This window comes from Methylorubrum suomiense (assembly GCF_022179765.1).
GTDB lineage: Bacteria > Pseudomonadota > Alphaproteobacteria > Rhizobiales > Beijerinckiaceae > Methylobacterium > Methylobacterium suomiense.
The window spans coordinates 281,045-333,922 of record NZ_BPRE01000007.1 but is presented as its reverse complement, the minus strand read 5'-3'; the positions used below and the strand labels follow the sequence as shown (position 1 = coordinate 333,922).

The 52,878-nt window shown below is 67.5% G+C and carries 53 protein-coding genes and 1 pseudogene (1 of these 54 running past the window's edge); 25 read left to right on the top strand and 29 right to left on the bottom strand.

The annotated features are described in order from the left end of the window. Both MFF26_RS13825 and MFF26_RS13820 read left to right on the top strand, forming a co-directional pair. Positions 1–101, top strand: a pseudogene (locus MFF26_RS13825) (IS5/IS1182 family transposase); the annotation flags it as partial. Between the two features lie 392 nt (positions 102–493). Further along, positions 494–751, top strand: coding sequence for a hypothetical protein (locus tag MFF26_RS13820; RefSeq protein ID WP_137829928.1), 258 nt, complete (start codon positions 494–496; stop codon positions 749–751). Positions 752–805: 54 nt separating this feature from the next. Here MFF26_RS13820 and MFF26_RS13815 read toward each other — a convergent pair whose 3' ends face one another. Next, positions 806–2,890, bottom strand: coding sequence for a M3 family metallopeptidase (locus MFF26_RS13815; protein WP_137829929.1), 2,085 nt, complete (start codon positions 2,888–2,890; stop codon positions 806–808). A 270-nt stretch (positions 2,891–3,160) separates the two neighbouring features. On the opposite strand from MFF26_RS13815, the gene MFF26_RS13810 reads away from it, so the two are divergent. Both MFF26_RS13810 and MFF26_RS13805 read left to right on the top strand, forming a co-directional pair. After that, positions 3,161–4,060 carry an extensin-like domain-containing protein gene (locus tag MFF26_RS13810; RefSeq protein ID WP_137829930.1) on the top strand — a complete coding sequence of 300 codons (900 nt, stop codon included), beginning with the start codon at positions 3,161–3,163 and terminating at the stop codon, positions 4,058–4,060. Positions 4,061–4,136: 76 nt separating this feature from the next. After that, on the top strand, positions 4,137–5,258 hold the full coding sequence (locus MFF26_RS13805) for a L,D-transpeptidase family protein (RefSeq protein WP_137829931.1): 1,122 nt from the start codon (positions 4,137–4,139) through the stop codon (positions 5,256–5,258). A gap of 5 nt (positions 5,259–5,263) precedes the next feature. Here MFF26_RS13805 and MFF26_RS13800 read toward each other — a convergent pair whose 3' ends face one another. Genes MFF26_RS13800 through MFF26_RS13790 form a run of 3 tightly spaced genes read right to left on the bottom strand, consistent with a single transcriptional unit; the run spans position 5,264 to position 8,057 of the window. Further along, positions 5,264–5,980 carry an ABC transporter permease subunit gene (locus tag MFF26_RS13800; protein WP_137829932.1) on the bottom strand — a complete coding sequence of 239 codons (717 nt, stop codon included), beginning with the start codon at positions 5,978–5,980 and terminating at the stop codon, positions 5,264–5,266. Beyond that, positions 5,977–7,149 (bottom strand): ABC transporter permease subunit, encoded by a 1,173-nt coding sequence (locus MFF26_RS13795; RefSeq protein ID WP_505744336.1) that lies wholly within the window; start codon positions 7,147–7,149, stop codon positions 5,977–5,979. The genes MFF26_RS13800 and MFF26_RS13795 overlap by 4 nt, the downstream gene beginning before the upstream one ends. Further along, positions 7,146–8,057 (bottom strand): glycine betaine ABC transporter substrate-binding protein, encoded by a 912-nt coding sequence (locus MFF26_RS13790; protein ID WP_137829983.1) that lies wholly within the window; start codon positions 8,055–8,057, stop codon positions 7,146–7,148. The genes MFF26_RS13795 and MFF26_RS13790 overlap by 4 nt, the downstream gene beginning before the upstream one ends. 297 nt (positions 8,058–8,354) lie before the next feature. Between MFF26_RS13790 and MFF26_RS13785 the strand changes: the two genes are divergently transcribed. After that, positions 8,355–8,744, top strand: coding sequence for a response regulator (locus MFF26_RS13785; RefSeq protein ID WP_137829934.1), 390 nt, complete (start codon positions 8,355–8,357; stop codon positions 8,742–8,744). Positions 8,745–8,868: 124 nt separating this feature from the next. On the opposite strand, the gene MFF26_RS13780 is transcribed toward MFF26_RS13785, so the two are convergent. Together MFF26_RS13780 and rsmI are read right to left on the bottom strand one after the other, a co-directional pair. After that, entirely contained in the window at positions 8,869–9,261 is a 393-nt protein-coding gene (locus MFF26_RS13780) for a YraN family protein (protein WP_137829935.1), read from the bottom strand. After that, positions 9,242–10,186 (bottom strand): 16S rRNA (cytidine(1402)-2'-O)-methyltransferase, encoded by a 945-nt coding sequence (rsmI, locus tag MFF26_RS13775; RefSeq protein ID WP_137829936.1) that lies wholly within the window; start codon positions 10,184–10,186, stop codon positions 9,242–9,244. Before rsmI ends, MFF26_RS13780 begins: the two co-directional genes overlap by 20 nt. 121 nt (positions 10,187–10,307) lie before the next feature. Here rsmI and MFF26_RS13770 point away from each other — a divergent pair, with 121 nt between their 5' ends. Beyond that, positions 10,308–11,513, top strand: a complete 1,206-nt coding sequence (locus tag MFF26_RS13770; RefSeq protein WP_137829937.1) for a penicillin-binding protein activator — start codon at positions 10,308–10,310, stop codon at positions 11,511–11,513. A 3-nt stretch (positions 11,514–11,516) separates the two neighbouring features. On the opposite strand, the gene hemW is transcribed toward MFF26_RS13770, so the two are convergent. From hemW to MFF26_RS13750, 4 genes are all read right to left on the bottom strand, one after another. Next, positions 11,517–12,695, bottom strand: coding sequence for a radical SAM family heme chaperone HemW (hemW, locus tag MFF26_RS13765; protein ID WP_137829938.1), 1,179 nt, complete (start codon positions 12,693–12,695; stop codon positions 11,517–11,519). A gap of 144 nt (positions 12,696–12,839) precedes the next feature. Beyond that, positions 12,840–13,478 carry an RdgB/HAM1 family non-canonical purine NTP pyrophosphatase gene (rdgB, locus tag MFF26_RS13760; protein WP_137829939.1) on the bottom strand — a complete coding sequence of 213 codons (639 nt, stop codon included), beginning with the start codon at positions 13,476–13,478 and terminating at the stop codon, positions 12,840–12,842. Next, complete coding sequence (gene rph, locus MFF26_RS13755; RefSeq protein WP_137829940.1) at positions 13,475–14,188, bottom strand: ribonuclease PH; 714 nt, start codon at positions 14,186–14,188, stop codon at positions 13,475–13,477. Before rph ends, rdgB begins: the two co-directional genes overlap by 4 nt. A gap of 171 nt (positions 14,189–14,359) precedes the next feature. After that, on the bottom strand, positions 14,360–14,656 hold the full coding sequence (locus tag MFF26_RS13750) for a hypothetical protein (RefSeq protein WP_210236206.1): 297 nt from the start codon (positions 14,654–14,656) through the stop codon (positions 14,360–14,362). Positions 14,657–14,981: 325 nt separating this feature from the next. On the opposite strand from MFF26_RS13750, the gene hrcA reads away from it, so the two are divergent. The 3 genes from hrcA (at position 14,982) to MFF26_RS13735 (ending at position 17,040) form a co-directional block, all read left to right on the top strand. Continuing rightward, a complete protein-coding gene (hrcA, locus tag MFF26_RS13745) occupies positions 14,982–16,073 on the top strand; it encodes a heat-inducible transcriptional repressor HrcA (RefSeq protein WP_137829985.1) in 1,092 nt (363 codons plus the stop codon). 86 nt (positions 16,074–16,159) lie between these two features. Next, positions 16,160–16,768 carry a PRC-barrel domain-containing protein gene (locus MFF26_RS13740; protein ID WP_238308106.1) on the top strand — a complete coding sequence of 203 codons (609 nt, stop codon included), beginning with the start codon at positions 16,160–16,162 and terminating at the stop codon, positions 16,766–16,768. A 32-nt stretch (positions 16,769–16,800) separates the two neighbouring features. Next, positions 16,801–17,040: a hypothetical protein gene (locus MFF26_RS13735; RefSeq protein ID WP_137829941.1), complete on the top strand. Its 240-nt coding sequence runs from the start codon at positions 16,801–16,803 to the stop codon at positions 17,038–17,040. A gap of 66 nt (positions 17,041–17,106) precedes the next feature. On the opposite strand, the gene MFF26_RS13730 is transcribed toward MFF26_RS13735, so the two are convergent. Genes MFF26_RS13730 through MFF26_RS13720 form a run of 3 tightly spaced genes read right to left on the bottom strand, consistent with a single transcriptional unit; the run spans position 17,107 to position 19,321 of the window. Further along, positions 17,107–17,940, bottom strand: coding sequence for an ABC transporter substrate-binding protein (locus MFF26_RS13730; protein WP_137829942.1), 834 nt, complete (start codon positions 17,938–17,940; stop codon positions 17,107–17,109). After that, on the bottom strand, positions 17,913–18,629 hold the full coding sequence (locus MFF26_RS13725; RefSeq protein WP_137829943.1) for an ABC transporter ATP-binding protein: 717 nt from the start codon (positions 18,627–18,629) through the stop codon (positions 17,913–17,915). The genes MFF26_RS13730 and MFF26_RS13725 overlap by 28 nt, the downstream gene beginning before the upstream one ends. Then, complete coding sequence (locus MFF26_RS13720) at positions 18,626–19,321, bottom strand: ABC transporter permease (protein WP_137829944.1); 696 nt, start codon at positions 19,319–19,321, stop codon at positions 18,626–18,628. The genes MFF26_RS13725 and MFF26_RS13720 overlap by 4 nt, the downstream gene beginning before the upstream one ends. Before the next feature lie 84 nt (positions 19,322–19,405). Between MFF26_RS13720 and MFF26_RS13715 the strand changes: the two genes are divergently transcribed. Next, entirely contained in the window at positions 19,406–20,410 is a 1,005-nt protein-coding gene (locus tag MFF26_RS13715) for a substrate-binding domain-containing protein (protein ID WP_137829945.1), read from the top strand. Here MFF26_RS13715 and MFF26_RS13710 read toward each other — a convergent pair. From MFF26_RS13710 to MFF26_RS13695, 4 genes are read right to left on the bottom strand one after another with little or no spacing between them, the layout of a single operon-like run. Beyond that, complete coding sequence (locus tag MFF26_RS13710; RefSeq protein ID WP_137829946.1) at positions 20,392–21,639, bottom strand: molybdopterin molybdotransferase MoeA; 1,248 nt, start codon at positions 21,637–21,639, stop codon at positions 20,392–20,394. The genes MFF26_RS13715 and MFF26_RS13710 overlap by 19 nt on opposite strands. Continuing rightward, the gene (gene mobB / locus MFF26_RS13705; protein ID WP_137829947.1) at positions 21,639–22,187 is read right to left on the bottom strand and encodes a molybdopterin-guanine dinucleotide biosynthesis protein B; all 549 of its coding nucleotides are present in this window, start codon (positions 22,185–22,187) and stop codon (positions 21,639–21,641) included. The genes MFF26_RS13710 and mobB overlap by 1 nt, the downstream gene beginning before the upstream one ends. Then, positions 22,187–24,166: a molybdopterin biosynthesis protein gene (locus MFF26_RS13700; RefSeq protein WP_137829948.1), complete on the bottom strand. Its 1,980-nt coding sequence runs from the start codon at positions 24,164–24,166 to the stop codon at positions 22,187–22,189. The genes mobB and MFF26_RS13700 overlap by 1 nt, the downstream gene beginning before the upstream one ends. Continuing rightward, on the bottom strand, positions 24,163–25,254 hold the full coding sequence (locus MFF26_RS13695) for a molybdopterin-binding protein (protein ID WP_137829987.1): 1,092 nt from the start codon (positions 25,252–25,254) through the stop codon (positions 24,163–24,165). The genes MFF26_RS13700 and MFF26_RS13695 overlap by 4 nt, the downstream gene beginning before the upstream one ends. A gap of 189 nt (positions 25,255–25,443) precedes the next feature. On the opposite strand from MFF26_RS13695, the gene MFF26_RS13690 reads away from it, so the two are divergent. Continuing rightward, entirely contained in the window at positions 25,444–26,721 is a 1,278-nt protein-coding gene (locus MFF26_RS13690; protein WP_137829949.1) for a c-type cytochrome, read from the top strand. 60 nt (positions 26,722–26,781) lie between these two features. On the opposite strand, the gene MFF26_RS13685 is transcribed toward MFF26_RS13690, so the two are convergent. Further along, on the bottom strand, positions 26,782–28,764 hold the full coding sequence (locus MFF26_RS13685) for a 4Fe-4S binding protein (protein ID WP_137829950.1): 1,983 nt from the start codon (positions 28,762–28,764) through the stop codon (positions 26,782–26,784). Positions 28,765–28,951: 187 nt separating this feature from the next. Here MFF26_RS13685 and MFF26_RS13680 point away from each other — a divergent pair, with 187 nt between their 5' ends. From MFF26_RS13680 to MFF26_RS13625, 12 genes are all read left to right on the top strand, one after another. Continuing rightward, positions 28,952–29,698 (top strand): biotin/lipoate--protein ligase family protein, encoded by a 747-nt coding sequence (locus MFF26_RS13680; protein WP_137829951.1) that lies wholly within the window; start codon positions 28,952–28,954, stop codon positions 29,696–29,698. After that, on the top strand, positions 29,695–30,252 hold the full coding sequence (locus MFF26_RS13675; RefSeq protein WP_137829952.1) for a DUF6505 family protein: 558 nt from the start codon (positions 29,695–29,697) through the stop codon (positions 30,250–30,252). The genes MFF26_RS13680 and MFF26_RS13675 overlap by 4 nt, the downstream gene beginning before the upstream one ends. Positions 30,253–30,256: 4 nt before the next feature. Beyond that, entirely contained in the window at positions 30,257–31,261 is a 1,005-nt protein-coding gene (locus MFF26_RS13670; RefSeq protein WP_137829953.1) for a DUF6352 family protein, read from the top strand. Positions 31,262–31,270: 9 nt separating this feature from the next. Beyond that, positions 31,271–31,774, top strand: coding sequence for a DUF3305 domain-containing protein (locus MFF26_RS13665; protein ID WP_137829954.1), 504 nt, complete (start codon positions 31,271–31,273; stop codon positions 31,772–31,774). Next, positions 31,771–32,505, top strand: a complete 735-nt coding sequence (locus tag MFF26_RS13660; protein ID WP_137829955.1) for a DUF3306 domain-containing protein — start codon at positions 31,771–31,773, stop codon at positions 32,503–32,505. The genes MFF26_RS13665 and MFF26_RS13660 overlap by 4 nt, the downstream gene beginning before the upstream one ends. 85 nt (positions 32,506–32,590) lie before the next feature. Then, positions 32,591–33,226 (top strand): TorD/DmsD family molecular chaperone, encoded by a 636-nt coding sequence (locus tag MFF26_RS13655; protein ID WP_137829956.1) that lies wholly within the window; start codon positions 32,591–32,593, stop codon positions 33,224–33,226. Between the two features lie 137 nt (positions 33,227–33,363). Beyond that, positions 33,364–33,609, top strand: coding sequence for a formate dehydrogenase (locus tag MFF26_RS13650; protein ID WP_137829957.1), 246 nt, complete (start codon positions 33,364–33,366; stop codon positions 33,607–33,609). Positions 33,610–33,616: 7 nt separating this feature from the next. Beyond that, complete coding sequence (locus tag MFF26_RS13645) at positions 33,617–36,559, top strand: formate dehydrogenase subunit alpha (protein WP_137829958.1); 2,943 nt, start codon at positions 33,617–33,619, stop codon at positions 36,557–36,559. 18 nt (positions 36,560–36,577) lie between these two features. After that, positions 36,578–37,174 carry a formate dehydrogenase FDH3 subunit beta gene (gene fdh3B, locus MFF26_RS13640; protein WP_108938525.1) on the top strand — a complete coding sequence of 199 codons (597 nt, stop codon included), beginning with the start codon at positions 36,578–36,580 and terminating at the stop codon, positions 37,172–37,174. Positions 37,175–37,401: 227 nt separating this feature from the next. Further along, positions 37,402–38,439, top strand: a complete 1,038-nt coding sequence (locus MFF26_RS13635; RefSeq protein WP_137829959.1) for a formate dehydrogenase subunit gamma — start codon at positions 37,402–37,404, stop codon at positions 38,437–38,439. Between the two features lie 81 nt (positions 38,440–38,520). Further along, positions 38,521–38,760, top strand: a complete 240-nt coding sequence (locus MFF26_RS13630) for a hypothetical protein (protein ID WP_137829960.1) — start codon at positions 38,521–38,523, stop codon at positions 38,758–38,760. A gap of 184 nt (positions 38,761–38,944) precedes the next feature. Next, the gene (locus MFF26_RS13625; protein WP_238308105.1) at positions 38,945–39,427 is read left to right on the top strand and encodes a hypothetical protein; all 483 of its coding nucleotides are present in this window, start codon (positions 38,945–38,947) and stop codon (positions 39,425–39,427) included. 97 nt (positions 39,428–39,524) lie between these two features. On the opposite strand, the gene MFF26_RS13620 is transcribed toward MFF26_RS13625, so the two are convergent. Then, on the bottom strand, positions 39,525–40,520 hold the full coding sequence (locus tag MFF26_RS13620) for an SDR family oxidoreductase (RefSeq protein ID WP_137829962.1): 996 nt from the start codon (positions 40,518–40,520) through the stop codon (positions 39,525–39,527). Between the two features lie 264 nt (positions 40,521–40,784). On the opposite strand from MFF26_RS13620, the gene MFF26_RS13615 reads away from it, so the two are divergent. After that, positions 40,785–41,357, top strand: coding sequence for a YgjV family protein (locus MFF26_RS13615; protein ID WP_137829963.1), 573 nt, complete (start codon positions 40,785–40,787; stop codon positions 41,355–41,357). Positions 41,358–41,452: 95 nt separating this feature from the next. On the opposite strand, the gene MFF26_RS13610 is transcribed toward MFF26_RS13615, so the two are convergent. The 6 genes from MFF26_RS13610 to MFF26_RS13585 all read right to left on the bottom strand — a co-directional run bounded on the left by MFF26_RS13610 (position 41,453) and on the right by MFF26_RS13585 (position 47,267). Then, positions 41,453–42,196 (bottom strand): DUF4336 domain-containing protein, encoded by a 744-nt coding sequence (locus MFF26_RS13610; RefSeq protein WP_137829964.1) that lies wholly within the window; start codon positions 42,194–42,196, stop codon positions 41,453–41,455. Between the two features lie 95 nt (positions 42,197–42,291). Next, a complete protein-coding gene (locus MFF26_RS13605; RefSeq protein ID WP_137829965.1) occupies positions 42,292–43,101 on the bottom strand; it encodes an ABC transporter substrate-binding protein in 810 nt (269 codons plus the stop codon). A 134-nt stretch (positions 43,102–43,235) separates the two neighbouring features. After that, a complete protein-coding gene (locus MFF26_RS13600; protein WP_238308104.1) occupies positions 43,236–45,173 on the bottom strand; it encodes an iron ABC transporter permease in 1,938 nt (645 codons plus the stop codon). A 77-nt stretch (positions 45,174–45,250) separates the two neighbouring features. Further along, positions 45,251–46,072 carry an ABC transporter ATP-binding protein gene (locus tag MFF26_RS13595; protein ID WP_137829967.1) on the bottom strand — a complete coding sequence of 274 codons (822 nt, stop codon included), beginning with the start codon at positions 46,070–46,072 and terminating at the stop codon, positions 45,251–45,253. 10 nt (positions 46,073–46,082) lie between these two features. Next, on the bottom strand, positions 46,083–47,021 hold the full coding sequence (locus tag MFF26_RS13590; RefSeq protein WP_137829968.1) for a TauD/TfdA family dioxygenase: 939 nt from the start codon (positions 47,019–47,021) through the stop codon (positions 46,083–46,085). Between the two features lie 27 nt (positions 47,022–47,048). Continuing rightward, a complete protein-coding gene (locus MFF26_RS13585) occupies positions 47,049–47,267 on the bottom strand; it encodes an MbtH family protein (RefSeq protein WP_137829969.1) in 219 nt (72 codons plus the stop codon). A 353-nt stretch (positions 47,268–47,620) separates the two neighbouring features. On the opposite strand from MFF26_RS13585, the gene MFF26_RS13580 reads away from it, so the two are divergent. Further along, positions 47,621–48,670 carry a siderophore-interacting protein gene (locus MFF26_RS13580; RefSeq protein WP_137829970.1) on the top strand — a complete coding sequence of 350 codons (1,050 nt, stop codon included), beginning with the start codon at positions 47,621–47,623 and terminating at the stop codon, positions 48,668–48,670. A gap of 25 nt (positions 48,671–48,695) precedes the next feature. Here the strand turns inward: MFF26_RS13580 and MFF26_RS13575 are convergent, their stop codons facing one another. The 4 genes from MFF26_RS13575 to MFF26_RS13560 all read right to left on the bottom strand — a co-directional run. Continuing rightward, positions 48,696–49,667, bottom strand: coding sequence for a type II secretion system F family protein (locus MFF26_RS13575; RefSeq protein WP_137829971.1), 972 nt, complete (start codon positions 49,665–49,667; stop codon positions 48,696–48,698). Positions 49,668–49,826: 159 nt separating this feature from the next. Then, positions 49,827–50,798 carry a type II secretion system F family protein gene (locus MFF26_RS13570; RefSeq protein WP_137829972.1) on the bottom strand — a complete coding sequence of 324 codons (972 nt, stop codon included), beginning with the start codon at positions 50,796–50,798 and terminating at the stop codon, positions 49,827–49,829. After that, positions 50,795–52,249, bottom strand: coding sequence for a TadA family conjugal transfer-associated ATPase (locus MFF26_RS13565; RefSeq protein WP_137829973.1), 1,455 nt, complete (start codon positions 52,247–52,249; stop codon positions 50,795–50,797). Before MFF26_RS13565 ends, MFF26_RS13570 begins: the two co-directional genes overlap by 4 nt. A gap of 45 nt (positions 52,250–52,294) precedes the next feature. Next, positions 52,295–52,878: the final stretch of a CpaE/TadZ family protein gene (locus MFF26_RS13560; RefSeq protein ID WP_137829974.1), read on the bottom strand. Its footprint extends 661 nt past the window's final position; only the last 584 of its 1,245 coding nucleotides appear in the window; its start codon lies beyond the right edge, outside the window; it ends in the stop codon at positions 52,295–52,297.

The window sequence follows — 52,878 nt, the reverse complement described above, 5'->3', positions numbered from 1 at the left end:
AGGACTACGAGCGATATGCAAGCACATTGGCAGACCTGCACCTCGTCGCCTTTGTCTGCCTCATGCTCAGGAAGGCTGCCCTACTCGCTTGCGGTCCATAACAGCCTCTAGGCCATCGACGACATCCGCTGAAGACCAATGTGCCGCCGGACGAATGGTCTCGTCCGGCGGCATGAACCCGCGGAAACATCACAAACTTCGCGCTGCACCGTCGTTGTTGCGCAATCGGCTTGTGTGTATCGGCACGCGACTGTGGCAGAGCGGCGATCGTCTTTTGTGCCAATCCAGAAGGCACAGATGATCAGACCACGATGCGCTCGCCGAAGATTTCGGCAGCACAGGGCTCAGCCATAGACCCCCGGCACTCACAGAAAACGAAGACAAGTTTGCGGCGTTCCGTCAGTTCCAACGGTGCGATGCCACGTTCAGCCGCGGCTGCCGTTCGACAGCGCGCCCTATCTTCTGGTCAGCACCCGATCTCCAGCGGATGACCATGAGCATTTTTCGAAGGATCGGCGGCGTTGCCGCCACGATGATGCGCGCAACCGTCGGCGCGCTGACCACCGTCCTCGACGCGACGACCCGCATCGTCGATCGGATGAACGGGCGCATCGAGGCTCATCTTCTCGACCGCACCAAGCTCCTGCGGGCGCATTACGAGCAAAAGACCAACCGGCAGGCTAAGCCGCTGCCGATCATCGAAGGGCCGATCGATCTGGCGATGCGCAGCGGCGTCCGAGACGCCGCCTGACCCTTTACCGGAACGCTGATTCCGGTCGCCGGCGCCCTTTTTCCAACTCGCGCCTCAAGCGGCCAATCCCCGCTTCTTCAGCAGGGGTTCGATGCTCGGCAGACGACCGCGAAAAGCGGTGTAGGCTTCGCGCGCATCGCGCAGGTTTCCCGCGCCGTAGACGAAGCGGCGCAGGCGTTGCGCCGTTTCGGGGTGGAAGATGTCGCCGGCTTCGCGGAACGCATCGAAGGCGTCGGCATCGAGTACCTCCGACCAGAGGTAACTGTAATAGCCGGCCGCATAGCCGTCGCCGGAGAAGATATGCGCGAAATGCGGCGAGCGATGGCGCATGGCGATCTCGGTCGGCATGGCGATGCGCTTGAGCGCGTCCGCCTCGAACGCCGGCACATCGAGCCCGTCCTCGCCGGCCGCCGACAGGTGCAGTGTCATGTCGACGATGGCCGAGGCCGTGTACTCGACCGTCGCGAAACCCTGGTTGAAGGTGCGTGCTGCGAGCAAACGCTTCAGCAACGCCTCCGGCATCGGCTCGCCGGTCCGATAATGGCGCGCATGCTGGCGCAGCACTTCCGGCTGCTCCAGCCAATGCTCGTAGAGCTGCGAGGGCAGCTCGACGAAGTCGCGGGAGACTGCCGTGCCGGACAAGAGCGGGTAGGTGACGTCGGATAACAGGCCATGCAGCCCATGGCCGAATTCGTGGAAGAGGGTACGGGCGTCGTCGAAGGAAAGCAGCGTCGGCTCACCCCGCGGTGCGCGCGCGAAGTTCATCACGTTGACGATGATCGGCTTGATGTCGCCGTTCAAACGCTCCTGCGAACGGAAGGCGCTCATCCAGGCTCCCGACCGCTTGGACGAGCGGGCGAAGTAGTCACCGAGAAACAACCCGATCTCGGCGCCATCCGCATCCTGGACTTGCCAGGCCCGCACGTCCGGATGGTAGCGCGGGACGTCAGCGACTTCCTCAAAACGCAGCCCGAACAGCCGTGAGGCGGTGTCGAAGGCCGCCTGGATCACACCCTCCAGCGGCAGGTACGGCTTGATCTCGGCTTCGTCGAGGTCGTGCTCGGCCCGGCGCAGCTTCTCGGCATAGTGCCGCCAATCATGGGCTTCGAGGGCGAAATCCTGCCCCTCCGCCCGTACCAGCGCCTGCAAGCGCTCGCGTTCCTCGGCCGCCCGGCGGAGCGCCGGCGCCCAGACGTCGCGAAGCAACGCCATGGCGGCGTCGGGCGAAGCCGCCATCGTGTCGTCCAGACGGAAATGGGCGAAGCTGTCGTAACCAAGCAGACGTGCGCGCTCGGCCCGAAGGGCGACGATCTCGGCGATGAGACGGCGATTGTCGGTCTCGCCCCCGTTCTCCCCGCGGCGGGTCCAGGCTTCGTAGGCGCGCGCCCGAAGATCGCGACGAGTGGAGAAGACGAGGAACGGCTCGATCAGCGAGCGCGAGAGCGTGACGACGTGGCTGTGCGTCCCGCCCCGTTCCGCCGCCGCCGCGGTGGCATCGCGCAGGAAGGGCGGCAGACCGGCCAGATCCTCCTCACCGTCGAGCGGCAGGATGAAGCCGTTCTCGTCGGCGAGTAGGTTCTGCCCGAACTGGGTGCCAAGTTCGGCGAGCCGGGTCGCGATCTCGGCGATGCGGGTCTTGGCCTCGGGCGCGAGATCAGCACCGGCGCGGCGGAAGCGGGTGAGCGTACGGTCGAGGACGCGTTGCTGTTCGGCATTGAGGCCCTCGGCCTCCGGATCGATCGCCGAGAGGCGAGCCCAAAGCTGCGGGTTCAAGGTGATCGCGCTCGAATGCCGGGCAAGCTGCGGCGCTACCGCCCGCTCGATCGCCTGCAACTCCGGGCTCGTGGTGCTGCCGGTGAGGTTGAAGAACACGCTCGCCACCCGATCCAGCGCTTGGCCGGCGCGTTCCAAGGCTGCGACCGTGTTCTCGAAGTCCGGCGCTTCCGCGTTTCCGGCGATCTGCGCGATCTCGGCCTCGTGCGCCTTCAGAGCCTCGGCGAAGGCCGGCACATAATGCTCGGGTCGGATCGACTCGAATGGCGGCAGGCCGAACGGCGTCGCCCAGTCCCCCGCGGCGAACGGATTCGCCTCCGTCGCGGCGGAGGCGGCGTTCAAGTCGGGGGCAGTGTCGACGGTCATGCAGGAAAAACCCTTCGATATCGGCGCCGGAACGCCTTTCGATCGACCGAACGCCACTCGATCACGCAGAGCGTCGTGGGCGTCGGAACCTTCGCCAGGATAGGCCCCCGATCGGACACAGGCAAAAGGGCGTCCGGACGAGGGCGCGTTACCCTTCGCCGCACGATTGCCGAAGGGCGTGGCCGCAGCGTCCTAGCCGAGACGTCGTCGGGATAGGATCACGAGGCCGGTCCGCCATCCGTCGCGGAAGCGTTCGGGAAGGTCCGAGGCATGAAGCCTGTCATCGTCGCCTGCCTACTGAGTCTGACCCCTTGTCTCGGTTCGGCTCTGGCCGACCCGGTAAAGCCGCCGGTCGCAACCGTCCCGCTTCCGCCGCCGGAGCCGCCCCAGCGCCCGAACGATCTCGTTCCCCCGGAGCCCCAGGTCACACCTCTCCCGCCGGAGCGGCCGCCGGAGCTCGTCACCGGCAAGGAAGCCGTGAAACCTCCCGAGGGAAAGACCGGCAGCGATACTCCGAGGGGGCAGGGCCCTGACACGGCCAATCCCACCGCTTTACCCGAAGCGCCGCTGCCGCCCGTGCGACCGCCGGAACTGTCGGGCGAGGCGGCTCTGGCGTTGAAGGTCGCGGCGCCCGACGATGCCGCCTGCCTGCGCCGGCTGGAGCGGCTCGGGGCGCGGTTCGAATCCGTGGCGCCGCTCGGCAACGGCCAGTGCAGCGCTCCGCGGCCGCTCAACGTGACGGCCCTGGCCGACGGCGTGGCGCTGGAACCGGCCGCGATCCTGACCTGCCGGGCGGCGGAAGCGTTGGCCCGTTGGACGACGGAGGTACAAGCGTCCGCGCGCAAGGAATTCGACGATCGGCTCGCGAGCCTGTCTCTGGGCGGAACCTATGTCTGCCGTGGCCAGAACCATGACAGCGACGCCAAGCTGAGCGAGCACAGCTTCGCCAACGCCATCGACGTGATGGGGTACGGTTTCGCCAAACGCCCGGCGATCAAAGTGACGGCCGCGGCGGAGGGGAGTCCGGAGGCCACTTTCCTCGCGACGGTGCGCGCCAGCGCGTGCGAGTTCTTCCGCACGGTGCTCGGACCAGGGAGCGATTCCGCCCACGGCAACCACCTCCACCTCGACGAGCGCGAGCGCAACGCCGGCCATCGCCTCTGCCAATAGCGGTCGCTTCGCCGCGGGAACGGCAGCGCTTTCCCGTCATTTCCTCTGCCATTGGCAATGGGAGAGCGGACGGGCGATGGCGTGGACATGGATGCGGAGCGTCCCCGCGGCGCTCGTCTTCGGATTCACCCTATCCGGCGTGAGCTTCGCTGCTCCGGCAACGGCTGAATCCAGCTCCGAAGCGCCCGCGTTGACCAAGGATTCGATCAACAACGCCACGTTCCGCGAACCGGAAGACGCGACCAAGGACGGTGCCCCGAAAGGGCGGACAAAGGGCAAGTCCGACCGTTCGAACATGAAAGCCGAGCCGGACACGAAACGTCCGGATCCTTTGCTGGTGAAGGTGCAGGTGCTGCTCGACCGTGCCCGCTTCTCCCCCGGTGCCATCGATGGACGCGACGGCGAGAATCTGCGCGGCGCACTCAAGGCCTACGCCTCCGCCCAAGGGCTCCCCGCCGAAGGCAAGGTGACCCGTGCCGTGTTCGATCGGCTCCAGGCCACGAGCCAGGACCCGGTCGTTACCGATTACGCGATCACGGACGCCGATGTGAACGGGCCCTTCGTCGAGAAGATGCCGGCGAAAATGGAGGAGCAGGCCGATATCGGTCCGATGCACTACACCAACACCCGCGAGATGCTAGCCGAACGCTTCCATATGCAGCGGGATCTGCTCTCGGCGCTCAATCCGGGCGTTCCTCTGGACAAAGCCGGCGGTACCTTGATCGTCGCGGCCGTGCCGCCCACCGGTTCGGGCAAGGTCGAGGGCGTACCGTTGGCGCCCAAGGTGTCACGCATCGAGGTCGATAAGGAGACGAAGCGGGTTCGGGCATTCGGTGAGGATGGCACCCTCACGGCCGATTACCCTGCTTCGATCGGCAGCTCCGAGAAACCCGCGCCGGACGGCACCGCCAAGGTGAAGGCCGTCGCCTTCGACCCATGGTACACCTACAATCCGAAATATCGCTTCAAGGGCGTCAAGACGAACCGAAAGTTCTCGATCCATCCAGGCCCGAACAATCCTGTCGGTCTCGTTTGGATCGATCTCTCGATCGAATCCTACGGCATCCATGGCACGCCGGAGCCGGAGAAAATCGGCAAAACGGAATCGCATGGCTGCATTCGGCTGACGAATTGGGATGCCCGCGACCTCGCCAGCCGGACCGTGAAGGGGGCGAAGGTCGAATTCCTCGATCGATAGGTCGATCAGCGTCGCTCGATCCGACCGGCGACGGCCTGCAGCAGGCCGTCACCGAGGAAGGCGAGGGCGGCCGTCGCCAGCGTGCCTTGAAGCATCGCGGCGAGATTCTGGTTTTGAAGACCGGCGACGATGGGCGTGCCGAGGGTCGGGGCGCCGGCAAGGGCTCCCACCGCCGCGACGGAGACGGACAGGATGAAGGCGGTCCTCAGCGTCTCGAAGATGCCGTGGACAGCCAGCGGCAGTTCGACTCCGAGGAGAATCTGGATCTCCTTGAAGCCGATGGCCTCGGCCGCCGACCGGGCCTCGGCCGGGACGGTTTCGATCGCGCCGACGATCCCGCGCAAGACCGGCATGATGCCGTAGGCCAGCAGCGCCAAGAGTGTCGGGGGGCCGCCGAAGCCGAGGATCGGGAGCGCCAGTGCCACCACTACGACCGGCGGGACGGCCTGAGCGAAGGCCGCGAGCGTGTCGATGGCCGGTCGCAGGGAGGCGAAAGCCGGACGGGTGGCGGCGATACCGAGACCGAGGCCGAGCAGGGCGACGACGAGGAAGCCGGTGCCGGCCAGCAACAGGTGGTTCAAAGCGAGATCGAGGAGGCGTTCCGCCGCCAGCGGGCGTGCTCCACCGCCCGTGAGCAGGCGGGCGAAGGCGGGATGGCTCGCCGCTGCGAGAGCGAGGCCCAGAAGCAGCGGCGCGAGCGCCGGTCGGAATACCGCGATCATGACGACCAGCGTCGGCGCAAAGCCGCCTCGACGGTGCTCAGACCGGATTCGGTGGCGAGCGAGAGCCCCACGACGGGGACGGCGCCGAGCACGATGAGATCGGGGGCGAACTGGGCCATGCCGTCGAAGACGAGCCGACCGAGCCCGCCTGCTCCGACCAGGGGTGCCAGTGTCGCGAGACCCAAGGCCTGCACCGCCGCCACGCGCAGACCGCCGATCAGGATGGGGGCACCGAGCGGCAAACGCAGATCGACGAAGATCTGGCGGGGTGTCAGGCCGATGGCGCGGGCGGCGTCGAGCATCGCGGGATCGGGCGCTCGCAAGGCACTCTGCAATCCCCGCCAGAGCGGCAGAAGAAGATAGGCAGCGATGCCGATGAGGGCTGGACCGGACCCAAGAGCGGACAGGCCCAGCCCGCGAAGAGCCGGCAGCATGGCCAGCAGCGCCGATGCTGCGGCGACGAGACCACCGAGCAGCGCGACGGCCGGAACAACTTGAAGTCCGCTTACGAGCAGATCGACGACCGCGCGTCCGCGCCGCCAGGAACCGAGCGCCGCGACAACGAGAGAGGCCAAGACCAACGCGCCCCCCGTCAATGCGAGATAATCGAGGATCGCCTGGATCAGGCCATCCCGCCTTCCTCTGAGTTCCACCGTGAGGGAAAGGGCATCCAGGAGGCCGGATGCACCGAGGGACACGACGACGAGTGCGATACAGGCGGCGACCAGCCAACCGGGCGCCGGGATACGGATCGCGCGAGCACCTTGCAGCATTCCGAAGCACAGGCCGAACCCGGTGAGCCACGCGCCTGCGGCCAGGCGAGCCCGTGCCGCCGCCGGCTGACCGGCCAGCAGGTCGTGCGCCCCGCTCCCGAGTGCCGCTAGCAGGAGGGCGAAAGCTCCCGCGCAGGTGACGAGGGCGAGAAAGCCGGCAATGCGCCCCCGGCCTGTCAGCGCCAGACACGGACCGAGGGCCACGAGGATGAGCAACGGCCAAAGCGCCGCGCCCAATGCCGTCGTGGAGGAAATGGCTTCGCCGCTGACGAGTCGGTTCGGGGCGAGATGAAGCAGAGGCATTCGCCAGAGGATGAACGGCAGGGCGAACGCCGCCGCGACGGAAAATGAGTTTTTGAAAAAGGGCCGCCCCCACGATTCGGCAGCAATGATCATCTGCGGGCGCTCATGCGCTCGGCGAGCCATGCGGCGGCGACCGCTTCGGCCTGACGTCCCTCCACCGTGATCGCCCCGTTGAGGCGGCGCAAGGTCGCGGCATCGAGCGCTTCGAAGACCGGGTCGAGGGCTGCACGGATCTCAGGATACGCTTCGAGGACGCGCGCGCGGATCACCGGTGCCGGCTCGTATACGATCTGCGCACGCTGAGGGTCACTCATCACGGTGAGGTCGAGGGCGGAGATCGCTCCGTCGGTGCCGTAGACCATTCCGGCATTGATTCCGCTGATCCCCTCGGCTGCCGCCCGAGCGGTGACGGCCGTATCGCCTCCGGGCAGGCTGACGATGCGGGTGATCGGCAGGTGAAAATCATAGGCCGCCTCGAAGGCCGGAAGCGCGGCGGGACTTTCGACGAATTCCGTCGAAGCAGCGAGCCGGATGCGATCGGCCCGCACGGCGCGCGCGAAATCCGTCATGGTTGCAAGGCCTTCCGATCGGGCGAGCGCGCCGTTGACGGCAATGCACCACGTGTTGTCGGCACGAGCTCGGGCGAGCCAGCTGAGGCCCTCCGCCGCATCCAGCCGCCGCGCCATCTCATAGGCAGTCTCACCGTCCTTCCAACCCGGATCGGTTTCCGTGCCGGCGAAGAACGCGACGTTGCCGGTATATTCCGGATAGAGATCGAGCTCGCCGCCGATCAGGGCAGATCGTACGATCAACGTCGGCCCGAGCCCGAGGCGTCTCTCGACCCGGAAGCCAAGTCCTTCCAGAATCGTGGCGATCACGTTGCCGAGCAGAGTGCCCTCGGTGTCGCTCTTCGAACCGACGACCAGCGATTTCGAGGTCGCTCCGGACGCGCCGCGAGGCAGGAATCCAGCGGCGGCGGCCGATCCGGCAAGGCGGGCCAGCCCTCGCCGGGTGAAGCCAGGTCGGGACGGAATTCGCGCCCCCGTGCCGACCCGTGAGCAACAGGTCGGACGAAATGTATCTCTGAATAACATTGCGGCGGTCACGATAGCATACCGGGCCCGTCGCGGTGCTTGACACGCCTGGCTTTCCAAGCGACCCCTCCCAGGACCGGGGCAGGATCCGGAGGGGGCCGGGTCCGTCAGCGGGCGAAGTCACCTCGGTAACAATCCGGGATGCGACCGGACCGGCCGAGGCCGTGCCGCGACGATAACGGATCTGAAGGAAGACGACCCGGCGTGACTGTGGATTCGAACGAGGATCGTCTGGCGGGCGCCCGCGTGCTTGTCGTGGAGGACGAGGCCGCCATCTCGATGCTGCTCGAGGACATGCTCCTCGATTTCGGCTGTGAGATCGTCGGGCCGGCCGCGCGCCTCGCGACTGCCCTCGAGATGGCGCGTGCGGAAGACTACACGGTCGCCATTCTCGATGTGAACGTGGCGGGCGAGCCGATCTATCCGGTTGCCGAGGCCATCGCCGAGCGGAACCTGCCGATCGTGTTCTCGACGGGCTATGGCGGCGCGGGGATCCGCGAGCCGTTCCGTGATCGTCCGGTGGTGCAGAAGCCGTTCAGCCAAGCGGATCTCAAGCGCACCTTGATCGCCGCGATCGTCAGCGCTCAGGGCTGACGGCGGCCATATTTTTCCCGAAAGTCATCAGCGACTTCGGGACAGAGTCGCGGTCAATCGTGACCCACTCATCGATGGATGCAGCTGATCCGTCGATCCGACACCGTCACGGGCATTCACGCACTCACAATCCTTCGAGTTCGAAGACGTTGGGCAGGTGTCGAGGCCATGTCCGAGGCATCACGAACACGGCGTCGGCACGCAGGGTCTCATCCGGTCCGATCGGATGGCGGGCAAGCCAAGCACGCGCCGCCCGCGACATCCGCGCCCGTTTGCGGGCATCGATGGCGATTGCCGCCATCTCGAAGCTGGGCCGAGCCTTCACCTCGACGAAGGCGATGACCCGCCCGCGACGGACGATCAGGTCGATCTCGCCGCCCGCTGCGGCGTAGCGCCGGGCCAGCGGCCGGTAGCCCTTCGCCATCAGGGCAACGAGCGCCCATGTCTCGGCGAAGAGGCCATGGCGATGGGTGGCGCGGCGCCGATCGCGGATCGTGTCAGGACGAAGCTTCGTCATTGCTGCGTCGGGCCAGGGCCAGGGCGCGGGCATAGACGATCCGCTTGGGCTGTCCGGTCTCGTCCGCGACCAGGGCAGCGGCGTCCTTGATCGAGTGACGGGCGAGGGCTGCCTCGATTCGCGCGTCGAGGCCGGTATCGACCTCGCGGGCCTTGGCGTCCTCGGGTTCGGCGCCGATCACGACCACGACCTCACCCTTGGGCGGTCCTTCCTCGGCGAAGGCGCGGGCGAGGCCCCCCAGGCTGTCGCGGCGGATGGTCTCGTAGAGCTTCGTCAATTCGCGGGCGACGGCCGCCTGGCGGTCCGGGCCGAGCACGTCGGCGGCATCCGCCAGCATTTCCGGAAGGCGATGGGGGGATTCGAACACCACCAGGGTGCCGGGGATCGGCGACAATGCCTCCAGACGGTTGCGGCGCGCCCCGGATTTCTGCGGCAGGAACCCTTCGAAGAAGAAGCGGTCGGTCGGCAGGCCGGCGGCGACGATGGCGGTCATGACCGCCGACGGACCGGGGATCGGTGTCACGGGAACGCCCGCGGCGATCGCGGCCTGCACCAGCTTGAAGCCCGGATCCGAGACGAGGGGCGTTCCCGCATCCGAGACCAAAGCCAAGGTCTCACCGGCCCGAAGCCGCAGCACCATCCGCTCGCGCACCGCCTCGTTCGAGTGCTCGTGATAGGACAGGAGCGGTGTGGTGATCCCGTAATGCATCAGCAGCGTGCGGGTGACGCGGGTGTCTTCGGCCAGCACCGCGTCGGCGGCGGCGAGCGTCGCCAGCGCGCGGAACGAAACGTCGCGCAGATTTCCGATGGGTGTCGCGACGACGTAGAGGCCGGGCGCCGGTCGCTCCGCCTCCGCGGCGAGGCCGAAGGCGGTGAAGGTGGCCGGCCGGTCCCGGCGGGCTTCCGAGTCGCTGCGCTGTGTCATCGGCGCGACAATGGCACGCCGCAGCGTGTTTGCGGACCGTGGAGAAGGCCGGCCTCACATTTACTTTTCGAAGGGCTCTCCGCATCGTGACCGACAGTTGCGGGCATCGGGAGGGTCGGCAATGACGCGGATCGGCGGGTGGCGAACGGGATTGTACGGCGTGGCGCTCGTCACGCTCGGCCTCTCGGCCTGCGCCGGCGGATCCGACGTCCTCGCGCCGTCGTCGCGTCCGACTCCCGCACTCAACGCCGACGCCCCGCCCCCAACCAATCAAGGTCAGCGCATCGGGACCGGATCGATCAAGGTCGCGCTGATCGTGCCGTTGACCGGCCAGGGCGCAGCGGTGGGAGCGGCTCTGCGCAACGCCGCGGAACTCGCCTACGACGACTTCCAGAAGCCGGATCTGCAGATCCTGGTGAAGGATGACCGCGGCACGCCCGACGGCGCCCGCGAAGCGGCGCAATCGGCCCTCGCCGACGGGGCCGAGATCGTCCTCGGGCCGCTCTTCGCCGCCAATGTCCAATCCGCGGGCGCCGTGGCGCGGGGCGCCGGGAAGCCGGTCGTCGCCTTCTCGACCGATGCCGGCGTCGCGGCGCGCGGCGTCTACCTCATCAGCTTCCTGCCGCAATCGGAAGTCGACCGCATCGTCGAGGAGGCGACGGCGGCCGGGCGACGCTCCTTCGCGGCCCTGATCCCCGAATCCACCTACGGCAATGCCGTCGAAGCGCAGTTCCGCGAGGCCGTAGCGCGTCGCGGCGCCCGCCTCGTCGCCATCGAGCGCTACCCGACCGGCGCCCCTGGCCCGGCCGTCGAGCGCCTTCGCACGGTGATGGTGGGTTCGGCGGCCCCCGCCGACGCGTTGTTCGTGCCCGACACGCCCGACGGACTCTTGGCGGTCGCGCCGGCCCTGACCAAGATCGGCTTCTCGCCCACACGGGTCCGCCCGATGGGCCTCGCCCTGTGGAACGACCCTCGGGTGCTGTCGCAGCCGGCCTTCCAGGGGGGCTGGTTCGCCGCCCCCGACACGGCGGGCTTCTCTGGCTTCGCCCAGCGCTATCAAGCCCGCTACGGTGCGTCTCCGCCGCGGGCCGCCTCGCTCGGCTACGATGCCGTCTCGCTCACGGCGGCGCTGATCCGCCAATACGGGACGCAACGCTTCGCCGACGCGACGCTGACGAGCCCGGCCGGCTTCTCCGGCCTCGAAGGGACGTTCCGCTTCCGCCCGGACGGCCTCAGCGAACGGACGCTGGCGGTCTACGAAATCCGAAACAACGCGGCCGCCGTGGTGAGCCCGGCGCCGAAAGTCCTGGGTCCCTCGGGGATCTGAACCTTACGCCGCCAATTCCGCCACCACGGCGTTCAGCACCGGGGCGCCCCGTGGCGTGACGCCGATGCGTCCGTCGTCGCGGCGGGCGACCAGCCCATCGGCCGTCAGCGCGGCGAGACGTCCCGTATCGAGCGGGCGGCCCTTGAGGGCGGCGTAGCGGGCGGGGTCGATGCCCTCGGCAAGCCGCAGACCCATCATCAGGAACTCGTCGCCCTGATCCTCCGCCGACAGGGCCTCGGTCTCGACGATGCCGTGGCCCTCACCCTCGACGCGGGCGAGCCAGGCTTCGGGCGCCCTCTCGGTGAGCGTGCCGGTCCGGCCCTCCGGCAGGACGAGCCGCCCATGGGCACCGGGGCCGATGCCGGCATACTCGCCGTAACGCCAGTAGAGCTGGTTGTGACGAGATTCCGCGCCGGGGCGGGCGTGGTTCGAAATCTCGTAGGCCGGCAAGCCGTGGGCCGAGCAGATATCCTGCGTGACGTCGTAGAGCGCCCGCGACAGGTCATCGTCCGGCGTGACGAGCCGGCCGGTGCGGGCCAATCCGAAGAACGGCGTGCCCGGCTCGATGGTGAGCTGATAGAGCGAGAGGTGTTCGGCCGCATGGGCGATCGCCTCGCGCAATTCGCTACGCCAAGCCTCCGGCGTCTGGTCGGGCCGGGCATAGATCAGGTCGAACGAAAAGCGTTCGAAATGTTCGGCCGCGACGCGCACGGCGGCGAGGGCTTCCTCGACCGAATGCAGCCGGCCAAGGCGCTTGAGATCGCCGTCGTTCAGGGCCTGGACGCCGAGCGACACCCGGTTCACGCCCGCCGCGCGATAGCCGCGAAAGCGGCTCGCCTCGACGCTGGTCGGGTTGGCCTCGAGCGTCACCTCGGCATCGGCGGCGATCGTCCATGCGCCAGCGACCGCATCGAGCAGGCCCGCGACCGTCTCCGGCGCCATCAGCGAAGGCGTGCCACCGCCGAGGAAGATGCTGGTGACGGTGCGCCCAGGAACGAGCTGTGCCGCATGCGCGATCTCGCGCCGGAAGGCGGCAAGGAAACGTGGCTGGTCGACGCCCGCATGGCGGACATGGCTGTTGAAGTCGCAATACGGGCACTTCGCTGCGCAGAACGGCCAGTGCAGGTAGACGCCGAAACCCGCATCGCGGGTCGGGTGATCTGGCGGTGTCATGACGGGCATCGGGCTTCTGGCGGGTTCATCCGCCCTCATCTCGACCACAGCTTGCTGTGGCGGCCCGCCCGTACGAAGGTCGCGACCGGGCAGCGATATTCGGGAGAGATCTCCCGTTCGACGATGTAGGTCCTGCGGTCGGGAAGCGAAAGCCTATGCCGGCCGTCGCAGGCAGGCTGCCGCCAGGGTCACGAACGCTCGAGCCCGGTGCGACAGGGCTTCGCCGCTTTGCCAATCGACGCCGTGCTTCTCCTCGGACGAGATCTCGCCGAAGGTCCGATCCATTCCCTCGGGTTGGAACATCGGATCGTAACCGAAGCCGAGATTGCCGCGCGGCGCCACGAGGTCGCCGAAGACGCGGCCCTCGAACAACTCGGTATGCCCGTCGGGCCAAGCGAGCACGAGGGCCGAGATGAAATGGGCGCGGCGGTCCGTGGCCCCGCGCTTCGACAATTCGGCCTCGATCCGGGCCATCGCCCCGGTAAAATCCTTGTTCGGGCCGGCCCAGCGGGCGGAGAAGAGGCCTGGCGCACCGTCCAGGGCATCGACGCAAAGCCCCGAATCGTCGGCGAAGGCCGGCAGACCCGAGGCTTCCGCGGCGGCGATCGCCTTGATGGCGGCGTTCTCGGCGAACATCGTGCCGGTCTCGTCCGGCTCGGGCAGCCCGAGTTCGCCGGCGGACACAGCCTCGACGCCGAAGGGCGCGAGCAGCTCGCGCATCTCGACGAGCTTGCCGGCATTGTGGGTGGCGATGACCACCTTGCCGGACAGGATGCGGTGGTGTTCGCTCACGCGATAGCCTTCCGTTGCAACTCGACCAACTGAGCGACGCCGCCCTTGGCGAGCCGCAGTAATTCGAGGAACTGCTCGTCCGAGAAGGGCTCCATCTCGGCGGTGCCCTGAACCTCGACGATACCGCCCTTGCCGGTGACGACGAAGTTCGCGTCGGTCTCGGCCGCCGAATCCTCGGCGTAATCGAGATCGAGCACCGGCTTGCCCTTGTAGATACCGCAGGACACGGCCGCGACATGGTCCTTGAGCGGATCGACCGAGATGATCGAGCGGGTTCGCATCCAGGCCAAGCAATCGTGAAGGGCGACCCACGCTCCGGTGATCGAGGCGGTGCGCGTGCCGCCATCGGCCTGGATCACATCGCAGTCGATCGTGATCTGGCGCTCGCCCAGAGCCGGCAGATTGGTGACGGCCCGGAGCGAACGGCCGATCAGACGCTGGATCTCCTGGGTGCGGCCCGAAGGCTTGCCCGAGTTCACTTCGCGCCGGGTACGCTCGTGGGTGGCCCGCGGCAGCATCGCGTATTCGGCCGTCACCCAGCCCTTGCCGGATCCCCGCAGCCACGGCGGCCCGCGCTCTTCCAGTGAGGCGGTGCAGAGCACGCGGGTATTGCCGAACGTGACGAGGCAGGAGCCTTCCGCGTAACGGGCGACGGCCCGCTCCAACGTGACGGCACGCAACTCGTCGGGCGCGCGCTTGGACGGCCGCATCCGCAGGACACTCCAGGATCGAGAACGGAAGTCGGCGCTCTTAGGCGCTGCCGCGCCGGGCGGCAACTCCGCCGGCCTTCCGAATCGAGCGCAAAAAAAAGGCCGCCGTCGGTCCGACGGCGGCCTCGTGTTTCACGCGCGACCCGCGAGCTCCGCGCCGTTCGCGCTGCCTCAGCGCCAGTGATGATGGCGGTGATGGTGGCGCATATGGTGCCGCATCATGTGGCGACGCATCATGTGACGGTGATGATGGCGCATGTGGTGACGGTGCATATGCCGGTGATGCCGCATGCGATGGCCGTAGCCGTAGGCGACCTGTGTCGCCTCACCGGCGCTGGCCGTGGCCTCGGCCGGAACGGTGATCGGCGCCGCTTCCGCCCGATGCGGCGAGGCGGCCAGGCCGAACCCCGACAGGGCGATCGCGACGGCCGCGACCTTGATCATCTTCCATTTGGCGCCGAGCTTCACGGGCATTCTCCACAACACAGAAATTTCTTCGTTGGCACCGCGAGCCGGAGCGCACGGTCCCCCGCTAACCGACATCGCGGGAAGAACGATCCCTCTAGGCTGCAGGAGCGTTGACGGATGGTGGATCGGATCGACCGATCACGATCGAACCGAAGTCCCGAGCCATCGTTAGCGTTCTGCCGTGTGAGGTGATCGTCGCAGATCGGTCGGCTCGAATCCGAACCCAGGCGTGACCGCCTCGGAGGAAGCCCTGCGGCTCGCCCGTCGTGAAGGATTGATCGCGGGCGACCTTACGCCCACAATCGCATGTCAGATTGAGTTGGTCGTGTCCGAGATCCCGTTCAGCACCGCGCGTCATTCTTCCCAGGCGCTCTCCGCCCTCAACGAGCGCGCCCGGGAGATCTTCCGGCAGATCGTCGAGAGCTACGTCACCACGGGCGAGCCGCTGGGATCGCGCACCCTTGCCCGCATCCTGCCGATGAGCCTGTCGCCGGCCTCGATCCGCAACGTGATGGCGGATCTGGAACATTCCGGCTTGATCTTCGCGCCCCACACCTCGGCCGGAAGGCTGCCGACGGAGATGGGTCTGCGCTTCTTCGTCGATGCCATGATGGAGATCGGCGACGTCGATCGCGAGGAGAAGGCGCGAATCGAGGCGCAGATGCAGGCCGCCGCCTCGCGCCACACCTTCGACTCGGCACTGGCCGAGGCCTCGACCCTGCTCTCCGGCATCTCGCGCGGCGCGGGCGTGGTGCTGACCACCAAGGTCGATGCCGGCCTCAAACACGTCGAGTTCGTGCGCCTCGACGCCGACCGGGCGCTGGTGGTTCTGGTCTCGACCGACGGCACCGTCGAGAACCGCCTGCTCGACCTGCCGCCGGGATTGCCCGCGAGCGCCCTGCAGGAGGCGTCGAACTTTCTCAATGCGCGGCTGCGCGGACGCACCCTCGATGCCCTGCGGGCCGATATCGAGGCCGGCCGCAAGGCGATGAAGCGCGAGCTCGACGCCATCACGGAGCGGCTCGTCGATGCCGGCCTCGCCACCACGGTCGGCCCCTCGGAAGCGCGCCAACTCATCGTCCGGGGCCAAGCCAACCTCCTCGACGATCTCCGCGCCGCCGAGGATCTCGAACGGATCCGCCTGCTCTTCAACGATCTCGAAACGCAGAAGGACGTGATCGAACTCTTGGCCCGGGCCGAGCAGGGCGACGGCGTGCGGATCTTCATCGGATCGGAGAACAAGCTCTTCTCGCTGTCCGGTTCGTCGATGATCGCAGCGCCCTTCCGCGACAGCGCTCAGAAGATCGTCGGCGTGGTCGGCGTCATCGGCCCGACCCGCCTGAACTACGCCCGCATCGTGCCGATGGTGGATTACACGGCCCGCGTGGTCTCGGGCCTGCTCGACCGACCACGGTGACGCCCCCGGTCGAAACCGGTGAACTGCTGCCGCGTGTCTAACGTTGTCGCTGGACCTTGCCGATCCATCGACTTCGGAGACGCTCCGTGCGTTCCAACGCCTTGACCTGCCTCGCCCTCACACTCGGACTCGCGCTTCCATGGGGCGCGCCCGCCTATGCCGAGCCCGCAGCGCCCTTCATGACCACGAGCCCGGCCGGAACGGTGCGCGGTTCGAAGATCGTGGGCGTTCCTGTGATCGGCATGGATCACGTCCGGGTCGGCGAAATCGAGGATGTCCTCCTCGACGGCTCGGGTCAGATCCGGGCTGTGGTGATCGGTGTCGGCGGCTTCCTCGGCTTGGGTGAGAAGTCCGTCGCCGTTCCATTCGATCAACTCTCTTGGAACACCGGCGATGTCTCGCTGACCAGCGGGCCGTCCTCGGTGGTGAAGGTGGACGAGGCGCCGAGCCAGAAGGCTGCGGACAAGGCGGGGCCGGAGACGATGCCCGGTTCGCAGACTTCCAACGAGGTTCTCGGTGCCGTCCAGAACCAGCATAGCGGCCGGGTGACCGACGCGACCGGGTCCGTCGAGCCGCAGCGTCCTTCCAAGCATCCCGCGACCGTGCTGGCGGGCGATAAGATCGTTCATGCCGAGGTTCGGCTGACGAAGGCGCAGCTTCAGGATGCGCCGGCCTTCACCTTCAAGGCAGATTGATGCGTCCGACCGAGAGCAAAACGGGAGGTCCCATGCGGGCCATCGCCACCGCCGTGCCGTTCTGGGCTTTGACGGTCCATCAAGGGCTGGCGCAGCAGATGAATCCGGCGCCGCCGATTCCGGAGTCGGGACCGTCCGGTTCGAGCTCGCCCGCGGCGACCGCCGCCGCGATCGACTTCAACTGGGTCTGGATCAGCCTGCTGATCGCTCTTGCCGCTCTTGGCCTCTGGCTTTTCGCCCGGCGGCGGCAATCGGGACCGCCGCGATCGTAAGATCGCACAGTCGAGGCCGCCTTCGACGGCGGCCTCTTCATGCTGACACCAACGGCGCTCGACGGATTATTTGTTCGCCTTGCCGGCGCTCGGGAAGAACAGGGCCTCGCCGCCGATCTTGTAGTTCGCGATCGCCGTCTGCCCCTCGGGTGAGACCAGCCAATCGATGAATGCCTGACCCTCCTTCACCTTCACGTTGGGATGCTTTTCGGGGTTCACCAGCATCACGCCGTAGGGGTTGAACAGGCGCGGGTCGCCCTGGACCAGAATCGTCAGTTCGCCGCGGTTCTTGAACGAGAGCCACGTGCCGCGATCGGACAGAATGTAGGCGTTGAGCGCCGAGGCCGTGTTGAGGGCCGGGCCCATGCCTTGTCCGACATCGCGATACCAATCGCCTTTGACGGCCGCGAGGTCGATTCCAGCCTCTTTCCAGGCCCGCAATTCGGCGCTGTGCGTGCCGGAACGATCACCCCGTGAGACGAACGGAGACTTGGTCTCGGCGAGCTTACGGAACGCAGTCTGGACATCGGCGCCCTTGATGCCGGCCGGGTCCGATGCGGGACCGACCACGACGAAGTCGTTGTACATCACGTCCTGGCGCGCCTTGGCGAACCCTTCCGCGACGAACTTATCCTCCGCCGGGCGGTCATGGACCAAAACCACGTCGGCGTCGCCCCGGCGGGCCGCGTCGAGGGCCTGGCCCGTGCCGAGCGCCACGACCTTCACCTCGATCCCGGTCTTGTCCCGGAACAGGGGCAGGACGTGCTTGAACAAGCCCGATTGTTCGGTGGAGGTCGTCGAGGCGACGACGATGGATTGCGGATCGGCATGAACCGGAGCGCCGACTGCGAAGCCGGCAAGGAGACCGAGGGTCAGGAAGCCGCGGCGAAGGAAGTCCAAGGCAGTTCTCCGGTCAGGTAGGCCCGGGCTTCGGGCGTTCGGGGGGAGGAGAGGATCGAGCGGGTCGGGCCCTGTTCCACGGCGCGCCCTCCATCGAGCACGACGACGCGGGCGGCGAGGCGAGCGACCTGCCCGAGATTGTGGGAGACGAGCAGCACGGTAGTGCCGGCCTCGGCCATCTCGGCCACGAGATCCTCGACGATGGCGGTCGCGGTCGGGTCGAGGCTCGCCGTCGGCTCATCGAGCAGCAGCAGCGCGGGGCGCAGGGCCCAGGCACGGGCGAGAGCGAGCCGCTGCTGCTCACCGCCCGAGAAGCGCGTCGCGGCATCCCCCGCACGATCGGCGAGCCCGACCCGTGCCAGGGCCGACGCCACGCGCTCCGCCCGTTCCCGGCGGCAAAGCCCGAGGGGAGCCAGCGCCAGGGCAACGTTGGTGGCGGCGCTCGCCCGCACCAGGGCGGTGCGCTGGAAGACGAAGGCCGAGCGGCCCGCAGCCACATGCAGGGTGCCGGAATCGGGACAGAGCAAGCGGTCGATCACCCGGAGTGTCACGCTCTTGCCGGCGCCGTTCGGCCCGATCAGAGCGGTGACGCCGCGGGCGGGCACGGCGAATGTCAGACCGTCGAGGATCGATCGTCCGTCGAGCGCGAGACGCACGTCGTCGAGTCGAATGACCGGCGGCACCGTCATCCGTAGGCCCTCGCGGCATGACTTCGAAGGAACGCGGCGACGGCATTGACGGCGACGACGAGGCCCATGAGCACGATGCCGAGGGCCAGGGCGAGGCTGAGGTCGCCCTTCTGCGTCTCCAGGGAGATCGCCGTCGTCATGGTCCGCGTGTGGCCGTCGATGTTGCCACCGACGACGAGCACTGCACCGATTTCGGAGATCGCCCGGCCGAACGCCGCCAACGCCGTCGTCACCAGCGAAAAGCGGGCATCGAAGATCAGCACCATCGCCCGTCGCGGGGCGGAGAGGCGCAGCGAGCGCAGCTGCTCGCCGAGATGGGCCTCGGCATCCGCCACCACCTGTCGCGACAGGGCAGCGACCAAGGGCGTGGCGAGCACCGCCTGAGCCGCGATCATCGCGCCGGGGGTGAAGAGCAGGCCGAAACTTCCCAACGGGCCGGAGCGCGACAGGACGAGGTAGAGGACCAGCCCGACGATGACCGGCGGCAGGCCCATGAAGGCATTGAGCAGGGCCACCAGCGCATCGCGTCCGGGAAAGCGGGCAACGGCGACGAGGGCACCGAGGGGAACACCGAGCGCAAGGCCGATGCCGACTGCCGTGAGACTGACGCGCAGCGAGAGCCACGCGATCGCGACGACGTCGCGGTCGAGGGACCAGAGGCGGATCAGCGTCTCGTGGAAGGTCTCAGTCATCGACAAAGCCGGCGCCGAGGGATGCGCCATGCTTCGCCGGATGCTACGTCCCTAGCGATTAAATCAATAGGAAAGGGCTTGCATATGAGGGTGAGCCTCCGGATCGACGGCCGCGCCGGTGGAGGTCGGGCCGACATCCCCCTCGCGCCGACTCAAGCCCTACTGGAAGCGCTCGACCGCAGCGGCTCCCTCCAAGGCGTCGCGAGCGAACTCGGCATCTCCTACCGCTCGGCCTGGGGCCAGCTCGCAGCCCTCGAGCACGCGCTCGGACGCCCGGCGGCGGTGAAGACCAAGGGCCATGGCAGCGCGCTGACCCCGCTCGGAAACGGTCTGCTCGCCCTGCTGAAAGCGTCGCAGGTCCGGCTCGGGCCCGCTCTCGCTGCCGAAGAGATGGCCCTCGCCGATGGGCTGCGTCGCCTCTTGGAACCCGGAATGGCGCGCATCCGGCTCGCGGCAAGCCACGATCCTCTGTTGCTGGACGCTCTCGAGACGCGTCGGGACATCGATCTGATGATCGCCGGCAGCCTCGATGCGTTGGCACGGCTGCGCGAAGGTGCGGTCGATGCCGCGGGATTCCATTACGGGGCCGAGGGACCACCCCCGGCCCCCTTCGACATCCTGTTCTCGGATCCCGAATGGTCCGTGGAATCGCTGTTCCGGCGGGAGCAGGGATTGCTGTTCGCGCCGGGCAACCCCCTCGGTCTGACGGACGTCGCCAGTATTGCCGAACGCAAAGCTAGGTTCGTCAACCGGCAGCGTGGCGCGGGCACCCGCATCTGGTTCGAACGATTGTGCCGGGAAGCGGGCGTGCCGCTCGACTCGATCGTCGGGCATCACACGGAAGAGTTCACGCATCAGGCGGTGGCGGCCCTCATCGCCACGGGCGCGGCGGATGTCGGGATGGGGACCCGTGCCGTGGCCGAGCGCTTCACCCTCGACTTCCGCCCGCTCGGCTGGGAGACCTATCACCTCGTGGTTCGTGCGACGCTGCCGCCGGAGCGTCTGGCCCCGTTACGGGAGCAGATCCTGAAGCGCGCCCAATCGGCCCCGGGCTACGCGCCGCCGGCGGCTCACCAGAGCAAAGCGTGAGGGTAGAAGGCGAGGCTGTCGCCCGGCACGACACCGGTGGCATCGTCGGGCAGTTCGACCAATCCATCGCTGCCGGTAAGCGACGTCAGCACGCCCGCCCCGTCGCGGGGGTATTTGGTTGCGACCAGGCCGTCTCCGTCCCGGACGAGATTCACGCGCACGAATTCCCGGCGGCCCTGTTTCTTCTTGTAGGCGAAGCCCGCCCGCACCGGATAGGCGAGAGGGGCCTCGTTGCGCGCGCCGCCGAGCCGCGCCAGGAGCGGGCGCACCACGAAGAGCAGCGTCACGTAGACGGCGACCGGGTTACCCGGCAGGCCGACGAAGGGCGTTCCGCCGACGAGTCCCGCCGCCACCGGTCGGCCCGGTTTGACGGCCAAGCGCCACAGAACGAGCTGGCCCAGCGTCTCGACCGCCGCCTTCACGTGGTCTTCCTCGCCGGTCGAGACGCCGCCGGAGGTGAGGATCAGATCGTGGTCCTGCGCCGCGCGGGCGAGATGATCCGGCAAGGTCGTGGCATCGTCCCGCAAGATGCCGAGATCGGACACGGTGCAACCGAGCCGCGCCAGGAGGGACGCCAGCAGGACGCGATTCGAGTCGTGGATGGCGCCCGGGCGCAAGTCGGCTCCGGGTTCGGCGAGTTCGTTGCCGGTCGAGAACAAGGCCACGCGCAGCCGCTGCCTCACCGGGATGGTCGCATGACCGGTGGCGGCAGCGAGTGCGAGATCCTGCGGGCGTAGCCGCTGACCGGCGGGGATCGCCAGCGCATGCTGAGGCAGATCCTCCCCCGCGGGCCGGGCATTGGCGCCGAGTTTCAGCCCCGGCGGCAGAGCGACGCGTTCGCCCTCGCGACGGACGTCCTCCTGCATGAACACCGTGTCGGCGCCGGGCGGCATCGGCGCGCCGGTGAAGATGCGGATCGCGCCCCCCGGCCATTCCGCGTCCGCCGGGGCGCCCGCGGGCAGGCGGCCGGTCACCGGCAGCACGGTCTCTCCCCCCGCGGTCAGGTCGGCGTGGCGCACGGCATATCCGTCGACCGCGGAATTGGTGAAGGGCGGCAGCGCGTGCTTCGCAAACACATCCTCGGCGGCGATACGCCCGTCCGCCTGTGCCAGCGGCACGGTTTCGCTGCCGGCGATCACGGGGAAGCGCTCGGCGATCTGCGCCACCGCCTCCTCGAGCGGAAGGAGCTTTCCGCCGAACGCGAAGCAATCGTCGGTGAGCTGCGCCATCACGGAATCTCCAGGCGAGCGAGCACCGATTCCAGGGGCTCGGCGCGGGCGAGCACGAGATCGGCAATGGACTCCACGTCGTCGAGATCGATGACGGGCACACCGGCTTCCGGGAAGGGGACGTCGCTGGCGATGCCGACGATGCGCGGATCGTCGGGATGGAGCGGCGGTCGTCCGTTGCCTTGACGAAAGATTTCGAGCTTCGGATGACTCTCGCGCTTGAAGCCTTCGACCAGGGCAATGCCCGCCGGTGTCAGGCGTCGCAGGAGATCGGGCAGGCGCGCCTCCTCACCCTCGCCGACCTCGCGGATCTGCGCCCAGCGTCGGGACGAGGAGACGATGACCTCGCTCGCACCCGCTTGCCGGTGGGTGTGCGAATCCTTGCCCGGATGATCGACATCGAAATGGTGATGGGCGTGTTTCAGGGTCGCGACGCGAACCCTGCGGGCGACCAGCACCGGAATCAGCTTGGCCAGCAACGTGGTCTTGCCGGCGCCGCTCCAACCGGCAAGTCCGATCACCCGCAAGCCGCGCGATCCTGGCGCCATCATGGGGCGTCCCCCGCAGGTGTGAAGCCGAGCGCTTCCAGAACAGCGGCCGCTTCCGATGTCCTGAGCAGGGCGAGGAAGGCCGCGAGGGCTGGCCGATCCTCAGCTCCGGCGGCGTAGGCGAAATCGTAGTGTTCCTCCGTCAACGGCAGAAAGTTCAGGCCGTAGGCGTCAGCCACGCTGGCGATGGCGACGCCCCAATCGGCCCGTCCCTGCGCGACGGCCGCCGCAACGGCATTGTGCGAGCGCGGCTGGTTCCAGAAGCCCGTGGGCCGCGCACCTCCGACCAGACCGTCGATGAGAAGGCGCGTGCCGGAACCGGCATTGCGGTTGACCATCACGGCATCGGGGTCCGCGAGGGCGGCAGCGACGCCATCTGCGGCCTTACGGCCCTCGAAGCGGCCATCGCCGGCCCGGAACACCACGCCCTGCAGGCGCCGCCAGCCGGGAGCGAGCCTCATTCCGGCATCGAGCAACGGCGCGTTGTAGAGGCCCGTCTCGGGATCGAGCAGATGCATGGCTGCCAGATCGCACTCCCCGCGCCGCAGGGCCGCGAGGCCGCCGGCCGACCCGACCCAGACAGTGCGGGCCCGGTAGCCTCGGTCGGCCAGCAGCCCCACGAGCCGGTCGAGTCCGACACAATGGCTCCCGACGATGGTGAGGTCCGGCGCCCGCACGCCCGCGCCCAGGCGCACCAGTGACACCGCCTCGTCCGCCTCAAGCCCGGACCGGGGGGCCGGGATCGCGAAGAAGCCGTCGGCCTGCGAGAAGGCCGTGACCGAGCCCGATCCTTTCGGTAGCGGCAGGGCCACCGGGCCATCGGGGCCACGGCTGAGCGAGGCCATCACGAATTCGGTGCGGCCGAGTTCGGACGGGACGCGCTGCGGCACGCGGGCCGCCACCGCCGTCTCCTCACGCGGCAGCAGCCCCGCGAGCGCACGGATCAGCGGCACGACGAATTCATGGAAGGTGAACATCGCCGAGGTCGGAAAACCCGGCAGAACCACGACCGGCGTCCCGGCCGCCACCGCGAGGCAGAGTGGTTTGCCGGGTTTGAGCGCCACGCCGTGAACCAGGATACCGGGAGCGCCCAGGCGGTCGAGGATGCGGTGGGACACGTCGCCCGCCCCCTTCGAGGTGCCTCCGGATAGGACGACGAGGTCGTGCCCGGAGATGGCCTCGCGCAGGGCCTGTTCGAGCGCCGCCTCGTCGTCGCGCACGATACCGAACGGAGCCGGCTCGCCCCCGTTCTCGGTCACGGACGCCGCGACGATGGCTCCGTTCGAATCGTAGATCGACCCAGGCGGAAGCGTCGCGCCCGGGGCGACCAATTCGTCGCCGGTCGAGAGGATCGCGATGCTGGGACGGCGCACCACCGGCACGGCGGCGAGACCGCAGGCCGCGAGCATCCCGATCTCGCGGGCCGTGATCGGCAGCCCCTTCCGCAGCACCGTTTCGCCCAGCGCCATATCGGCACCCGCATAACCGACGAACTGACCGGGCCGGACCGGCGCCGAGAGATCGATGGCGAGCGCCGCCTCGTCGAGCTCGGTGTGCTCCACCATGACGACGGCGTCGGCCCCGCGCGGGATCACGCCGCCGGTGGCAATCGGGGTCGCGGTTCCGGGTGCAACCGAGAGAGACGGGGAGACGCCGCAGGCGAGGATCTCGCGGTTCAAAGCGAGGCGTCGGGGCCGCGCCGCACCCGCGCCCTCGGCGTCGGCAGCGCGCACCGCGAACCCATCGACCAGGGCGCGGTCGAAGGGTGGGACGTCGATCGGCGAGGCCACGTCCTGCGCCAGCACTCGACCGAGCGCCTCGGCGAGCGGCACCGTTTCGGCCGACAAGGCGGCGTGGGGCACCGCGGCCCGGAAGGCGGCATGCGCCTCGTCCTGGGTCGCGACGCTCAGGAATTGCTCCTGGCGGGCCGCCGCCGTGAGGCGACGGACGAAATCCTCGGTTTCGCGGGGCTCGCTCACAGGTCCAGAACCTCGACCTCGGTTCCCTCGGGATAGCCCTCACGCTCCGGCGGCACCAGCACGGCGGCATCCGCCCGGATCAGTCCGCGCAACGGCAGATCGGCGCTCCCGAGCGGCTCGACCTCCCCTGCGCCATGGCGCCCGAACACGACCTCGCTCAAGCCGATACCGGAGGCAATCTTTCTGCGCAGCCGCGCCCGCCTCGAGATGGGAGGAACACCACCGGACAGGGCCGTCATCAGCGGGCGCCCGAGCGTCAGAAACACCGCCATCGCCGCCTCGGGTGAACCCGGCACCAGGATCACGGGCCGCCCGCCCGCCACGCCGATTCCTGAGGTCTCGCCGGGTCGCAGAGCGATTCCGTGCGCCAGGATCCGGCCAGCGCGGGAAAGGCCGGCAGCGCTGCGATCGGTACGGCCGAATCCGGTGCCGCCCAGAACGAGGATGGCATGGGCGTCCGTGTCGAGGATTGCCGCGGCGATGGCGTCCTCCGAATCCGCCACGGCGACGGTCCTGGCCGTACCGCCCTCCCGGGCGATCGCGGCGGTCAGGAAGGCGGACAAGGCCTCCGGTCCGGGCGCTCCGGTGACGATCAGCGTCACGCGCGGACGCCGAACCCGGATCTCCGACAGGGCGCAAAGCGCGAGGGCGAGGACATGACGCGACGCGATCCGCTCGCCTGACGCGACCACGACATCTCCCGACGACACATCGTCGGCGCGCTCCCGCACGCCCTCATGGACGAAGACGTCCGACACGGCATCGCGCCCTTCCAGCCCCTCGGGCGGAAGCACGGCATCGGTACCGTCCGGAAGGTCGTCTCCGGCCTCGACCCAGAACGGTGTCGCCAGCAGCCGCACCGGGGCGTAGGGCGATGCCCCGCCGAGCTCGGTTGCCGCCACGGCGTAGCCATCGCGCGACGCCCGCCTCCGCTCCGGAACATCGCGGGGCGCAAGCACCGGCTCCGCGCAGACATGCCCGGGAGCATCGGACAGAGGAATCGCCTCGCTCGGGACGGGGCCTGCGAGCGCGAGCAGAAGCGCGCGGGCCTCGACGAGCGGCATCAAGGCCGCGGAGGCAGCCCGCATCATCGTGGCGCCCGAACGCGCGACCGAATGGATCGACGGGGGGATCGTCTCATGCACCGAGCGATGCGCCATCCCTCCCGGATGATCAAGCATGTGGGGAGCGGCTGGGACATCGCGGCCCACCCGCCTCGCGCTGACAGTCGACGGGTGTCTGGTTATGGTCCCGCGCCCTCGCTCGACCGTGCCCCGATGCCCAAACTGCTATCGCTCCTCGCCTTCACCCTTGCGGTTGCCCTCGTCGGGCCGGCCAACGCCCAGATGCGGGGCCATGGTGGACCGGTGCGGGCGCTCGCCGTGACCGGCGATGGGCGGCTCGCCATTTCCGGTGGGTTCGATCAGGCAGCCATCGTCTGGGGGCTCGACACGGGCACGGCCCTCTCCGTACTTCGCTTTCACGAGGGGGCCGTGAACGCCGTCACGGTGCTGCCGGACGGACGCTTCGCCACCGCCTCGGAGGACGGTCGCATCGCCCTGTGGCGGCTCGGCCTTGCGGAGCCCGAGCGCGTGCTGGAGGGCCATGCCGGGCCCGTCGCGGCCCTCGCGGTCGCCCCGGACGGAACGAGCCTCGCCTCCGCCGCCTGGGACGGCAGCGCCCGCCTCTGGCCTTTGGCGGGCGGCGCCGCGCGAAGCCTCGAGGGGCACCGGGGCAACGTCAATGCGGTGGCCTACCTCACCGATGGGCGCGTCGTCACGGCCGGTGCCGACGCGACCGTGCGGATCTGGTCGGCCGAGGGCGAGCCGCTGTCCAACGTGACGCTGCCGAGTGCCGTCAGCGCCCTCGCCGTCGCGTCCGATGGGGAGATCGCTGCCGCCGGGGCCGATGCGACGGTGCGCTTTCTCGATCAGGCAGGCGGCGTCCGCGCCCCGGTGGAACTCGGACCGGCGCCGGTGATCGCCCTCGCTCTGTCGCCGGACGGAACGCGAATCGCCGCCGCCGGAGCGGGCGGAACGGTGGCGGTGATCGATCGAGCGAAGGCGCAGGTTCTCTACACCTTGATCGGGCCCGGCTTGCCGGTCTGGTCGGTGGCATGGCGCCCCGACGGCTCGGAACTGATCACCGGCGGCGGCGACCGCCTCGTGCGCCGCTGGGACGCGGCGACCGGTGCGCCGATCGGTCCCCTCGCCATGCCACGGCCCGTCGACGCGCTGGCGGCCTTCCACGGCGAGCGCGGGGCCGAGGTGTTCCGCGCCTGCGTGGCCTGTCATTCCCTCAAAGCCGACGAGGGACCCCGCGCCGGCCCGACGCTCGCCGGGATCTTCGGCCGTCGCATCGCCAGCCTGCCGGATTACCGGTACTCCGACGCCTTGAAGCGCATGGACATCGTCTGGACGCCGGAAACCGTGGCCCGCCTGTTCGAGGTCGGCCCCGCGCGCTACACGCCCGGCACACGGATGCCCGAGCAGACGATCAACAGCGCTGCGGATCGCGAAGCGCTGATGCAATTCCTCGAGAAGGCGACCCGGTAACGGGAGGGCCTTTGGCCCGTCACCGTCGCTTCCGAAGGGACGGCGCGTTTCCGCGCCGTCTCAGGAGGCCGGGCCGCTCGTCTCACGCTCACGGAAATAGTCTTCCGTGGTGCGCGGTTTCGCCCGCTCTGGAGCGTGGGGATCGAAACCCTGGTTCAGGGCAGCCTCGACGCGGCAATCGTCGCACATCATCAGAGAGCGGATCCGGGCCTCGCCGGCCTCGCCCGTGAACATCCAATGGCGGTCACGCAGCTTGTCGATCACCCGCTCGATGCTGGCGCGGGTGCCGAATGGCTTGGCGCAGGCGATGCAGGCGAAGGGCTCTTCCTCCTTCACGATCCGGCGCGGGGCGGCCCAAGCGACGAAATCGATCTGAGGCTTCAGGTCGATCACGTTCTCGGGGCAGGTCGCGGCGCACAGACCGCACTGGACGCACAGGCTCTCCTCGAAGGCGAGAAGCGGACGGTCCGTGCTGTCGGTGAGGGCATGCGTCGGGCAGGCGCCGACGCAGGAAAGACAAAGCGTGCAATCGTCCACGCGGAAGTTCAATCCGCCGAACGGCGCTCCGGCGGCCAGCGGCACGGCATCGACCGGCACGGGCGCGGCGGCATGCATCTCGCGGAAGGCGAGGCGCAGCATCTCCCGCTTCCCGCCATCCGGAACGAAACCCGCGGCAGTGACGGCCGTGCGCCCCGGAGTGAGATTCCGCAACGCCGCGCCGAGGGCATCGGGGTCGTCGGTCTCGATCGCCGCGACCAGACCGGAGCCGTAGCCGAGGGCTTCCGCCAGCGTCTCGGAGAGGGCGATGGTGCGGTGGAGGGCGTCGAGGTCGTGCTTCGGCCGGGCACGGGCGAGCAGCCGCACGCCCGCGGCGCCGTAGGCGAAGAGCGCGGCGAACACTTCCGGGCCGAGTTGGGTCACTTCATTGACCCGCACCGGCAGGACATTGGCCGGAAGCCCTTCGCCGTAGCGGCCGAGCGCGTCGATCAGCGGCTCGCCGTGCTCGCCGTCATGGAACAGGACGACGGCCTCCGTCCCCCCTGCCGCGCGATAGGCGCGCATCAGGCTGCGCAGCCGCCGCATCAGCGCGTCGCTCGGGGGCAGAGCATAACCGGCCGCCCCCGTCGGGCAGACGGCGGCACAGCTGCCGCAACCGGCGCAGATATAGGGGTCGATCGCGACGCTATCGCCCGCGGAAGCGATGGCGCCGGTGGGGCACACGTCGAGGCAGCGGGTGCAGCCGGTGATGCGCGAGCGCGAATGGGCGCAGAGTTCGGCGCGGAACTCGACGAAGCGGGTCTTGTCGTACTCGCCGACGAGGTGGGACGCCGCCGTGACGGCGCGCTCGACCGCGACCGGATCGCGCGGATCGGCCCGAAGGTAGCCGCTGCGCAATTCATGCGCGGGAAACAGCGGCGTGCCGCCGGTGAAATCGATCACGAGATCGCAGGTCGAGGTCGCGCCGTCGCGGGGCACGCCGAAATCGAGCTGCGTGCGTGAGGAAGGGGCCGGGAGCGCGTAGTCGTCGATGCGCAGTTCGAACGCGCCCAGATGGCCCTTCGCGCTTCGCACCGTGCCCTTGAGGATCGGAAACTCGTTGCGATGGAGCGGCGCCACGGCGCCGGGGCGCGAAAGCAGCACCGTGACGTCGAGATGCTCGGCGAGGCGCTTGCCCACCTCGACCGCAACCTCGTCGCGGCCGTAGATGAGGGCGACGCCGCGGCTCTCCATCGGGACCGTGCCGGCCGTCGGCAGCGGCTCGGCGGCCGCGGCGAGGAGAGCCGCCATCTTGGGACCGGAGCGTGCGGCCTCCGACGACCAGCCGGCCGTCTCGCGGATCTTGGCATAGGCGACGCGGCCCTCCGCGCCCATCTCCTCGGCCACCTCGTCGAACAGCGGCGCCTGAAGCGTGCAGGAGACGGTGATCGGCGACGATCCCGTGAGGGCTTGCCGAAACCGATCGAGCTCGCGGCCGCAGAGCTGATCGGCCGTGGTCAGACGTCCGCCGCAGCCCTTCTCCAGGCTGGCGGTATCGAGCGGCATCGTCCTCTCGCAGGAACAGGCGAACACGAGACGATCGGACACGGGGGAACCTGACTGCTTCAATGGGTGGCCCCTTCGCGGAGGGACCTTCATTTCATATACTCATACCGATTCCAAACTACGAGCCATGGCTCGGCTCACGGCCCAGGGTGCGGACGCGACGCCGCAGCCCCGAAGACGATTGCTGATGATTTCCATCTCCGAGGACCGCCCGGCGGACCTCATCCTTCCACCGGCCTTCACCGCCCGCATGGCAGAGCCGGCTGCGGACGTGCATGCGCAGGCCTGCCGCAGTGCCGAGGAGGGCGCGGAGCCGGGCACGTTGCTGCTCGGCGAACGCGACGGAACCGTGACCCTTGCCGTGGTGCTCGCCCCGGACGAGCCGCTGGCGCCCGCGCGCCGCGCGTTGTTTGCCGGAATGTGGGCGATGGCCGAGGCCATCGGCGGCTTCGGCCCGCCGGAAATTCCTGTCGTCATCGCTTGGCCCGACACTCTCCACTTTAACCAGGGGCGCCTCGGCGGTGGCCGGCTCGGTTGGCCCGATGGGTGCCGTGAGGACACCGTTCCGGATTGGCTCGTGTTCTCGGCGAGCCTCATCGCCTCGAAGCGCCATGCGGGCGATCCGGGGCTGACGCCCGATTCCACCTCGCTGGAGGAGGAGGGCTTTCCGCCCGATCTCGCCGGGCCCCTCGCCGAGAGCTTCGCTCGGCTTCTCACCAAGGCGTTCGAGATCTGGAGCGAGGACGGTTTCTCGGTTCTGGCGCAGCGGTATCTTGATCACCTCGTCCTGCCGCCGGGCGCTCGCGTAGAGATCGACGCCGTGGGCGATCTGAGGCTGCACCGGCCGGATGCACAGGTCGAATCGTGGCCGCTCCAGCCCGTTCTGGACGTGCCCGCTTGGCGCGACCCCTACACCGGGACGGTGCGGCTGTGAGCGGCTTGAGATTGCCGCGTACCCTGCGGCTCGACCCCTCCGACACCTTCGTCTTCGCGGACGCCGCCGAACCCGGCGAGTGGGCGGTGACCGGTTCGTTCCTGTTTCTCGACGCCGATCCCGACACGCTGACCGGCAAGGCTCGGGCGGCGTTCCGATCCGGCTTCGTCGGCGTGCGCTCCCTCGGCTTTTCAACCCTGGTCGTGGTCAGCGAGGCGAGCGCGGCCGAACGTGCGGCGGCGGTGGAAGACCTCGCGCGCCACATCCTGGAGCGGTTCGGAGCGCCGGACCTCGCGGCGGCGCGCGGCGCCGCCGAGGAGGAGATCGCCGTGTCGGCCTCGCTCTGCCATCTGCCGGTCGGCAGCGTCGTCGCGCTGCACCGCACTGCGGAAGGCGGGGAAATCCGCGAGAACTTCCGCACGCTTCACCAACGGGCGCCGGGTGCCGACCCGCTGCATGCCCGGGCCTTCCATTTCATAGAGACCGATGAGGACGCCGCCGAGGAAGAGGCCGACCTCGTCGGGCTCCTCCGCGACGCCGCTCCGGGACGCTGACACGATGACCGAGTTCTGGGTTTCGAGTGGCCACCACCTGACGCAACGCCACGAAGGCGGCGGGTTGGCCGTCACGGATGAACTGATCCTCGCCTATCTCGCCCGGCCCGAATTGATGCCGCCGGACGAGGCCTGCGCCGCCGAACGGGCGCTGCACGCATCGTTGATGGCCGAGCCCCGCCGCCCGGTCTCGGCCGAGGATCTGCGCGCCATCGCCGACGCGGATGCGCGCGAGAATTGGGAGGTGATGCTCGCCTTCCGGGATCGGTTGCTCGCCGCCCGCTCGGTGGAGGCGGCCTATCTCGCCCTGGTGCGCGGCGGCCTGCAGAACGTGCCGGGTCTGTTCCTGAACCAGCTCTGCCACCTGATCCTGCGCAACGCGCTCGACGGCTGCGACGACCCGCATGTCCTGCGAGCGGCCGAGCTGTTCTTCCGCCCGCAACGGGTCAGCCTGCACGAGGGTGCGGTGCTGCTCGCCGATGCCGAGGTGATCGAGGCGCGTGAGGGATCCTCCCCGCTCTCGCCCCTCGTCTCCATGCTCGGCAAGGAAGCGGCCAACGAACTCGACGTGCTGAACGACGACAACGCCTGGACCTACTGGAGCCGGTCCGACGCGTTCACGATGGCCTTGAACCTGAACAGCGCCAAAGCGCGCGCCGGGCTGGCCCGCGCCATCGAAGCCTATGTCGGCCATCTGCTCAACACCGCGATCCGCGTCGAACTGCGCGACGGACTGGAGGATCCGGACTGGCGCTGGTTCGTGGGGCTCGACGCCGAAGCCACCCGGATCGGCAATGCCCTGTGGAACGGCGACGCACTCGATGCGGCCGCCCGCGAGCGACTCCTGGCCGTCTTCGCCCTGACCTTCGCCGATCAGGCCCGCGTCGATCCGCGGGTCGGGGAGAGGCCGGTCTATCTTCTGCTCGCCATGAACGCCCAGAAGACCGTGACGTTAAAGCCGCACAACCTCGTCGTCGGCCTGCCCCTGGCCCTCGACCGCGCCGCCTGAGGATTTCACATGACGCCGCAGGATCGCTTCGAGGTCGGCATCATCGTCGCCCGTCGACGCCTCAAGGGACCGTGGGCGAGCCATGCCTGGCTCCCGGTCGCGGCGCTTCCCGCCGCCCCGGACGCGCCCGCCTGGACCCAACTGGGTGAGACCGATGACGAGGCGACCTTCTATGCCGGCGCGTACGAAGTTTCGCTGCACATGGCCGAAACCGCGCATTACCGCGACAACCTCGTATCCGGACGACCGTCCCTCTGGGTCTCCCTGCGCAACACGGGCGAGGAGACGTACGAGATCGCGACCGTGACGGCCGACCCCTACGAGGGCGAAGCGATGGCGGAGGGGATCGGCGAAATCGTCGAGGCCGTGCCGATGCCGCCGGAGATTCAGGCCAAGCTGCTGGCCTTCTTCGAAGCCTTTCACATCGAGCGCATCTTCGAGAAGCGCAAGCGCGACCGGGCCGACCCGGAAGCCCTGGCCCGCAGTGCCCGCATCGAGGGGAGGGGGGAATGAGCGACGGATTCCTCTCCCGTTGGGCCCGGCGCAAGGAGGCCGTGCGGGTCGCCGAGCAGACTGCGACCAGGGAAGCATCGCTCACGCCCACGGCGCCAAGCGTGGGGGATTTGGACGGAGCGGTTGAACTCCAGGCGATTTCACCGCTCCCATCGTCCCCGCATGGCGCGAGCGGGGCGCCGGACGATCGCCAAACGATCCCCGAGCTGGGCGCCGATGCCAATGCTGAGCCGGATCTTCTCGCAGACCTCCCGTCCCTCGACGCGCTGACGCCCGAGACCGACCTCACGCCATTCCTGAGATCCGGCGTGCCCACGGCCCTGCGCAACGCGGCTTTGCGTCGGATGTGGTCGCTCGATCCCGGCATCCGCGATTTCGTGAGCGAGGCGCGGGAATACGCCTATGACTGGAATACGCCGGGCGGCGTGCCGGGTCTCGGGCCGCTTCTGCCGAGCGACGACGTGAAGGCGATGCTCGCTCGTCTGTTCCGCGATCCCGCCGAAGCGAAAGCCCCTCCCGGCGAACACCCGGAAGAATTGATCGACGAATCGAATCCCGCCCCGGCCGACGCGACGCCCCCCGTCGAGGTGGCCCTGGAGGACGAACCGGTTCCCGGTGAGGCGTTGCGGCCAGCCACGGCGGCGATCCCCTCGGCGGCGCAATCCGAAGTGGCAAGAGTTCCGTCGATGGAACCGCGCATGCGGCGACATGGAGGCGCGATACCGGTCTAATTCTGACAAAATCTGATTGCGGCCAACTCAAACGCTTTTTATTATCGGTCCAAACAAGCGGTCCGGGCATGGGCCCGGAGGGACGATGGGTTCGGTGGCGTCGGTGTTGGCACATTCTGCCGAAGGGGTGTCGGGGTCGGTCGCAGTCGTCGACGATATCGACCTGCTTCGTGCGCAGCACTACGATCTGCTGGCGACCCTCCTCGGACGTGCGCCCGACGTGGCGCTTCTCGATGTCCTGAGAACGTTGGAAGGCGGTGAGGGCGCTCTCGGCCGTCACCTGTCCGATCTGAGCCGGGCCGCCGCCACGACCTCGGCAAACGCGGTCGAGCGCGAGTTCTTCGCGCTCTTCGTCGGCGTCGGCCGCGGCGAGCTTCTGCCTTACGCATCCTACTATCTCACCGGCTTCCTCAACGAGCGTCCCCTCGCGCGGGTGCGGGAGGATTTGTCCCATCTCGGCATCGAGCGGGGCGAGGCGATGAGTGAGCCGGAAGATCACCTCGCCATCCTCTTCGAGGTCATGGCGGGGCTCGCGTCCGGTCGGTTCGAGGCGGAGCCCGGAATGCAGGCCCGCTTCTTTGCGCGCCACATCGAGCCCTGGGCGACGCGCTTCTTCGCCGACCTCGAACAAGCGAAGGCGGGCCGGTTCTACCGGACCGTCGGAGAGCTTGGACGGACCTTCATCGAGATCGAGACCGAAGCCTTCTCAATGGAAGGCTGAGGCGGCGAACACCAGAACCATCGTCGTCGCGGAGAGCGACGGCGGGGAACAAATTCGAGCCTCCGTTTTCGGGGGCGGAACAGAAATCGACGCGGAAGGATCATCTGAGATGAGCCTCCGCCAGGGGAGACAGGACGATGGGACAGGACGGGAAGACGCTCGGTCGTCGGCAGTTCTTCCGGGCACTCGGCGGCAGCACGGTGGTCGCCGCGGCGGCCGTCGCGTCGCCGATGGGGGCGACCGAGGCTCAGGCCTACGACCCCGGCAACGAAGAGACCAAGAGCCGCTACCGCGAGAGCGACCACGTCAAGGCGTTCTATCGCACCAACGGATACGAGACCTTGAAGAAGAACATGGACCCGGCGTCCACGGGCACGAAGTGAGGCGGCGATGCTGATTAAGCGTAGAAGCGGCGAAGCGTCCCGCTCCAAGCATCAGGCGGTGGCCGCCGGGCTCGCCGCCGGCGTTCTCGACCGCCGCGCCTTCCTGCGTCGCTCCGGTCTGACGGCCGGTGCGCTCGCCGCGGCAGGCACGATCCAACTCGGCGCCGTGCGCAAGGCGCAGGCCGCCGGCTCTTCGGCGGTCGGTCCGGACACCGTCATCAAGAAGAACGTCTGCACCCACTGCTCGGTGGGCTGCACGGTGACGGCCGAGGTCGTCAACGGCGTTTGGGTCGGCCAGGAGCCGTCCTATGCCAGCCCGATCAACCGCGGCACCCACTGCGCCAAGGGCGCGGCCATCCGCGAGCTGGTCTCGTCCGACCGCCGCCTGAAATATCCGATGAAGCTCGAGGGCGGGCAGTGGAAGCGGATCTCGTGGGATCAGGCCTACGAGGAAATCGGCGACAAGCTGATGGCCATCCGTGAGAAGAACGGCGCCGATTCCGTCTATTGGCTCGGTTCGGCCAAGTTCACCAACGAGGCGTCCTACCTGATGCGCAAGTTCGCGGCCCTCTGGGGCACGAACTCGATCGACCATCAGGCGCGCATCTGTCACTCGACCACGGTCGCAGGCGTGGCCAACACCTGGGGCTACGGCGCCCAGACCAACAGCTACAACGACATCCGCAACGCCAAGACGATGATCGTGCTCGGCGGCAACCCGGCCGAAGCGCATCCGGTCTCGCTCCAGCACGTGCTGTCGGGCAAGGAGATCAACCGCGCGAACATGATCGTCATCGATCCGCGCTTCACCCGCACGGCGGCGCACGCGACCGAATACGTCCGCATCCGCTCCGGCACCGACATTCCGGTCGTCTACGGCATCCTCTGGCACATCTTCCAGAATGGCTGGGAGGACAAGGAGTTCATTGCGCAGCGCGTCTACGCCATGGATGACGTCCGCAAGGAAGTCGCCAAGTGGACGCCCGATGAAGTGGAGCGGGTCTCCGGCGTGCCGGGCGAGCAGCTCAAGCGCGTGGCGGAGAAGTTCGCCAAGGAGAAGCCCGCGACGCTGATCTGGTGCATGGGCGCGACCCAGCACACGGTCGGTACGGCCAACGTCCGCGCGCTCTGCATCTTGTGCCTCGCCACCGGCAACGTCGGAAAGCCCGGCACCGGCGCCAACATCTTCCGCGGCCACACCAACGTGCAGGGCGCGACGGATCTCGGCCTCGATGTCACGACGCTGCCGCTCTATTACGGCCTCGTCGAGGGCGGCTGGCGGCACTGGGCCCGCGTCTGGGACGTGCCCTACGAGTGGCTGCAATCGCGCTTCGACGAGGTTCCCGCGCAGGCGGGCCGCAAGGCCCGGACCCGCAAGGAGAACATGGAGGCGCCCGGCATCACCTCGACCCGGTGGTTCGATGCCGTGAACCTGCCGCCCGAGCAGATCGACCAGCGCAGCCCGGTCAAGGCCTTCATGGTGTTCGGCCATGGCGGCAACACCGTGACCCGCATGCCCGAGGCGATCGAGGGCATGAACAAGCTCGAGCTGCTCGTTGTCGCCGATCCGCATCCGACCACCTTCGCGGCGCTCGATGCCCGGCAGGACAACACCTACCTGCTGCCGATCTGCACCTCGCTGGAGATGGATGGTTCGCGCACGGCCTCGAACCGCTCGATCCAATGGGGCGAGCAGATCGTCCAGCCGGCCTTCGAGTCCAAGAATGACTACGAAGTCCTCTACAAGCTCGCGACGAAGCTCGGCTTCGCCGACAAGCTCTGCAAGAACATCAAGGTCGAGAACGGTATTCCGGTCGCGGAGGATATCCTGCGCGAGATCAACCGCGGTGGTTGGTCGACGGGCTACAGCGGCCAGTCGCCGGAGCGGCTGAAGGCGCATATGCGCAATCAGCACAAGTTCGACCTCATCACCCTGCGGGCGCCGAAGGACGATCCGGAAGTCGGCGGCGATTACTATGGCCTGCCCTGGCCGTGCTGGGGTAAGCCGGAGTTGAAGCATCCCGGCTCGGCGATCCTGTACAACACCAACCTTCACGTGAAGGAGGGCGGCGGCACCTTCCGGGCCCGGTTCGGCACGGAGCGCAACGGCGCGACGCTGCTCGCCGAGGATTCGTTCTCGAAGGGTTCGGATCTGACGGACGGCTACCCCGAGTTCACCTTCGGGGTGTTCAAGAAGCTCGGTTGGGACAAGGATCTCACGGAGGAGGAGCGCGCCACGATCCTCAAGATCGGCGGCGAGAAGCCTGATACCGTGAGCTGGGCGACCGACCTGTCCGGCGGCATCCAGCGCGTGTGCCTGGAACACGGCGTCTCGCCGTTCGGCAACGGCAAGGCCCGGGCCAACGCCTGGAACCTGCCCGACCCGGTGCCGGTCCACCGCGAGCCGATCTACTCCCCGCGCCCCGACCTCGTGGCCAAGTACCCGACGCGGCCCGACGAGCGGCAACTGCGCGTGCCGAATATCGGCCTCACGGTGCAGAAGGCGGTGGTCGACAAGGGCATCGCCAAGGACTTCCCGATCATCCTCACCTCCGGCCGTCTCGTCGAGTACGAGGGCGGCGGCGAGGAGACCCGGTCCAACCCGTGGCTCGCTGAGCTGCAGCAGGACATGTTCGTCGAGATCAACACCGGCGACGCGGCTGATCGCGGCATCAAGGACGGCCAGTTCGTCTGGGTCTACGGCCCGGAGAACAGCTCGAAGGCCAAGGTGAAGGCCCTGGTGACGGATCGCGTCGGTAAGGGCGTGGCCTTCATGCCGTTCCACTTCTCCGGTTGGTACCAGGGGAAGGACATGCGCGACTATTACCCGAAGGGCACCGACCCGGTGGTCCTGGGTGAGAGCGTGAATACTGTGACCACCTACGGCTTCGATCCTGTGACGGGCATGCAGGAGACGAAGTGTACCCTGTGCCAGATCAAGGCGGCGTGACGAGGAGCGACTTGAACCATGGCCCGCATGAAGTTCCTCTGCGACGCGGATCGCTGCATCGAATGCAACGCCTGCGTCACCGCCTGTAAGAACGAGCACGAGGTGCCGTGGGGCATCAACCGTCGCCGCGTCGTGACGCTGAACGATGGTAAGCCCGGCGAGCGCTCGGTCTCGATGGCCTGCATGCACTGCACCGACGCGCCCTGCGCGGCGGTGTGCCCCGTGAACTGCTTCTACACCACCGCGGATGCGGTGGTGCTGCACTCCAAGGACATCTGCATCGGCTGCGGATATTGCTTCTACGCGTGCCCGTTCGGCGCGCCGCAATATCCGCGGGTCGGGAACTTCGGTTCGCGCGGCAAGATGGACAAGTGCACCTATTGCTCGGGCGGCCCCGAGGCGGATTTCTCGACCGCCGAGTACGAGAAATACGGCTCGAACCGCCTCGCTGAGGGGAAGCTGCCGCTCTGCGCCGAGATGTGCTCGACCAAGGCGCTTCTGGCGGGCGACGGCGAGATGATCGCCGAGATCTACAAGCAGCGGGTCATCAAGCGCGGTTACGGCTCCGGCGCCTGGGGCTGGAAGACGGCCTACCGCGAGACCGTCGCGATCTGACGTTCGGTTCGAGGGTTTTTGCCCTCGAACCGTATTCCCACCCTCGACCTCATCCTGAGGTGTCGACGCGAAGCGGCGCCCTCGCAGGAGGGCTCCAGGGATCGCGAAGGTTTCTTGAGCCCTCCTTCGAGGCCGCTTCGCGGCACCTCAGGATGAGGGGGATGGATGGGACGCCAATGTCGCGCGGGCTCGGCGGCGTCTCGACAAGGATTCGGAAAGGAACGCCGATGCGGCGGGCAGTAACCTTCCTCAAGACTTTTCTTCTAGCCGCGATGCTCGTCGCAGGTCCGACGGCGCTCGCGCCCGCCCTCGCGCAGAACCCGATTCAGGCGGACGGCGTGAACCCGATGGGCGCGCGACCGACCGCGGATTCGGTCAACGAGGAATTTCTGTTCAAGCAGTCCGACAAGATCCAGGGTCGGATCTCGATCCCGGACCAGAAGGCCGCCAACCTCATCCAGCCCCAGGGCCGGGAATACCGGAACTTCCGCGAGAGCTGGCTTCCGTGGATCGGCGGGCTCGTCATCCTCGGCATGATCGCCGCGCTCGGCGCCTTCTTCCTGTTCCGTGGCCGGATCATGATGGAGCACAGCCAGGAATCCGGAAAGAAGATCCTGCGCTTCAACGCCTTCGAGCGCTTCACGCACTGGATGACCGCGACCTGCTTCATCATCCTGTCGCTGTCGGGCCTGAACTACATCTTCGGCAAGCGCCTGCTGATGCCGCTGATCGGCCCCGATGCGTTCGGCGCGCTGGCGCAATGGGCGAAGTACAGCCACATCTATCTCGCGTGGCCGTTCATGCTCGGCGTTGCCTTCATGTTCGTCCTTTGGATCAAGGACAACATCCCGAACAAGATCGACATCGCTTGGCTCAAGGCCGGCGGCGGCCTGATCGGCAAGGGCCATCCCCACGCCGCCCGCTTCAACGCCGGACAGAAGGGCGTGTTCTGGATGGTCGCCGGCTTCGGCGCCGCGATGAGCGTCACCGGCCTGATGATGATCTTCCCCTTCGCCCTCACCGACATCAACGGGATGCAGTTGATGCAGGTGGTCCACTCGGTGATCGGCATCGTCTTCATCGCCGGCATCCTGGCCCACATCTATATCGGCTCGCTCGGCATGGAGGGCGCCTACGACGCCATGGGCAGCGGTAAGGTCGATCTGGCTTGGGCGCGCGCCCACCACGACCTCTGGGTCGAGCAGGAGCAGGCCCGCACCGCCAGCGGCCCGCAGCTCAAGGGTCATCCGGCTCCGGCCGAGTAAGTCCAGGGGCGGCGGAAACCCGCCGTCCCGGCCAGCCTTTCGAACTGGAGCCACTTGGGCTCCTCGGAAAGAACCGCCCCCATGAAAGCCTTCGCCGTCGCCGTGATCGCAGCCATCTCCCTCGGGGTGTTGGCGATGTTCGCGCTCAACAGCAGCCAGAAGCTCGCCTATCAGGCCTTCGCGACCTCGGGTGCGCGCGTGTCAGAGCCCGGCACCAACCTCGTCGGCCCGCGCTGGAACGGCGCCCCGCGCCCCGACGAGTTCGAGTCCGAGCCGCACGGCAAGGCCGAGGGCGAGGCCTCGAACCCCAAGCGTTCGTGAACCGTCCCGATCACCGTTCCGTATCCAGGGACCGCCCATGATCTCGTCCTTCCTCGCCCGTCGGTTGGCGGCTGGTCTTTCAGCTTTCTCCTTCAGCGTCGGCTTGGCCGTCGCACAGGACGCGCCTCCCCCAGCCCCGGAGCCGGGTAAGCCGGCCAATCTGTGCCAGGAGCTGGTGGCTTTCGTGAAACAGCCTGAGCCTGCCAAGCAGGCGGCGGTGACGCCGCCCCAGCAGGCGACCGCCGTGTCGAACCCCTCCGGCAACACGGCGGGCGCGAAGCCTGCTCAAGCCGCTGGCACCGAGAAGTCCGCTGGCCTGAGCGGCCCGGTCAACGAAGGTGGACCGAAGTCGGAAGCCAATCGTCCCGCGGATGCGAAGCCCACGGACCCGCAGACCGCTGCGACGACGCCGAACGCTGCGACCAACCCGGCGACCGATCCCCGCGCTCGCGCCAACGCCGATGCCAAGGTTCCGCCCGCGCCCGCCACGCCCGCCCCCGGCCCGAAGCCTGATCAGGCGACGATCGAGAAGATCGAGGCGGCAGCCGCCGCCAACGATCTGCCGACTTGCCGCTCCGCCGCTCGTGCCATGCGGGTTGCCGGTGTCATCATGCCCCCGCCGCTGCTGGCTCTCTCGGCGCTCGATCTCAAATACTCGCAGCCGTAGCGGCCTTGCCTCCGTCCAGGCAGGGACGGTTCAATACGGGATCCTACTCCCCGCATCCGGGGAGTAGGGCGAGCCAGAACAGCGAACGCTCATTCCGTCAGCTTCGGCGGCGTCCCCCGCCGACTGCAATCGCCGCGACGGTCGCGGCGACGCCGATACCAAGAACCGATGACGCCAGCGGGTGTAGGCTCGCCCGCGTATAGGCGCTGGTGCGCTGGACGTAGCCCGGCTGGTCACCGCGCTCGCGTCCGGCATTGCGCGGCGCGTGCAACGCCCCTTCCGGTTCACGCGGGGGATCCTTCCGCTTCTGCATGGCGATGATCGCCGGTGCGAGCTGATCGAAGGCACCGGGCGCGAATTCCTTGCCCGCCGTGAACAGCTTCCCGCCACCACCGACGACGATGTCGCGCACCGGATGCTCGGCGGCATGCAGGATCGCCGCGGCGACCTCCCGCGGTGGGTAGATCGGCGGCGGCAGCATCGGCTCGCGATCCATGTAATTGCGCGCCCGTGCCGGCAGCGGCGTGTCGATCGAAGCGGGCTTGACGAGCGTCACCGAGATCGGTGCTCCCTCCGCGATCAGCTCCATCCGCAGGGTATCGGTGAAGCCCTTCACCGCATGTTTCGAGGCGGCGTAGAGCCCCTGGAACGGAAAGGCGAGATCGGAGGCGATGCTGCCGACATTGACGAGCGCGCCGCCTCCCGCCCGCAAATGCTCGGCCGCCACCAGAGAGCCGTTGACCGTGCCCCAGAAATTGGTGCGGATCAGGCGCTCGTGATCGGCCTGCTCTATCTCGCGCAGGGGGCCATAGACCGTCAGTCCTGCGACGTTGACCCACGTATCGATGCGCCCGAACGCCGCCACAGCCCGTTCGGCCAGATTTTCGACATCGGCGCGTTCCCCCACATCCGTCACCACGGCGAGCGCATCGGGGCCGAGTTCACGGGCAATGTCGTCGAGCACGTCACCGCTGCGGGCTGCGAGGACCACCCGGGCCCCTCGTTCTGCCGCTCGCCGTGCGGTCGCCAGACCAATGCCGCTTGAGGCACCTGTGACGACGACGACCTGATCGCGCAATGATTTCAATTTCACGGGCGCAGTTCCTCACTTCGCTCGGACGGCAATCTCGCTGCGATTTCAGCTGAGATCCTGAGCGGGAACCACCCGTTCGATGCCCCTGTTCCGGGCGTTGCGGCCGCACCACAGCGACGAGCGCGGGCCACTCTCGTTAACCATCACTTCATTGGCTGCCCCTAGCGGAGCGACGTGCAAACGAGCGCGAAGACGCGCGCCGTCACGGGTTCGGGACCGGACGCCGGTTCAGCCCAAGTCACCGCATCACACGAAGCGCCCATCATGACCGCCGCGGATCTCGGCTTCCTCCTGGCGAACGCCGTCCTGCCTCACCTCGACCTCTTCGGGGCCCTGGGGCTCAGCCTCGGCTTCGCGTCAGGGCTCATGCCGAGGCGGGATTGGATCCTGGTCACCGCGGCCGCATGCTCCCTTTGCTTCGCCCTGCATTTCTTCCGCTTGGGCGCCTATACCGGCACGGCCATGTGCACCGTTTCGATCCTGCAGAGCTTGGTCGCGGCCTACGCCATCGGCAACGGAGAACGCCCGGCCTGGATCGTGCCGCTCTTTACCGGCTCCAGCGTCGTCGCTGCCGGATTGACGCTGGCCACCTGGAATGGCTGGCCCTCGGCCTGTGCCGGGATCGGTGCGCTCCTGGCGACGCTGGCCCGCCTGCAGGCCGAGCCGCAGGCCATGCGCCGCCTGTTCCTGGGTGCCTCGTCCTGCTGGGCCGTCCACAATCTGCTGGTCGGCTCGGTATTCGGCCTGACCTGCGATTGCCTCACGCTCTCTGCCCTTGCCATCGCCCTGAAGCGCGGCTCCCGCACCCGGAACGCCGGCTTGGCTTCGGCCGCGTAGAGCGCCGTCTCTTCGAGCGGGTAACGGCCTTCATTAAAAGGCGAGGCGACCTGAAGCCTTAGGGTCATCTCGAATCTTAAATCCGAGACCATTCTCTAACGTAACAGCCAGCGAAGGGAGCGACGCAGGGCCGGCGTGGCATCGTGCTCGAACCACGCGCCGTGGGCAAAAAGCACCCGCTGAGGTGCCAGCGCGACGAGCGCAGCAGCGGCCCGCGAAGCGGCCCGACCGCCGAACCGTATGGCGAGGCGCAGATAGATCGGCGCACGCCCATCCGGTGCTGTAGCCCCGATGAGATGCATCGGCAGCCGGAGAGGGAAGGGAAGCTTTCGAGGCTCGAGGTTCAACACCAGATCGGTGAGGATCAGGCTTCGCGAAACGGGGTGGAAGAAGGCGATCTCGCGGAAACCGAAGCCACCGGGAATCACGGTTTGGCGGATGTCCGCGGCCCATTCCTCCGGGCTTTGCTCCCCCAGATCGCGATCGATCCGCAGCGCTCCCGCCTCGATCTGACGTCGTACCTGACCCCGACGGCGCAGTTCCGGCGGGGCCCAGGTGATGGCGGCAGGACAGCGCCGCTGCCATGCCCCGAGGAACATCCAGTGGGCGATGTTCGGGGCAACGAGGTGCCGAATGGGTCCGATGGCCTCGATGGACCGGGCGAGAGCCTCATCGAATCGCGTGGGCGAGTGAAGCCAGACCGAGCCGTCGCCCAAGCGCAGCACCGTCATCCGCACCGGCAATGGCAGGATGCCGGGGAGGGGACCACTGTCGACGATCCAGAGGTCGGGCGCGACCGGCTTCAAGGTGTCGAGGGGCGGATAGGTCGGATCGGTCAAGGCATCGCCGTGGCATCGTCTCGGCCGTCCCGGATGGACGCTCACAGGATCGGCGTCCACAACATCGGTTCGATTCTGACTGCCGGAGCGTCGGCTCAACCTGCAGCGGGCGCCCGCAACATGAGATTGGTGATCCGGTTCGACAGGCGCAGGGCCGAGGCGGGCCCGCCGAAATTCCAGATGTTGCGCTCGATGAGCCCGACACGGCCCGATCGCAGAGCCGGCACGCGCTGCCACGCGGCGCTGCGCGTCTTGGCGTCCAGCGAAACGTTTGGCCCGGTCATGCTCACGAGCATCACATCGGCATCGTCGAGACCGAGCAGTTCCTCCGATGTCAGCGGGCGTACGCCCTCGCGGCTGCGTTCGGACGGCCAGAATCGCAATCCGAGCCGCGATGCCAGACCCGCGGACAGACTGTCGCCAGTGAAGACCCAGTAGGTGTCCAGCCCGGCCAATTCCTGGAGAACCACAAGGCGCCGATTGCTGCGTCCGGCCGCCGCGAGGCGTGCGGCATCCCGATCGAAGCCCGCCGACACCTCAGCTTCGGCCCGCACGGCTTCGGCATCCCGACCGACGAACTCACCGATCATCCTCTGAAGTGCGAAGGCGGAGTCGAGACGCGTTCTGGGTGGCTCGGGGGCAAAGTCGAGGAGGACGGTCGGAGCAATGCTCTCGAACACGTCGAAGAGCGGTGCGTGGCGGTAGGTGAGTCCGAGGATCAGGTCGGGCTTGAGGCGGGCGATGGCTTCGAGGCTCGGCTGCTGACGCGTGCCGACATCGGCCACGTTGGCGAGGCGTTCGGTCTGGACATTGATCCAGCCGGGATAGAGCGCCGGATCGGACATGCCGACGGGCGGACGACCGACCGCCACGAGCATCTCGGCCAGAAGGAATTCGAGCGCCACGACCCGTCGCGCTGCGGTCGGCAAGTTTGCCGAGCGGCGAACCACGAGGTCAGAGGCGGAGGCCGCGCGAAGACCAAGCCCGGCTGCCGACGCGAGCCCCCAGGCGAGGCAATGGCGGCGATTCGGCAAGCCGGTCACTGTGTTCCCCTTCGGCCGCGGGACATCAACCAGAGGAAGTAGGGGGCCCCGATCAACGCCGTCAGCGCACCGGCCGGAATCTCCTTCGGCGCCAAGGCGACCCGTCCGAGGATGTCGGCACCGATGGTGAGGAGCGCCCCCAGAAGCATCGCCACCGGCAGCCGATCCCCGTGAGCATGAAAGCCGACGAGGCGGGCAAGGTGGGGTGTGAGCAATCCGACAAAGGCCAACGGGCCGACGATGGCCACCGCCGCGCTGGCGAGCATGGCGGCGAGCCCGAGGCCGAGGGCCCGCAACAGTGCGACGTTGAGACCAAGCCCGGCAGCCGCGTCCTCCCCGAGCGTCAGCAGATCGAGCGGCCGGCTCAGGAGCGCCAGCGCCGGCAGGCTCACCAGGAGCCACGGCAGCAGCGCCACCGCGTCCGGCCAAGCCCGGCCATAGGTTCCACCCACGAGCCAGATGAGGGCACGGGCGGGTTGCGCGCTGGTCTCGACGATGACGGCGTAGGTCAGGGCCGCGAACAAGCCGCTGAAGGCGAGGCCGGTCAATGCCACGGGGAGCGGGGCGAACCGGCGACGACGGTTAATGAGCAGGATCAGCCCCAGCGTGGCGAGCCCCCCTACCAGCGCCAACGCGAAGGTCTCGGGCCGTCCGATCAGGGGCCAAGTGAGAAGCCCGACGAGGGTTGCGAGCGCTGCCCCTTGCGTGACGCCCAACAGCTCCGGCCCGGCCAGAGCATTGCGCACCACGCTCTGGAGAACGACACCGCTGGCCGCCAGCATCATGCCGGCGATCGCCGCGACCGCGATGCGGGGACCGCGAATGCTTAAGATCAACGCCGCCTCGTTGTCGCCGCCCGCGAAGGCCGTAACCCAGCGGGCGGGGGCGAGCCACGTCTCACCCCAGGCAAGGCCGAAGGCGGACAGAGCCGCCAGCGCCAGACCAAGGGCGGGCGCCACGACAGCGAGGGAAGCGACGCGGGTCGAGGCGGCGGCCTCCGTCCGATCCGGCGGCGAGAGCAACTGTCCGCGTACCACCAGAATCAGAAGCAGCGGCGTGCCGACGAGAGCCGTAGCGACCGCCGTCGAGAGCCCCGCCGAAAAGCCGAGGCCAGCGACCACGCCATCGGCGGCGAGCAGAAGGCCACCGCCGACCAGCGCCGAAAGGACGATGAGCGCGGTCAGCCGTCGGATTCCTGCGGCGCGGACAAGATTCGGGGCGATCAGGCCGACGAAGCCAATGGGCCCGGCGAGGGCTACGGCGAAGGCAGTCAGCGCCGTCGCCGTGATCACGCCCGCGAACCGAACCGGCAGCACAGCGACGCCGATGCCGGTGGCGGCGTCATCCCCCAGAGCCAACGCATCGAGTCCGCGCACCAGGAAGGGAAGCGCGACGAGCGGAGGCAACAGCCAGCAGGCCGCCTCGACAAGACCATCGGCGCCGGGCTGATACAGCGCCCCGCCACTCCAGAGTGCGAGGCCGGCAATATCCTGTTCGAAGAGAGCCAGCATCACGGTGAGGACGGCGCTGAGAAGCAAGGCGCAGGCGCCTCCTGCGAGGAGCAGCCGGAGGGGAGGGGCACGCCAACCACCGGCCGCCAGCAAAGCCAAGCTCGCGGCGCCGAGACCGCAGACGAAAAGGAGCGGGGGGCCGGCAAAGCCTGCCAGCGCCGGCACGGTCAGACCGATGAGCACACCGACCTGTGCTCCGGCCGTGACCCCGAGGAGGTCCGGCGCCGCCAAAGGATTGCGCGTCACCGCCTGAAACAGGGCGCCGGCCATACCGAAGGCCGCACCCGCCGCGAGCCCGGCGAGAACCCGCGGCAGCCGCAATTCCCACAGCAGGAAGCGCGCGGCCTCCGCCTCGACCGGGCCGGGCGCAGTCGTGAGGGCGTGCCAAGTCGGCCAGAGCCGGGCCAAGGCGACGAGCGCCACGAAGGCGGCGATCGGGAGCCCAATCCGGAGACGGGGTATGGGCCGAACCAAGGTTGGCCGCTCGGCTGCCAGGACCGTCACGAGCGGAATTCGTGGGACCGGTGCCGCACCGGAGCGAAAGCCGGGACACAGAGAGGCGCCGCCGATTCCGGGTGGTCGAGCCGCCACATCTCGACGCCGTAGACCTCGGCCAAATTGTCCGGCGTCAGCACTTGGTCCGGCGGACCGTCATGGAGGATGCGGCCCGCCTGCATCAGCAGCACCCGGTCCGCCAAGGCCGCAGCCTGGTTGAGGTCGTGCAGCACGCAGACGATGGTGATGCCCCGCTCGCGATTGAGAGCCTTGAGGGCCAGGACCAGCTCGACCTGATGGCGCACGTCGAGCCAGGTCGTCGGCTCGTCGAGGAGGAGCACGCGGCATTGCTGCGCGAGTGCCATGGCAATCCAGGCGCGTTGCCGCTCGCCCCCCGAGAGGGCCGTGACGTCACGGGCGGCATGCTCGCGCAGGCCCGTGGCGGAGAGAGCGTCGAGGATCGCGGTGCGATCGGTCGTCGAGAGCCCGCCGATCAACGGGCGATGGGCGTGACGCCCATAGGCCGCCAGCTCGAACACCGTCAGCCCCGCCGGGACCTCATTGGCCTGAGCCAGCAGCGCCAGCGCGCGGGCCCGCTCACGGCGTCGCAACGTGCCGAGCGCGCGCCCGTCAATCCTCACGCTGCCGGCTTGGATGGGCTGCAATCCGGCCAGAGCGCGCAGCAGCGTCGACTTTCCGCATCCATTCGGACCGCACAGGGCCGTTACGCCGCCCGCGGTGATCGCCACCTCGAGGCCGTCGAGAACCCGCCGCCCGCCATAGGCGACGGTGAGCGTCCGACCTTCGAGCGCGATGGCGCCGCTCATGCCGTCACGCTCATGCTGCTCGGCTCATCCCGTGGGCCTCGGCCATGGCGACCACGACCTTGCGCGGTCCCGCATAGGGTTCGCGACCGTGCATGATCAGCATGTTGTCCAGCATGAGCACGTCACCCGCCTGCCACGGGAAGCTCACCTTCTCGGCATCGAGCACGGCGCGCACGGCATCGAGCTCCGCATCGGGAATCGGGCTCCCGTCGCCGAAATACACGTTGCGCGGGAGTTCGTCTTCCCCGACCGTGTCCAGCAGCACTTCGCGCTCCACCGCGTCGAGGGCCGAGACGTGGAACAGGTGGGCCTGATTGAACCATACATCCTCGCCGGTGCGGGGATGCTTGGCCACCGCTTGGCACAGCTGACTGGTGCGCAGCTCACCATCCTCCTTCCAAGTGAAGTCGATGGCGTGATCCCGGCAATAGGACTCGACGGCGCTTCGATCCTCGGTGTTGAACACCTTGGTCCAGGGCAGATCGAGGCCGTTGCCGAAATTGCGCACGTAGCGAAGCCCATTCCGCGCGAACCGGTCCCGCAAATCCGGGTCGAGCGCGCGGTAGATCGCACGGCTGTCCGCGAGAGGGGTCGCTCCTCCTTCAGGGGAGGCGGTGACGCAGTGGAACCAGATCCGCAGCGGCCAGTCGCGCGTGTAGGATTGCTCGTTGTGTAACGGGATCTCGCGATGCGCCGGATATTCGGTCGAGGAATAGACACCGCTCTCGACCTTGCTGCGCGGCGTCGAGCCGAACTCATAAGAGAGAAGCGGATGGCCGAAGGCGGCGGCGAAAGCCCGAAATGCCTCGACGCTCTCGACCGTGTAACCGCGCAATAGGACAGCGCCGACAGCGCCGAGCGCGTCGCGAATCTCGGAATCGCGTGCGTCCTTCGCCCGGATCAACGGGCCATCGCCTTGGAGCAGGACGGGAAGTGCGAGAGCGGTCATGGTCGGCTTCCTCGATCAGCGGCGGTTTCAGGCGCGGCTGGCGTCACGGTCCATCGCCTCGCGCAGGCTACGCGGGCGCATGTCGAGCCAGACGGACTCGATGTGCTTCAAGCAGGTGGCCTTGTCCCCGCTGACGCCGACGCGGCGCCATCCTTCGGGAGTCGGCTTGAAGTCGGGCCAGATCGAGTACTGGTCCTCGTCGTTCACGACGACGTGGAACTGGATGTCGTCGCGGTCGAAACTCATCGGATTCACCCTGCTTCGATGACGCTCGGCTTCGAACACACCGCCAGAAGCGGGGTCCTTCGAAGCGACTCGAAGCGGTGACGACCCGGGATCCGAAAAATTTAGGCGTCCCCATCCGCTCTTGGGCGACTCTGTGCTCCAGTCTGGAATAAGTAAAATATGCAGCTTTGTCCGCTTCTCGACGCGGGACGATTTGTTGATTGACGCTCGGAGCGATCGTCTCTTAGTTAGTGAGGTGTTTTATCTTCGACCCAGCAACAACTCTCGCCCTTGGATGTGATCCAACGTGCGCGGACGGACCAATCGGATTGGCCGGATGTGTTGCTCGATGTGCCGACAGGAGCCGATCCGCGATGATGTTCTCCGAGGCCGCGGTGGCATTGTCGGATCCCGAACGGCTCGTCGCCGATCTCGTTGATCACATGAATGCTCACGATGTCGCTCACGACCGGATAGGACGCCGCGTCGTGGTGCATCTCGGCCTCGGCGATGCCACGCTCGAGCCGGATGGGGGCATCCTCCGGGTGCGGGTCGAAGCGCCGGACGAGGGGGGCCTGGAGATGATGCGCTCCGTGGTCGCGTCCAACGTCGTCGACTTCGCCGGAGGCGATCCCCCCCAGATCGTCTGGTCGGGCTTCACGGCGGGGGCCGAGACCTTCTCGAACTTTCGCGAGCTTCGACTCGTCGAGGGCCGATCGCTCACCCCGCGCCTTCGTCGGCTCACCTTTACCGGTGCGGATCTCGGCCGCTTCGCCGATCATGAGAACCTGCACGTGCGGCTCTATCTGCCGCCGCCGGACGTGGCGCGTCCGGAATGGCCCCGCCCGGGACCCGACGGGCGCACGATCTGGCCGGACGCCACTCGGCGCCCGGATATGCGCTACTACACGATCCGCCGCGCCGAGGCCAAAACGGTAGAGATCGATTTCGTGCTGCACGACGCCCCTGGCCCCGGGGCGCGCTTCGCCCTGCATGCGGAGCCCGGCGCGATCTGCGGCATCGCCGGCCCCCTAGGTCGGACCGCGTCACCCGCCGCCTGGACATTGCTCGTCGGCGACGAGACGGCCCTACCGGCCATTGCCCGCATCCTGGACGCCATGCCCGCCGATGCGCAGGGCATCGTGCTGCTTGAGGCGGAGAGCGAAGCGACGCACTATCCCCTGCGTGCCTTTGAGGGCGTGCCTGTGCGGTGGCTCGAGCGACGGGCAGATGCCGAGAGCCCGCTTATCGACAGTGTGCGGCGCCTCGAATTTCCGATGACGGCCGACGTTTTCGTCTGGGCCGGCTGTGAATCGACGATCGCCCGCTCTCTGCGCCGCATTTTGCGCAGCGAGCGGGGCTTGAGCCGAGAGAAACATCTTGTCGTGGGCTATTGGGACCGGGATGAGCCGACGACGCGCTGAGATCGATTTTCGCGGGCTCGACGCCTCACTTCATCAATGCAAAAGCTTGAATGGCTGCCGGCGTCATGATGACGACGAACAAGACCGGGAGGAAAAAGACAATCATCGGGACCGTCAACTTCGGCGGCAGTGCAGCGGCTTTCTTCTCCGCCTCGTTCATGCGGATGTCCCGGCTTTCCTGGGCCAGCACGCGTAAGGCCTGCCCCACCGGTGTGCCATAACGCTCTGCTTGGATGAGGGCTGTGGTGAGTGACTTCACCGGCTCCAGGCCCGTACGCAGGGCCAAGTTTTCGTAGGCCACACGCCGATCCGGCAGATATGACAATTCTGCATTGAGCAACGCCAATTCTTCGGCAAGGACGGCCGATTGCGTCGCAATCTCGAGACTGACCCGACGGAACGCGTTTTCCGAAGACATTCCCGATTCGACGCAGATCAAGCACATATCGAGCGCATCGGGCCAAGCTTGACGGATCTGTGCCTGCCGTTTGGAGGTGAGGTTGCTTAGGTAGAGTTCGGGCAATTTCATACCGATGAAACCCGCCAGCACCACGAGCCCGGCACGAATCATGAGAGGCTGGTCGAGGACTTGCAGCACGAACAAGTAGAACAAGGCCACAATGGTGACGCCGATGGGCATCACGAGGCGAAAGAAGAGGAAGGCTGTTTCGGCGCCCGCGCCGCGGTGGCCAGCCAGAACCAGTTTTGCCTTGGCTGTCTCTGTCCCGAGCCAGCGTGTGAGGTTAAACTGCTCCACCACCCGCTTCATGTAAGCCTTGGGCTCCGTGCGCAGTGTTACGCGATTTGAAAGCCGCTCCCGCTCACGCACCCGCATCTGCTCGCGCTCGTCACTCACGAGCTTCATGCGCTTGCCGAGTTCATCCGTTTCCAGCAGCGGCTGAACGAGCGTGTAGACTGTCGCGGCAGCAGCAATGCCCGTCAGCACGGCGGCGATAGAGCGCGGCTGAAAAGCCGTTTCGACCATCTGTTCCAGCATCACTCGCCTCTTCGTCCCCTCCGCGCCACCGCTCCGGAACCCCTCACTGGGCTCGTGGTATCACTGCAAGCATGTTGCAGTTCCGGGAAGCATGCTGGTGGCCGCGTCACACCGTGCGATGCACAGAATGTCTATTGCCCCTTAAAATAACGACTATCTTCAAACGTCGAAGTTAATCATTTTCCGCATCATCAAGATCCCGAGACCCATCCAGATACCAGATGCTGCGAGCGCCACCTTTCCGATCCAGGTCGTCCACAGGAGAGAGATGTAATCAGGATTTGAAAAATAGGTCGTTGAAGCCACCACGAAAGGAAGCGCCGCAATAATTCCCGCAGAAACCTTTGCCTCCATACTCATAGCTGCAACCTTGCCCGCCATCTTCTTGCGCTCGCGTAGAACGCGCGACAAATTACCAAGGGCTTCAGATAAGTTGCCGCCCGCTTTGGCTTGAATACCGATCACTACGGCGAAAAAATTGACCTCCGTCACCGGCACGCGCTCATACATGCGTTGAATCGCCTCCGACATCGACAGGCCAAGTGTCTGAGCCTCGTTCGCAGCCTTGAACTCCGATTTCAGCGGCTCTTTCGCCTCGCGGGCGATGATCCGGAGGCAATCGCCGAGGGGAATGCCGGACTTGAGGCCACGGACGATCACGTCGATGGCATTGGGCAATTCGTCGATGAAGCCAGCGATGCGCCTCTTCTGCAGGTGCTTCAGCATCCAGACAGGGACACCGAGGCCGCCCGCGAACATCGCCAGCAATGCAACGTAAAAGTTGTCGGAGACTAAGAAAACGCCGAAGGCAAGCGCCACGGCAATCAGCACCGAGACAACCTGATATTTTCGTGGCGTCCAATCAAGGCCCGCTCTGGCGAGCTTCAGCTCCAAGGTAACTTTGGTGCTGTCCTTTTTCGCTTCCAGTTCCTTGAGGCTCTTAGCGACCTGCTCCCGTCGATTGGAAGCAAGGGCGCGCTCGGCGCTGACGGAACGGCTTTGGCCGACCGACTTACGACGCTGCTCCGCTCGGCGCTCGCCGGAAAGCAAGGGCATGAGCGTGACATAGGCGACAGCCCCCGCCGCCACGGCGACCAAGCCTGCCACAAGAGGAAGGTTCGGTATGCTCATGCCGCCTCTCCGGCCAGAGCAGCAGCGTCGAGTGCCTCCGCCAGCGCGCGCTCCTCGCCGTAATACCGCGCGCGATCCCAGAAGCGCGGGCGACCGATCCCGGTCGAACGGTGACGACCGATCAATCGGCCGCTCGCATCCTCACCGAGCACGTCGTAAACGAACAGATCCTGGGTGATAATGACATCGCCTTCCATCCCCAGCACTTCGGTGATGTGGGTGATGCGTCGCGAGCCGTCGCGCATGCGCATGGCCTGGATGATGACGTCGACCGAACCGGTGATCATCTCGCGCAGGGTCCGCGAAGGCAGCGAGAAGCCGCCCATGGTGATCATCGATTCGATACGAGCGAGACATTCGCGCGGCGAGTTCGAGTGCAGCGTTCCCATCGAGCCGTCATGGCCGGTGTTCATGGCTTGCAGCAGATCGAACGCCTCCGGACCACGCACCTCGCCGACGATGATGCGCTCGGGGCGCATACGCAGGCAGTTCTTGACGAGATCACGCATGGTGATCTGGCCTTGACCCTCAAGATTTGGGGGCCGTGTTTCGAGGCGGACCACATGTGGCTGCTGAAGCTGCAATTCGGCGGCATCTTCGCAGGTGATGATGCGCTCATCGTTCTCGATAAAGGCCGTGAGGCAGTTGAGCAGCGTTGTCTTTCCCGAACCCGTACCTCCGGATATGACGACGTTGCAGCGAACCTTGCCGATGATCTGCAAGATTTTCGCACCCTCAGGCGAAATGGCGCCGAAGCGAACGAGTTGATCGAGAGTCAGCTTATCCTTTTTGAACTTACGGATGGTCAGGGCCGGTCCATCGATGGCGAGCGGGGGGGCGATGACGTTGACGCGCGAGCCGTCGGGAAGGCGTGCGTCACAGATCGGCGAAGATTCATCGACGCGGCGCCCGACCTGACTGACGATACGCTGGCAGATGTTCATCAGCTGCTGATTGTCGCGAAACCGCACATTGGTGAGCTGGATCTTGCCGGCGACCTCGATGAATGTCCGATCAGCACCGTTCACCATCACGTCGGCGATGTCGTCCCGGGCAAGCAACGGCTCGAGCGGGCCATAGCCCAACACGTCGTTGCAGATATCGTCGAGCAACTCCTCCTGCTCTGCGATCGACAGCACGATGTTCTTGAGGCCGATGATCTCCGTGACGATGTCGCGGATTTCCTCACGGGCCGATTCGCTATCCAGGCGAGCGAGCTGAGCGAGATCGATCGCCTCGATCAGCGCCCCGAAGATCATGCTCTTGGTACGGAAATACTCTTCGGATTTGTGCGCGGCAGGTGGCGGTGCCGGTTTCGGAATCGGTGGTGCTTCCGGACGCGCGGGGCGCACCTCATCCTGCAGCACCGGCGCGGGCGGCAGGGCCTTCCCCACCGAAACGACAGGTGCGGCCGGAGCAGCGGGAACAGAGTTGGAGCGACGTCCGAACATGGCGCTATTCGCCCTCACCTGACGAGAGTGAAGAGGACGACATTCCTACGATGCCTTCTTGCGGCCCAAGCGCGCCAAGAGCGGTTCAAGGATGTTCGCCCGCGCCCGTTTCACCTCGCTCCGGCCGGTGACGAGACTCGCGATTTCCGAAAAGATCTCGGCGGCCTTCGCCCCTGCCTGCACCTCAGCGATCATCTGACCGTTGTTCGCCGCCGTGCCGAACAAAGCGGGATCGAACGGAATGCTGGCCTGCAAGCCGGCATCAAGGGCCTTCTTGAAGTCGTTGGCGGAGATTTCCGGGCGCTTGGGCATCCCGACGCCGTTGAGGATGACCCGCGCTTGAGCATCGTTGGGCCTGCTCGCCTGAAGCAGCGCGAGCAAATTCTTCGTGTTGCGTAGAGACGTGAGATCTGGTGAGGCGACGATCAGGATTTCGTCGGCGGAGACAAGGACGCGACGGGTCCAAGCCGACCAGCGATGCGGGACATCGAGCACGATGCAGGGCACCGCCGCCCGCAGCAGATCCGTCAAAGCGTCGAAGGCCGGCTCGGTCAGATCGATGGTGCGATCGAGAGTGGCCGGAGCGGAGAGCAAATTCAGATTGTCCGCGCATTTGGACAGCAAGCGGT

Coding starts and splice junctions, on each gene's coding strand:
- MFF26_RS13820 (WP_137829928.1), top strand. CDS start 494: ATGAGCATTTTTCGAAGGATCGGCGGCGTTGCCGCCACGATGATGCGC.
- MFF26_RS13815 (WP_137829929.1), bottom strand. CDS start 2,890: ATGACCGTCGACACTGCCCCCGACTTGAACGCCGCCTCCGCCGCGACG.
- MFF26_RS13810 (WP_137829930.1), top strand. CDS start 3,161: ATGAAGCCTGTCATCGTCGCCTGCCTACTGAGTCTGACCCCTTGTCTC.
- MFF26_RS13805 (WP_137829931.1), top strand. CDS start 4,137: ATGGCGTGGACATGGATGCGGAGCGTCCCCGCGGCGCTCGTCTTCGGA.
- MFF26_RS13800 (WP_137829932.1), bottom strand. CDS start 5,980: ATGATCGCGGTATTCCGACCGGCGCTCGCGCCGCTGCTTCTGGGCCTC.
- MFF26_RS13795 (WP_505744336.1), bottom strand. CDS start 7,149: ATGATCATTGCTGCCGAATCGTGGGGGCGGCCCTTTTTCAAAAACTCA.
- MFF26_RS13780 (WP_137829935.1), bottom strand. CDS start 9,261: ATGACGAAGCTTCGTCCTGACACGATCCGCGATCGGCGCCGCGCCACC.
- rsmI (WP_137829936.1), bottom strand. CDS start 10,186: ATGACACAGCGCAGCGACTCGGAAGCCCGCCGGGACCGGCCGGCCACC.
- MFF26_RS13770 (WP_137829937.1), top strand. CDS start 10,308: ATGACGCGGATCGGCGGGTGGCGAACGGGATTGTACGGCGTGGCGCTC.
- hemW (WP_137829938.1), bottom strand. CDS start 12,695: ATGCCCGTCATGACACCGCCAGATCACCCGACCCGCGATGCGGGTTTC.
- rph (WP_137829940.1), bottom strand. CDS start 14,188: ATGCGGCCGTCCAAGCGCGCGCCCGACGAGTTGCGTGCCGTCACGTTG.
- MFF26_RS13735 (WP_137829941.1), top strand. CDS start 16,801: ATGCGGGCCATCGCCACCGCCGTGCCGTTCTGGGCTTTGACGGTCCAT.
- MFF26_RS13725 (WP_137829943.1), bottom strand. CDS start 18,629: ATGACGGTGCCGCCGGTCATTCGACTCGACGACGTGCGTCTCGCGCTC.
- MFF26_RS13720 (WP_137829944.1), bottom strand. CDS start 19,321: ATGACTGAGACCTTCCACGAGACGCTGATCCGCCTCTGGTCCCTCGAC.
- MFF26_RS13715 (WP_137829945.1), top strand. CDS start 19,406: ATGAGGGTGAGCCTCCGGATCGACGGCCGCGCCGGTGGAGGTCGGGCC.
- MFF26_RS13710 (WP_137829946.1), bottom strand. CDS start 21,639: ATGGCGCAGCTCACCGACGATTGCTTCGCGTTCGGCGGAAAGCTCCTT.
- mobB (WP_137829947.1), bottom strand. CDS start 22,187: ATGGCGCCAGGATCGCGCGGCTTGCGGGTGATCGGACTTGCCGGTTGG.
- MFF26_RS13695 (WP_137829987.1), bottom strand. CDS start 25,254: ATGCGGGCTGCCTCCGCGGCCTTGATGCCGCTCGTCGAGGCCCGCGCG.
- MFF26_RS13690 (WP_137829949.1), top strand. CDS start 25,444: ATGCCCAAACTGCTATCGCTCCTCGCCTTCACCCTTGCGGTTGCCCTC.
- MFF26_RS13685 (WP_137829950.1), bottom strand. CDS start 28,764: ATGCCGCTCGATACCGCCAGCCTGGAGAAGGGCTGCGGCGGACGTCTG.
- MFF26_RS13680 (WP_137829951.1), top strand. CDS start 28,952: ATGATTTCCATCTCCGAGGACCGCCCGGCGGACCTCATCCTTCCACCG.
- MFF26_RS13670 (WP_137829953.1), top strand. CDS start 30,257: ATGACCGAGTTCTGGGTTTCGAGTGGCCACCACCTGACGCAACGCCAC.
- MFF26_RS13665 (WP_137829954.1), top strand. CDS start 31,271: ATGACGCCGCAGGATCGCTTCGAGGTCGGCATCATCGTCGCCCGTCGA.
- MFF26_RS13660 (WP_137829955.1), top strand. CDS start 31,771: ATGAGCGACGGATTCCTCTCCCGTTGGGCCCGGCGCAAGGAGGCCGTG.
- MFF26_RS13655 (WP_137829956.1), top strand. CDS start 32,591: ATGGGTTCGGTGGCGTCGGTGTTGGCACATTCTGCCGAAGGGGTGTCG.
- MFF26_RS13650 (WP_137829957.1), top strand. CDS start 33,364: ATGGGACAGGACGGGAAGACGCTCGGTCGTCGGCAGTTCTTCCGGGCA.
- MFF26_RS13645 (WP_137829958.1), top strand. CDS start 33,617: ATGCTGATTAAGCGTAGAAGCGGCGAAGCGTCCCGCTCCAAGCATCAG.
- fdh3B (WP_108938525.1), top strand. CDS start 36,578: ATGGCCCGCATGAAGTTCCTCTGCGACGCGGATCGCTGCATCGAATGC.
- MFF26_RS13635 (WP_137829959.1), top strand. CDS start 37,402: ATGCGGCGGGCAGTAACCTTCCTCAAGACTTTTCTTCTAGCCGCGATG.
- MFF26_RS13630 (WP_137829960.1), top strand. CDS start 38,521: ATGAAAGCCTTCGCCGTCGCCGTGATCGCAGCCATCTCCCTCGGGGTG.
- MFF26_RS13615 (WP_137829963.1), top strand. CDS start 40,785: ATGACCGCCGCGGATCTCGGCTTCCTCCTGGCGAACGCCGTCCTGCCT.
- MFF26_RS13595 (WP_137829967.1), bottom strand. CDS start 46,072: ATGAGCGGCGCCATCGCGCTCGAAGGTCGGACGCTCACCGTCGCCTAT.
- MFF26_RS13590 (WP_137829968.1), bottom strand. CDS start 47,021: ATGACCGCTCTCGCACTTCCCGTCCTGCTCCAAGGCGATGGCCCGTTG.
- MFF26_RS13585 (WP_137829969.1), bottom strand. CDS start 47,267: ATGAGTTTCGACCGCGACGACATCCAGTTCCACGTCGTCGTGAACGAC.
- MFF26_RS13580 (WP_137829970.1), top strand. CDS start 47,621: ATGATGTTCTCCGAGGCCGCGGTGGCATTGTCGGATCCCGAACGGCTC.
- MFF26_RS13575 (WP_137829971.1), bottom strand. CDS start 49,667: ATGCTGGAACAGATGGTCGAAACGGCTTTTCAGCCGCGCTCTATCGCC.
- MFF26_RS13570 (WP_137829972.1), bottom strand. CDS start 50,798: ATGAGCATACCGAACCTTCCTCTTGTGGCAGGCTTGGTCGCCGTGGCG.
- MFF26_RS13565 (WP_137829973.1), bottom strand. CDS start 52,249: ATGTTCGGACGTCGCTCCAACTCTGTTCCCGCTGCTCCGGCCGCACCT.